This window comes from Nocardioides sp. LML1-1-1.1 (assembly GCF_040676175.1).
In the GTDB taxonomy this organism is placed as follows: domain Bacteria; phylum Actinomycetota; class Actinomycetes; order Propionibacteriales; family Nocardioidaceae; genus Nocardioides.
The window spans coordinates 1-54,440 of the sequence record NZ_JBEGHK010000010.1; the positions used below are offsets into that span (position 1 = coordinate 1).

49 protein-coding genes and 1 pseudogene are annotated in these 54,440 nt (G+C 67.0%); 35 read left to right on the plus strand and 15 right to left on the minus strand.

Annotation, left to right across the window (positions count from 1 at the left end; translation table 11 throughout):
• Nucleotides 1-183 precede the first annotated feature (183 nt).
• Genes MRBLML1_RS22915 through MRBLML1_RS22925 form a run of 3 tightly spaced genes read right to left on the minus strand, consistent with a single transcriptional unit; the run spans nt 184 to nt 2,623 of the window.
• The gene (locus tag MRBLML1_RS22915; protein ID WP_422656622.1) at nt 184-1,533 is read right to left on the minus strand and encodes an IS30 family transposase; all 1,350 of its coding nucleotides are present in this window, start codon (nt 1,531-1,533) and stop codon (nt 184-186) included.
• Nucleotides 1,473-2,306, minus strand: coding sequence for an IS3 family transposase (locus MRBLML1_RS22920; RefSeq protein ID WP_364520498.1), 834 nt, complete (start codon nt 2,304-2,306; stop codon nt 1,473-1,475). The genes MRBLML1_RS22915 and MRBLML1_RS22920 overlap by 61 nt, the downstream gene beginning before the upstream one ends.
• On the minus strand, nt 2,306-2,623 hold the full coding sequence (locus tag MRBLML1_RS22925) for a transposase (protein ID WP_364520500.1): 318 nt from the start codon (nt 2,621-2,623) through the stop codon (nt 2,306-2,308). Before MRBLML1_RS22925 ends, MRBLML1_RS22920 begins: the two co-directional genes overlap by 1 nt.
• Here MRBLML1_RS22925 and MRBLML1_RS22930 point away from each other — a divergent pair.
• The 4 genes from MRBLML1_RS22930 (at nt 2,622) to MRBLML1_RS22945 (ending at nt 7,856) form a co-directional block, all read left to right on the plus strand.
• The gene (locus tag MRBLML1_RS22930) at nt 2,622-3,245 is read left to right on the plus strand and encodes a hypothetical protein (protein WP_364520502.1); all 624 of its coding nucleotides are present in this window, start codon (nt 2,622-2,624) and stop codon (nt 3,243-3,245) included. The genes MRBLML1_RS22925 and MRBLML1_RS22930 overlap by 2 nt on opposite strands.
• 21 nt (nt 3,246-3,266) lie before the next feature.
• Nucleotides 3,267-3,620 (plus strand): hypothetical protein, encoded by a 354-nt coding sequence (locus tag MRBLML1_RS22935; protein WP_364520504.1) that lies wholly within the window; start codon nt 3,267-3,269, stop codon nt 3,618-3,620.
• A 56-nt stretch (nt 3,621-3,676) separates the two neighbouring features.
• The gene (locus tag MRBLML1_RS22940; protein ID WP_364520506.1) at nt 3,677-4,177 is read left to right on the plus strand and encodes a hypothetical protein; all 501 of its coding nucleotides are present in this window, start codon (nt 3,677-3,679) and stop codon (nt 4,175-4,177) included.
• A gap of 160 nt (nt 4,178-4,337) precedes the next feature.
• A complete protein-coding gene (locus MRBLML1_RS22945) occupies nt 4,338-7,856 on the plus strand; it encodes an NACHT domain-containing protein (protein WP_364520508.1) in 3,519 nt (1,172 codons plus the stop codon).
• A gap of 217 nt (nt 7,857-8,073) precedes the next feature.
• Here MRBLML1_RS22945 and mobF read toward each other — a convergent pair whose 3' ends face one another.
• A complete protein-coding gene (mobF, locus tag MRBLML1_RS22950) occupies nt 8,074-14,019 on the minus strand; it encodes a MobF family relaxase (protein WP_364520510.1) in 5,946 nt (1,981 codons plus the stop codon).
• A gap of 252 nt (nt 14,020-14,271) precedes the next feature.
• Between mobF and MRBLML1_RS22955 the strand changes: the two genes are divergently transcribed.
• The 5 genes from MRBLML1_RS22955 (at nt 14,272) to MRBLML1_RS22975 (ending at nt 17,670) form a co-directional block, all read left to right on the plus strand.
• Complete coding sequence (locus MRBLML1_RS22955) at nt 14,272-14,658, plus strand: hypothetical protein (RefSeq protein ID WP_364520512.1); 387 nt, start codon at nt 14,272-14,274, stop codon at nt 14,656-14,658.
• A 44-nt stretch (nt 14,659-14,702) separates the two neighbouring features.
• A complete protein-coding gene (locus MRBLML1_RS22960; protein ID WP_364520514.1) occupies nt 14,703-14,849 on the plus strand; it encodes a hypothetical protein in 147 nt (48 codons plus the stop codon).
• Nucleotides 14,846-15,292, plus strand: coding sequence for a hypothetical protein (locus MRBLML1_RS22965; RefSeq protein ID WP_364520516.1), 447 nt, complete (start codon nt 14,846-14,848; stop codon nt 15,290-15,292). Before MRBLML1_RS22960 ends, MRBLML1_RS22965 begins: the two co-directional genes overlap by 4 nt.
• A gap of 37 nt (nt 15,293-15,329) precedes the next feature.
• Nucleotides 15,330-16,301, plus strand: a complete 972-nt coding sequence (locus tag MRBLML1_RS22970; RefSeq protein ID WP_364520518.1) for a DUF4331 family protein — start codon at nt 15,330-15,332, stop codon at nt 16,299-16,301.
• Nucleotides 16,302-16,390: 89 nt separating this feature from the next.
• A protein-coding gene (locus tag MRBLML1_RS22975) for an IS3 family transposase (protein ID WP_364520520.1) occupies nt 16,391-17,670 on the plus strand; the annotation gives its coding sequence in 2 pieces (ribosomal slippage) (nt 16,391-16,664 and nt 16,664-17,670; 1,281 coding nt in all).
• Between the two features lie 405 nt (nt 17,671-18,075).
• Here MRBLML1_RS22975 and MRBLML1_RS22980 read toward each other — a convergent pair.
• Entirely contained in the window at nt 18,076-19,317 is a 1,242-nt protein-coding gene (locus tag MRBLML1_RS22980; protein WP_364520522.1) for a PucR family transcriptional regulator, read from the minus strand.
• Between the two features lie 100 nt (nt 19,318-19,417).
• Between MRBLML1_RS22980 and MRBLML1_RS22985 the strand changes: the two genes are divergently transcribed.
• The 8 genes and pseudogenes from MRBLML1_RS22985 to MRBLML1_RS23020 all read left to right on the plus strand — a co-directional run bounded on the left by MRBLML1_RS22985 (nt 19,418) and on the right by MRBLML1_RS23020 (nt 25,632).
• Entirely contained in the window at nt 19,418-21,217 is a 1,800-nt protein-coding gene (locus MRBLML1_RS22985) for an AMP-dependent synthetase/ligase (RefSeq protein ID WP_364520524.1), read from the plus strand.
• Between the two features lie 2 nt (nt 21,218-21,219).
• Nucleotides 21,220-22,077, plus strand: coding sequence for an SDR family oxidoreductase (locus tag MRBLML1_RS22990; RefSeq protein ID WP_364520526.1), 858 nt, complete (start codon nt 21,220-21,222; stop codon nt 22,075-22,077).
• 5 nt (nt 22,078-22,082) lie between these two features.
• A complete protein-coding gene (locus MRBLML1_RS22995; RefSeq protein ID WP_364520585.1) occupies nt 22,083-23,570 on the plus strand; it encodes an aldehyde dehydrogenase family protein in 1,488 nt (495 codons plus the stop codon).
• A 269-nt stretch (nt 23,571-23,839) separates the two neighbouring features.
• A pseudogene (locus MRBLML1_RS23000) lies at nt 23,840-24,327 on the plus strand (CoA transferase); the annotation flags it as partial.
• Nucleotides 24,328-24,602: 275 nt separating this feature from the next.
• Entirely contained in the window at nt 24,603-24,842 is a 240-nt protein-coding gene (locus MRBLML1_RS23005) for a hypothetical protein (protein ID WP_364520595.1), read from the plus strand.
• A 42-nt stretch (nt 24,843-24,884) separates the two neighbouring features.
• Nucleotides 24,885-25,046 (plus strand): hypothetical protein, encoded by a 162-nt coding sequence (locus MRBLML1_RS23010; RefSeq protein ID WP_364520528.1) that lies wholly within the window; start codon nt 24,885-24,887, stop codon nt 25,044-25,046.
• Nucleotides 25,046-25,492 carry a hypothetical protein gene (locus tag MRBLML1_RS23015; RefSeq protein WP_364520530.1) on the plus strand — a complete coding sequence of 149 codons (447 nt, stop codon included), beginning with the start codon at nt 25,046-25,048 and terminating at the stop codon, nt 25,490-25,492. The genes MRBLML1_RS23010 and MRBLML1_RS23015 overlap by 1 nt, the downstream gene beginning before the upstream one ends.
• Complete coding sequence (locus tag MRBLML1_RS23020) at nt 25,492-25,632, plus strand: hypothetical protein (protein ID WP_364520532.1); 141 nt, start codon at nt 25,492-25,494, stop codon at nt 25,630-25,632. Before MRBLML1_RS23015 ends, MRBLML1_RS23020 begins: the two co-directional genes overlap by 1 nt.
• Before the next feature lie 150 nt (nt 25,633-25,782).
• Here MRBLML1_RS23020 and MRBLML1_RS23025 read toward each other — a convergent pair whose 3' ends face one another.
• Complete coding sequence (locus MRBLML1_RS23025) at nt 25,783-26,958, minus strand: PucR family transcriptional regulator (protein WP_364520534.1); 1,176 nt, start codon at nt 26,956-26,958, stop codon at nt 25,783-25,785.
• Between the two features lie 176 nt (nt 26,959-27,134).
• Here MRBLML1_RS23025 and MRBLML1_RS23030 point away from each other — a divergent pair, with 176 nt between their 5' ends.
• The 11 genes from MRBLML1_RS23030 (at nt 27,135) to MRBLML1_RS23080 (ending at nt 39,348) form a co-directional block, all read left to right on the plus strand.
• Entirely contained in the window at nt 27,135-28,010 is an 876-nt protein-coding gene (locus tag MRBLML1_RS23030) for an alpha/beta hydrolase (RefSeq protein ID WP_364520587.1), read from the plus strand.
• Nucleotides 28,007-28,864 carry an SDR family NAD(P)-dependent oxidoreductase gene (locus MRBLML1_RS23035; protein ID WP_364520536.1) on the plus strand — a complete coding sequence of 286 codons (858 nt, stop codon included), beginning with the start codon at nt 28,007-28,009 and terminating at the stop codon, nt 28,862-28,864. The genes MRBLML1_RS23030 and MRBLML1_RS23035 overlap by 4 nt, the downstream gene beginning before the upstream one ends.
• The gene (locus tag MRBLML1_RS23040; protein ID WP_364520538.1) at nt 28,861-30,369 is read left to right on the plus strand and encodes a flavin-containing monooxygenase; all 1,509 of its coding nucleotides are present in this window, start codon (nt 28,861-28,863) and stop codon (nt 30,367-30,369) included. The genes MRBLML1_RS23035 and MRBLML1_RS23040 overlap by 4 nt, the downstream gene beginning before the upstream one ends.
• Before the next feature lie 2 nt (nt 30,370-30,371).
• Entirely contained in the window at nt 30,372-31,697 is a 1,326-nt protein-coding gene (locus MRBLML1_RS23045; RefSeq protein WP_364520589.1) for a cytochrome P450, read from the plus strand.
• A 31-nt stretch (nt 31,698-31,728) separates the two neighbouring features.
• Nucleotides 31,729-31,935: a ferredoxin gene (locus MRBLML1_RS23050; protein WP_364520540.1), complete on the plus strand. Its 207-nt coding sequence runs from the start codon at nt 31,729-31,731 to the stop codon at nt 31,933-31,935.
• Nucleotides 31,932-33,320: an FAD-dependent oxidoreductase gene (locus MRBLML1_RS23055; protein WP_364520542.1), complete on the plus strand. Its 1,389-nt coding sequence runs from the start codon at nt 31,932-31,934 to the stop codon at nt 33,318-33,320. Before MRBLML1_RS23050 ends, MRBLML1_RS23055 begins: the two co-directional genes overlap by 4 nt.
• A gap of 419 nt (nt 33,321-33,739) precedes the next feature.
• Entirely contained in the window at nt 33,740-34,027 is a 288-nt protein-coding gene (locus tag MRBLML1_RS23060) for a transposase (RefSeq protein WP_364520544.1), read from the plus strand.
• A 1,301-nt stretch (nt 34,028-35,328) separates the two neighbouring features.
• Entirely contained in the window at nt 35,329-36,048 is a 720-nt protein-coding gene (locus MRBLML1_RS23065; protein ID WP_364520546.1) for an SDR family NAD(P)-dependent oxidoreductase, read from the plus strand.
• A 6-nt stretch (nt 36,049-36,054) separates the two neighbouring features.
• On the plus strand, nt 36,055-37,311 hold the full coding sequence (locus MRBLML1_RS23070) for an acyl-CoA dehydrogenase family protein (protein WP_364520548.1): 1,257 nt from the start codon (nt 36,055-36,057) through the stop codon (nt 37,309-37,311).
• The gene (locus MRBLML1_RS23075) at nt 37,308-38,177 is read left to right on the plus strand and encodes an alpha/beta fold hydrolase (protein ID WP_364520550.1); all 870 of its coding nucleotides are present in this window, start codon (nt 37,308-37,310) and stop codon (nt 38,175-38,177) included. The genes MRBLML1_RS23070 and MRBLML1_RS23075 overlap by 4 nt, the downstream gene beginning before the upstream one ends.
• 34 nt (nt 38,178-38,211) lie before the next feature.
• Complete coding sequence (locus tag MRBLML1_RS23080; protein WP_364520552.1) at nt 38,212-39,348, plus strand: CaiB/BaiF CoA transferase family protein; 1,137 nt, start codon at nt 38,212-38,214, stop codon at nt 39,346-39,348.
• A gap of 264 nt (nt 39,349-39,612) precedes the next feature.
• On the opposite strand, the gene MRBLML1_RS23085 is transcribed toward MRBLML1_RS23080, so the two are convergent.
• From MRBLML1_RS23085 to MRBLML1_RS23125, 9 genes are all read right to left on the minus strand, one after another.
• Nucleotides 39,613-40,683 (minus strand): helix-turn-helix domain-containing protein, encoded by a 1,071-nt coding sequence (locus MRBLML1_RS23085; RefSeq protein WP_364520591.1) that lies wholly within the window; start codon nt 40,681-40,683, stop codon nt 39,613-39,615.
• A gap of 50 nt (nt 40,684-40,733) precedes the next feature.
• Complete coding sequence (locus MRBLML1_RS23090; RefSeq protein WP_364520554.1) at nt 40,734-41,060, minus strand: hypothetical protein; 327 nt, start codon at nt 41,058-41,060, stop codon at nt 40,734-40,736.
• A gap of 47 nt (nt 41,061-41,107) precedes the next feature.
• The gene (locus MRBLML1_RS23095; RefSeq protein WP_364520556.1) at nt 41,108-41,836 is read right to left on the minus strand and encodes a DUF429 domain-containing protein; all 729 of its coding nucleotides are present in this window, start codon (nt 41,834-41,836) and stop codon (nt 41,108-41,110) included.
• Nucleotides 41,830-42,189 carry a protein NO VEIN domain-containing protein gene (locus MRBLML1_RS23100; protein ID WP_364520593.1) on the minus strand — a complete coding sequence of 120 codons (360 nt, stop codon included), beginning with the start codon at nt 42,187-42,189 and terminating at the stop codon, nt 41,830-41,832. The genes MRBLML1_RS23095 and MRBLML1_RS23100 overlap by 7 nt, the downstream gene beginning before the upstream one ends.
• A gap of 305 nt (nt 42,190-42,494) precedes the next feature.
• On the minus strand, nt 42,495-43,553 hold the full coding sequence (locus tag MRBLML1_RS23105) for a phosphotransferase family protein (RefSeq protein WP_364520558.1): 1,059 nt from the start codon (nt 43,551-43,553) through the stop codon (nt 42,495-42,497).
• A complete protein-coding gene (locus MRBLML1_RS23110) occupies nt 43,554-44,315 on the minus strand; it encodes an SDR family NAD(P)-dependent oxidoreductase (protein WP_364520560.1) in 762 nt (253 codons plus the stop codon).
• Nucleotides 44,312-45,526: an acyl-CoA dehydrogenase family protein gene (locus MRBLML1_RS23115; RefSeq protein WP_364520563.1), complete on the minus strand. Its 1,215-nt coding sequence runs from the start codon at nt 45,524-45,526 to the stop codon at nt 44,312-44,314. The genes MRBLML1_RS23110 and MRBLML1_RS23115 overlap by 4 nt, the downstream gene beginning before the upstream one ends.
• Before the next feature lie 80 nt (nt 45,527-45,606).
• The gene (locus MRBLML1_RS23120) at nt 45,607-46,428 is read right to left on the minus strand and encodes an enoyl-CoA hydratase/isomerase family protein (protein WP_364520565.1); all 822 of its coding nucleotides are present in this window, start codon (nt 46,426-46,428) and stop codon (nt 45,607-45,609) included.
• A gap of 35 nt (nt 46,429-46,463) precedes the next feature.
• On the minus strand, nt 46,464-47,642 hold the full coding sequence (locus tag MRBLML1_RS23125; protein WP_364520567.1) for a TIGR03617 family F420-dependent LLM class oxidoreductase: 1,179 nt from the start codon (nt 47,640-47,642) through the stop codon (nt 46,464-46,466).
• Between the two features lie 257 nt (nt 47,643-47,899).
• Between MRBLML1_RS23125 and MRBLML1_RS23130 the strand changes: the two genes are divergently transcribed.
• The 7 genes from MRBLML1_RS23130 to MRBLML1_RS23160 all read left to right on the plus strand — a co-directional run bounded on the left by MRBLML1_RS23130 (nt 47,900) and on the right by MRBLML1_RS23160 (nt 53,876).
• Nucleotides 47,900-49,087, plus strand: a complete 1,188-nt coding sequence (locus tag MRBLML1_RS23130) for a lipid-transfer protein (RefSeq protein ID WP_364520569.1) — start codon at nt 47,900-47,902, stop codon at nt 49,085-49,087.
• Between the two features lies 1 nt (nt 49,088).
• Nucleotides 49,089-49,544: a MaoC family dehydratase N-terminal domain-containing protein gene (locus MRBLML1_RS23135; protein ID WP_364520571.1), complete on the plus strand. Its 456-nt coding sequence runs from the start codon at nt 49,089-49,091 to the stop codon at nt 49,542-49,544.
• 9 nt (nt 49,545-49,553) lie between these two features.
• Nucleotides 49,554-50,000, plus strand: a complete 447-nt coding sequence (locus MRBLML1_RS23140) for a MaoC/PaaZ C-terminal domain-containing protein (RefSeq protein ID WP_364520573.1) — start codon at nt 49,554-49,556, stop codon at nt 49,998-50,000.
• The gene (locus MRBLML1_RS23145; protein ID WP_364520575.1) at nt 49,997-51,160 is read left to right on the plus strand and encodes an acyl-CoA dehydrogenase family protein; all 1,164 of its coding nucleotides are present in this window, start codon (nt 49,997-49,999) and stop codon (nt 51,158-51,160) included. The genes MRBLML1_RS23140 and MRBLML1_RS23145 overlap by 4 nt, the downstream gene beginning before the upstream one ends.
• A gap of 34 nt (nt 51,161-51,194) precedes the next feature.
• Nucleotides 51,195-52,028 carry an enoyl-CoA hydratase gene (locus MRBLML1_RS23150; protein WP_364520577.1) on the plus strand — a complete coding sequence of 278 codons (834 nt, stop codon included), beginning with the start codon at nt 51,195-51,197 and terminating at the stop codon, nt 52,026-52,028.
• Nucleotides 52,025-52,645 (plus strand): PaaI family thioesterase, encoded by a 621-nt coding sequence (locus tag MRBLML1_RS23155; RefSeq protein WP_364520579.1) that lies wholly within the window; start codon nt 52,025-52,027, stop codon nt 52,643-52,645. The genes MRBLML1_RS23150 and MRBLML1_RS23155 overlap by 4 nt, the downstream gene beginning before the upstream one ends.
• Before the next feature lie 73 nt (nt 52,646-52,718).
• Nucleotides 52,719-53,876 carry a TetR/AcrR family transcriptional regulator gene (locus tag MRBLML1_RS23160; protein WP_364520581.1) on the plus strand — a complete coding sequence of 386 codons (1,158 nt, stop codon included), beginning with the start codon at nt 52,719-52,721 and terminating at the stop codon, nt 53,874-53,876.
• Nucleotides 53,877-54,440: the final 564 nt, after the last annotated feature.

Below are 54,440 nucleotides of genomic sequence, written 5' to 3' on the forward strand. Positions count from 1 at the left end.
ACCTCTCAGAAGAGTCCATGGCGCTACTCAACGACCCGGTGGATACTGGTGATCACGCCGCCATCGAGGCTGGCGAGTAGGGCACCGAGGACCACCTCAAAGCCCACCACCCCGCGGGGCTCTGTCACAGCCTCGGCCTCGGCAAGCCGCTCGGTGTAGCGAATTGCTCGATACTGCCTGGGTTCAACCAGTCGATGCAACACCGGGTTGTTGAAGCGAGCGTAGTTGCTCCTCGAAGACCTCAGCTGGTGTCTTCCATCCGAGGATCTTGCGGGGCCTGTTGTTGAGGGTGTGGGCGACGGCTTCGAGGTCCTCGGCCGACCAGCGCGACAGGTCGGTTCCCTTGGGGAAGTACTGGCGCAGCAGGCCGTTGGTGTTCTCGTTGGTCGGCCGCTGCCACGGTGAGTGCGGGTCGGCGAAGAACACCCTGGTCCCGGTGTCCATCGCGAACAGAGCGTGGGCTGAGAGTTCCTTGCCGCGGTCCCAGGTCACTGTCTTGCGCAACTGTTGGGGCAGCGCGGCCATCGATGACGTCAGTGCGGCGTTCATCGCGACGGCCCCGTAGCCACCCAACGCGGGCCCCTTTTTCACATAAGGCTTCTCGCCCCATCCCTCCAGCCGGGGCAGGTGGACCAGGAGGGTTGAGCGGCTGCTGCGCTCAACCAGCGTGCCGATCGCTGAACGACCGGTCCCGATGATCAGGTCGCCTTCCCAATGGCCAGGCACTGCGCGGTCCTGGGCCTCGGCGGGACGCTGGCTGAACACGACGTCGGCGGTGACGTGTCCTTGCGGCTTGTTCTTGCTCCGGGCTCGCGGTTGCCGCAGTGCGCGCCCTGTCCGCAGACACGCGACCAGCTCGCGTTTGAGCGCACCACGGCCCTCGATGAACAGCGACTGGTAGACCGCTTCGTGGCTGATGCGCATGGACTCATCATCGGGGAACTCGATCTTCAACCGCTGTGCGATCTGCTCCGGGCTCCATGCCGTCGACCAACGACGGTCGGCCCGATGCGGCTTGTTCAGCCCTTTCCACGGCGGCGGCGTGGGTCCAGCGGCGACCTTGCCGTCAGGACCTCGGACGTGGCCGGCGAGTCGGTCTTCGACGTAGGCCCGCAGCCGCGGGTTCTCGACGAGCTTCGCGGTCTTCGGGCGCTTGGCCGCCTGCTGGGCCTTCCACTGGGCCACCCCGGCGCGGTACTCCAGCTTCCCGCCCCTGGTAGCTGCGTTGCGGCGCAGTTCGCGAGAGATCGTTCCTGGATCCCGGCCGACGCTACGGGCGATCTCCCGCACGCCCTTGCCCTGGGCGCGCAGGATCGCGATCTCCTCGCGCTCCTCGAACGACAGGTAGCGGCCAGACGGTTCGGCCAAGATGATCGGTGGCATTCCGCCAGCGTGGCGAAACCAGCGCATCCCCACCGGGACCGACACCCCGACGGCGATCGACGCCTCAGCAGAGGTGATGCCCGTGGCGATCAAACGCCAGAACTGTCGCTGCACCGCCCGCGATGGGTCCGGCCGCCCAGGCGAACGCATCGCTGGTCGCAGCGCCCGATCGGCACGCCACTGCCGACGCAGCTCCTCGGGTGCATCGCTGGTCTTCTTGCTCCAATCACCTGTCGCCATGCCTGACCACCTCCAGCATCGAGGCGTTGCGACGACCGGTTGAATCCGCCCTGAACTCCACGATCCGAATGGTGCGTCAGGCCGGTGACGTCCTGGCCGGCTCGCTGCCGGGCCCACAGGCCCATGTCGAGGGCGTCGAATGCGAGGTCGGTGCGCAGCGATGTCGACACCTGCCAGCCCACGATCATCCGGCTGAAGACGTCGAGGACGAAGGCGACGTAGGTCCACCCGGCATGCGTGCGGACGTAGGTCAGGTCCGCGACCCACAGCTGGTTCGGCGCTGTCGCGACGAACTTCCGCTTCACCAGGTCCTCGGGCCGCTCGGTCTCAGCACCGTCGCCGATGGTGGTCTTGCGAGTCTTCTCCCGCGGGATCCCGCGCAGGCCCTCGGCGCGCATCAGCCGCTCCACGGTGCACCGAGCGACTCGCACGCCTTCGCGGTTGAGCTGGGCGTGGATCTTCCTGGCGCCGTAGACACCGAGGTTGGCCTTGTGGGCGGTCTTGATGTCCTCGACGAGGTCGGCGTCGCGGATCGCGCGCGCCGAGAGAGGCCTGGTCTTGGCGGCGTAGTAGCTGCTCGGGGCGATCTGCACGCCGGCGTTCTTCAACACCGCGCAGATCGACTCGACCCCGACCTCGCGCCCATCGACCACGTCGTGGCGATGGGCGTCGATGTAGGCCACTACTTGTTGGTGGGGCGGTCGAGCTCCGCGAAGAAAGCCGAGGCCGTCCTCAGAATGTGGTTCGCGCGGCGAAGCTCGCGGTTCTCCCGCTCAAGCTCGGCCAACCGCTGCGCGTCGCTGGTGGTCGTGCCCGGCCGGACGCCGCCGTCGACCTCGGCCTGCCGAACCCAGTTGCGCAGGGTCTCCGGGTGCATGCCGAGCTGCTCGGCCACACGAGCGATCGCGCCCTGCCTCGTGACCGGGTCCGCCCGCAGCTCCACCGCCATCCGGGTGGCCCGCTCACGCAGCTCGTCGGGGTACTTCCTGGGTGCTGCCATGACTCTCATCCTCCATGGATTGAGAGCCTCCACCAGACCCGGGGCGATTCACCATTCGGAGTTCTCTGAGGCGATGAAGGCCGCCGGCTCCGACAAGCAGGCCTGGCGTCGAATCAGGCCGAAGGTCGTGTTGAAGGTGACCTGGGCCGAGGCAGCGGCGTACGGCGCGACCGTACCGCAGGAGTTGCGGACCGAGTTGGACACGCTGCGTCGCACCGAGCGCGACGAGAACCGCCGTTGGAGCGAGTTCAGCGATGAGCGCGGCGGCTGGCCCTGGCGCCGACGCTTCGACTCCGACGAAGACCACCAGGTGGCCCAAGCCGAGTGGGACGAGGTCTACGGCAAGCATCTCGTCGCGCTGCACAACGTGTGGGCCAGCCAGAAGGCGGCGATCACTCGTGCCCTCCCGCTCACCGTCGATGACGAGCCCACGGACCTGCTCGAACTCCTCGACCAACAGTCACCGGTGCCGACCGACGCAGCTCCGGCAACGTCGACCGCGGCCCCCGCGCTGCAGGCGGCGGCGCTACGCCCAGCGGCCAGCGGACCAGCGGCGCCGGCGATCCCTGCAGATGAGGGTCTCTTTGCGCTGCCAGCCGACGACCATGGATTCGGCCGCTGAGCCGCAAAGGCCTCCGGCCACGTGCGACTCGTCTACTACGGTGACGTGGAGACTGGCTGGAACCAGTGGGCGGGAGGGACGATGCGAAGCCAGGTTCTTCAGCTCACACGCAACGACGTGTTGGAGGCGCTTGGGTTCACGCTTTCGCTGATCCTCACTGTCGGGTTCGTCGTCCTGGTGTGGTGGCTGGGGAAGATCACGAAGCTGTGGTGGCTGCTGGGCGTACTTCGGGAGCGGTGGCAGTCAGGACTCCCCGGCGCCGGACCCTGCGAATGGCCCGGTTGCCCGGACGACGCCTTGAGGTACGGCCGCTACTGCGCCGAGCACGAGCACCAGAATCGCGTCCGGTACGAGGAATCCCGGCGCTGGTCCTGACCGCTCGGTGCGTCAGACGTCAGAGAATTGTCGGTAGTGCCGTCTAGGTTGCCCTCATGCAGCTCACGACGGACGAGATCGACCGGTTCTGGTCGCACGTCGTGAAGGGACCTCGCGAAACCGACTGTTGGATCTGGGCAGGCGCGGTCGGAGACGACGGCTACGGCCGCTTTTGGGTGCGCACTGAGCCACATTCGATCCAGAGGCAACAGCGTGTTCTGCGGCCTCATCGGGTGGCGTGGGCGCTGGCTGAAGGTGAGTCGATCGACCTACCTCCAGTGGTCGAGCACATCGTGTGCGACAACCCCATCTGCGTGCGGGCCGACGGCACGCTCCTGGACCATCTCGAGGGCTCGACCCAGGCCGCTAACCTGTCGCGGATCGCTCAGCACGGGCGCCGCGGCGCGGCACGCGGCTACCGGGGCCGAATGCTCGACCGAGAGGCGATGTATCGGCGGTCGCTGGCGCTGCGTGCCGCTGTCGCGAACGGCTGGGACGACGAGCGGATCGCGCGTGCCCTCGCCTCCGTCGACGACGCACAGATGGCGTTGTTCTGATCCGGACCTACCGTGGGCCTTCATCGAGTAGCGGCTATGAGTTCTGAAGACGGTCCGCTGCTTCCTCAGCGAGGATGGGCATGTGGCTAGTTCGGGATCTTGGAAGTACCTCTACGAGCGTCTTGGGGACAAGCGGTTCCAGCAACTATGCGGAGCTCTCGTGCTCGATCGATTCCCCGACGTTTCGGTCTTCCCGGTGGGAGAGAAGGACGGAGGCCGCGACATGGTCTCGGGCACGGGTGAAAACCGGACCATCCTCCAAGTGAAGTTCTCGGGCGACCGACGCAAGAAGACGGCCACCTGGATGAAGCAGCAGATCAACGGTGAGGCAGCCAACATCAAGCGCCTGGTCGAACAGGGCTGCAAGCGCTACATCCTCATGACGAATGTCGAGGGCAGTGCGGCACCCGGCTCCGGCACACGCGACGTGGTCGAGAAGGAGCTCACCGCGCTCTCGAAGAAGTACAAGGTCCAGATGTCGTGCATCTGGTCATCGGACCTCGACGCCTGGGTCGACAACGCACCGTGGGAGATCAAACTCGCCTACGTCGACATGCTGGCGGGCACCGATGCACTCTTCGCTCTCCTGACGTCCATGACTCTTGAGGACGGGGAGAAGCGGGAGCGGGACATCCTCGTCACCTACGTGGGCACGCACTGGCCCCGGGATAAGCGTGTGAAGTTCCGCCAGATCGATCTGGTGAGCGACCTGCTCAGCGACCTGTTCGTCGACGTGACCGCACACAGGTCTATCGCGCCCCGCGGCACGACCATGCCGCTCATTGAAGTCGAGCGCGTAGCCGATCATCTCCTGGACAAAGCCAGCCCGCCGCTGACCCTCGTCGAGGGCGTGCCCGGGCAGGGCAAGTCGACCCTCGCGCAGTTTGTCTGCCAGGTGTATCGCGCGGCTTTCATCGGCCGAGACGAGCTGAAGGCGAACAACGAGGTTCTGCCGGAGACTGAGACTGACGACCTCCGCGTCCCATTTCGGATCGACTTGGCCGACTACGCCGAGTGGGCGACAGGCGGGGATCCATTTGCGCTCACGGAATCCGCGCCGAAGAAGAGGCCGAGCCCGCGACGACGGCTCACAGTCGAAGACTTCCTGCTGGCCCATGTTGAGGCCGCGGCCCCCGGTCACGATCTGGATGCAGGCGACATTCGCAGCATTCTCGGCCGGTTCCCGACGCAGCTTGTGTTCGACGGTCTCGATGAGGTCGCTTCACCAGAGCTGCGTCATGCCCTCGTGGAGGAGATCGACGGTTTCATCAGTCGCTGGGTTCAGGCGCGACCCGGCAACATGCGCGTGCTGGTCACGACTCGTCCGAACGCGTCCGGCCTCGCGGAGCCGGCGCCGGACCTGTTCCAGCGCCTTGTGCTTCAACCGCTCACTGAGAGCAACCGCAAGCGCTACCTCCGGCGCTGGGTGGCGGCACAGCAGATCGACCCGGCCGAGCGGAAGGGCCTGGAGCGCATCTTTGGTGAACGCACGGCCGCGCCGCACGTGGCCCAACTGGCGTCCAACCCGATGCAGTTGACCATCCTCCTGCACCTGATCCGCACGAAGGGGGATTCACTGCCCACCGCGCGTACGAGCCTCTACCGCGCCTACATGGACCTGTTCCTCGCGCGGGAGGCGGCCAAGTCGCGCGAGGTCCTGGACAACTTGGCCGACCTGGAGGAAGCGACCGCATTCATCGGGTGGTTCATGCACGCTCTCGCCGAGGTCGATGCGACCTCAACGCGTCTGCCTGGCGCACGCATCGTGCGCGAGATGACCATGTACCTGGCAAGCGTGCAGAAGGCCACAGGCGGCGTACAGGGGCTGTTCGAGGCGCTCCGCGATCGAGTTTGGGTTCTCACGAGCAAGCACACCGACACGTACGAGTTCGACGTCCAGTCGATCCGAGAGTTCTTCGCGGCCCGTTTCCTCTACGAGTTCGCACAGTCCGACAGCGGCCACGGGTACGAGCCTGAGAACGCCCTAGTCGAACTACTCCCCCGCTCCTACTGGTCGAACGCCGCGCGGTTCCTGGCGGGGCACTTCCAACCTCGCGAGATCGCGCACGTCGCCGATCTGTTCGAGGAGCGCCTCGCTGACGTCAGTGGGGCTCGACAGATCCGAACCACCCTATGGACCCTGCTCGCCGACGGCATCTTCAAGGAGCGGCCACCTGCACAGACCCGTGTCGCGAAGATGCTCGCCGACGACCTGACAATCCGGTTCGTCGCGCCCGAGATCGTGCACGGCTCCACGCTCCCCGCGATCGCAAGCGACTTCGGGGCACCTGTGCTCGGCGAAGAACTCCGGGTGGCCGTCGCTAAGGACCCGGCCTCGCCGATGACACGGTCGCGGCTCACCGTTGCCGCCGCTGTCAGCAACCATGACGAGCTCGAGGTGTGGTGGCAGTCCGAACTCGGCAAGGCGGCCGGAAAGCCCGAGGAGACTGCATGGCTTGTCGCAGGAGGCTCTCGTCGGCTGGCCGCGTCTCTACCGGCAACCACGGTCAATGCGCTCGCTCTGGGGTCACCAGACGCAGCAGCCGCAGCGATCGAGGCAGGAGTGACTCCCGCCGATGGCTCCGCGAACGCGCAGCGGCTGCTTGATGCCGTCCTCGATGGCGAGTGCTCCGACGCCATTCCTCACGGGACTTCGGAGGCCAGCGACCTGCTCCGCGTCGTTGCCCCTCGCGTGCTCATGATGATGACCGGTCGCGACGGGGTGGGTGGCAACCTGAATCTCGGTGGACATCGGGCCTTCGCGATCAGAGAGAGTGAGCGCACCGCCGCCCTGAAGCGCCTTGCGGCGCGTCGCGGAAACCGCGATATCCAGGAGGCCCTCCGCATCCGCAAGAACGAGGGCGGTACCACCGCGCGGTGGGTGAACACTGCGCGTGCGCTCAGTGCCGCCTACGGTCGACCGACGTGGCTCGCTACGGAGATCGCAGCGATCGCGGCCGCGTTGCCGGAGCAGAAGTTCCTAACCGGCGGCAACATGACCAAGGGTGCTCCCTGTTTCGGGACGGAGATGGATTACGGCCAGTGGCTGCCCGCGGTCAGGGTGCACAAGTCGGACCAGAAGTGGTGGACAGAGCAGATTGAGTCGTGCGGCTGCGACCATGCCCGTGCGACCTGGGTCCTCGGCCTGCTCGTCGCGGGCAACCCCGCCGTCGTCCTGGCGCTGCTTCCCGAGATTGCCGACATCGTGGGTTCGTTACCCGTCATGGAGAAGTCGGCCCTACTGGCAACCAGTAGTCGAATCGCCGCGTCTGGGCTGCCACGCAGCCTCGGTGACCCGCGAGTCGACGAGAATGCTTCTGTAGAGGTCCGGCTATTGATCGGGCACTACTCGAGTGATCCAGTCGCGCTCTTCGATGACGACCTGATCATCGAGGCTGCGGCCCTCGGGCTGGGATCTTGGCCCGCCGCGCGAGCTGCGGGCGAGAGGTTCCGGACAGACCCGTCGCCCGACACCTCTGGCCTTGTGTCCGCGTTCGGCACTGGGCCGACCGAAGTTCTGCCGTTGGAAAGCGAGATTCCCACGAACGTTGCCGAACACATGCTGCACAACGCCTCGGCCTTCTCGCTCGGATGGCTCATCGCCGCTGATCGGGCACTCACCTCTGCCAGGTACTCGACGCCACTCAAGAACCACTCGGATGTGGCTTGGGGCATCTGACCCAGAGAGTGAAGATCTGGACCGGGAAGCACCAGACCCAGCGACGACGACGACGACGCGGCGCCTCGCAGAGCGTCGTTCCATCGGCCAGGGCCGGCGAAACGCCCCGGAAGCGCCTGAGATCGCTTCCTGACGACCCGGCACACCCCTGAGTCGTGCCGATGTGGTGCCCGGGCGTCGGGGATTTTCGCTCAGAGCGATTCTGAGCGAGGCAGAGTCACCGCGCCGGACCGGCCGGGTCTGGCCCCGCAGGCGGAGGCGGCACCGTGGAGTCGGGGCTGCTGATTGCGGTGCTGGCGACGAACTGCTGCTCGGCGGCCCGACGGCGCGACCCGGGATCGGTCTTGGCGGCCTGCTTGCGGGCCTCGTCGTTGATCTCGTTGATGCGTGCCTGGGCGTACGCCGGGCGGTTGCGGTCGCGCTCCATGCTCTCGGTGACGGTCTGGTGCTCGAGGATGCCGGGCGCGAGGTGAAGCTTGGCGCGGAGACGCTCGAAGCCGGGAAGCCAGTGCTCGGACCCGCGAGAGCTGAGGATTCGGGCGGCCTGGTGGATGAGCTTCTGCCGGACGTCGGTGTCGGACCAATGTCCGGCGGTGCGGAGCAGGTGGTCGATCATCGCGTCGCCGAGGGGGGACCGGTTCTCGATCGCCGCGGCGATCGCGTCGGCGCCATCGGTCTCAAACAGGCTGGCCGGGTCCAATCCGTCGGGCAGTTCGAGATAGGTGGGGTCGAGGTCGGCGGCGGTGAGGTGCCAGAACGCCTTCTGCGCGGACTTCCAACCGGCCGCGTCGGAGTCGGTGGCCACGGCGATGCGGTCGCGTCCGTCGACCATGTCGACATGGGAGCGGAGCAGCTTGATCTGATTGACGGTGAGCGCGGTTCCCATCGGGGCGATTCCAACGGCGGTGCCGCTGCTACCCAGGGTGATGGCCAACGCGTCCATGGGGCCCTCGACGATGACCGGGAGCGCGCCATCGCCGAGAGGTACGCGGGCTTCGGCGTACCCGAACAAGGCCTCGCCCTTGGTGAAGACCGGGGTCGTGCGGGTGTTCAGGTACTTCGGTCCGGCGAAATCGTCGTCGGTCTTGGAGGGGTTGCGGCGGCCGACGAAGCCGAGGATCGTCTCACCGATGGGGTCGTTGGGGTCGCGGATAGGCATGATGAGTCGGTCGCGGAAGAAGTCGCGGTAGTAGGTCGTGCCGTCGTTGCGTTCACGCTGGGAAACGAGCCCGGCCTGCTCCAACTCGTCGAGGGTGGCACCGTGCTCGGTGAGGTGGCGCATCAGGCTGCGGCCACCTCCGGGTGCGTACCCGACGGCGTAGCTGGGGTGGTCGGTGAGGTCGGTCCCCAGCCGCTCGCGGAGATAGGCCAGTGCCCACGAGCGCGGGTAGCAGGACTCGAAGTAGGCCAGGGCGTGCTTGTTGAGTTCGTGGATCCGCTCGGCCGGGATCTGATTCGGGTCTGGGAAGGCGTGCTCGGCGGTGACCTCGGCGCCCTGTTCCCACGGCAGGGGGGTCGCGTACGGGTCCTCGACATACGGGTCCTCGACGTACGGGTAGTGCGCGACCGCGCCATCGTCGTGCGGTGTCGGCTCGTATTCGGCGAGGTCCGGCTCCCAGGCGACCGGCTCTGCAGCGAGAGTGTCGTAGTCGTCCGGCGTGGGGGAGTGGGCGAGAGGGACGTCGGTGCCGTCGGGCCGGTCTCGGTAGAAGGCGGCCATGAACTCGTCGGCGTCCTCGGGCGGCAGCAGGTCCGGGTCCGGGGGAACGTCGGCGTCGCTGTACGGCGCTGGTTCGTCACCGTGCACGGGCGGTTCTGTCGGCTGGTCGGTGAGCATGGCGATGCGCAGCACGAGCGCGTCGGCGACTTCGACACCGGTCAGGGATCCGTCTTGCGGTACGCCGGCGAGTGCGCTGGAGAGGATCTCGGTCGGGCTCCAGCCGTGGTGTTCACAGGCTTCGTCAACCGCCGCCACGAGCGCGGGCCACGCTGGCGCCTTCTGCAGATACTCGGCCTTGGTGGTGCCGACGAGTTCGGTCAGCGCGCTGCGCCAGGTGGGCTGTAGCAGGTTCGCGGAGTGCTCGTCGGCGCCGAGCGCCGCCGGCCCGAGGTGCGGAACGAGACGCCACCACAGCGCGGCAGCCTGCTGCTCGTCAGGCAGCGGACGCGCGGCTGAGGACGTGTCCGCGTCGGTGGCGGACTGGCCGCCCGAGAGCGATGGATCGGAGGCGAGCGCCTGCTTGATGTAGTCGGTGACGGGCAGCCCGGCGCGTTCGAGGCGGGCGAGTCGCTGGCACAGCGGCGTGATCCAGGGGTCCGCTCGGACGACTTCGGGCAGCACCTGGTACCAGGTGCGCTGGGAGAAGGGGTAGCTGGGACGTGCCGAGCGGACGGCCCGGTTGAGCTTGGCCTGGTAGGCGCCCGGGGCGCCGATGGTGCGGTCGCCGGTGGCGCGAAGGTCGTTCTCGTCAGTCCTGGCCACTGCCCGCCACACGGCGAGATCGGCCCGCAGGTCGGCGTCCTCGTCCTCGAGGAACGGCTGTGCCCACACGGGCGCGGTGGCGCCGGTCCATCCCCGAGCCTGTTCGCGTACGGCGTCGATCTGCTCGCGCACGAGCTGGTGGTAGGCGGCCGCGAACGGCCCCCAGTCGTGGGCCTCGGCCAGGCGTCCGGGGATGCCGGGCAGCCACGGCAGCGGACCGTCAGCGGGCGGGGGAGTGTCAGCATCGTGTGCCGGGACCGCGGGGAGTTCGGCGACGAGGTCGTCGATGCGGGCGTCGAGCACGGCCGCCGGGTCGCGTGCATCAGCCAGGGAACCAACACCCACGGCGGCGGTCAGCAGCTTCAAGGGGCTGTGCCCGTCGAGCGCGATGAGGGCGAGATGGGATCGCAATGTCGGCCACGCCGGAGCCTCGGTGAGACCAGCGAGTAGTGCCTCGGCGTGCGCGTCGATCTTGTCCATGCCGACGGGACCGATGAGGTTCTCGGCGCCCGCCGTGACGGCGTCGTGGTAGCGGGCGGCCATGTCGCCGAGCAACTGGTGCGGGTTGGCCTGCTCGCGCAGCGTGGTGGTCGCGGAGACCGGCGAGCCGTCGCGGCGCAGCATCTCGGCGATCCGGTCGAGTGCGGTCGGCGGGATCAGTGCCTCAGGCCTGATCAGGTTGTGCGGGTCGCCGTCGCTGGCGACGTTGAGGTAGAGGTGGTTGGCGAACTTGCCACGCGACAGCGCGACGTAGAGCAGGTTGCGGTCTTCGTCACCGGTGAGGACGACGTGGCAGGTGCCGGTGGTGATGCCCTGCGCGCCGTGAACGGTGGTGGCGTAACCGAGCTGGACCGTCTTGAAAACGTAGTCGGCCGGCAGAGTGATGGTCTTGCCGAGTTGGTCGTGGACCACGCACAGGGAGCCGTCGGCGTTGACCTTCTTGACGTGCCATCGATCACCGTTCTTGACCCAGTTGGTACGGCTGATGCGCAGGCGGCGGTCGTTCTCGCGGGTGACGATCCGGTCACCTTCAGAGACCTTGGTGCCGTCGGCCAACGTCAAGACGCGCCCGATCTCCTTCTCGTCGAATCCGACGAGCCGGTCGTTGCGGGCGCGGGTGTTGAGCTCGGCGACGAGGTCTCGGGTGGGCGCGATCAGGACCGAGTCAGTGCCGTCGGCCCGGTCCGCGGCCCACGCGGCGTAGGCCTGGTCGGCACAGGCACCGAGGTCGCCAACATGGACCCGGCCGCGGTCGGCGTAGAACGCGATCGCCGACGGGTCGGCTTTGCGCAGCGCCAGGGTGGCGGCTGCTTCTGCGTGGTTGAGGCTGCCGTCGGGGTTGCGGAAGCGGTGCACTTCGCTGAGGGTGACGGCGCCGATCTGGTGGGCGATGTCGCGCAGTACGCCGCCGGCAGCGACCGAAGCAAGCTGCCGGTCATCGCCGACCAGCCGCACCTGGCCGCCACGGGCGGTGATGTCGTCGATCGCGACCGCCAGATCAGTGGTCGCGGCCATGCCCGCCTCGTCGATCAGGACGAGGGTCTTGGGGTTGACCTTCTCCATCCACGCGGGCGCTCCGCCGTGCTTGGCGTGCCACACGAGCTTGGCCAGCGTGTCGGCGCGAACCTTCTTCCGACCCGGGCGCCAAGGCCCGTTCAGGAGCCCCTTGGCCTTCGCCGCGGCCCCCGCATCGCTGGTCTCGGGGTTGATCGAGGCGCCCAGTTCTTGGGCGGCGACCGCGGACGGAGCGAGGCCGATGACGGTGCCACCGGAGTCCTGCCATGCGCGGGTGAGGACCTGCATGGCGGTGGTCTTGCCGGTACCTGCTGGCGCGAGGGCAAGCTGGACGACACGGCCGCTGGTGGCCATCTCGCGGACCAGGGACTGCTGGGCGGCGTTGAGCTGGAGCTCGTTTGCCGCGGCTTCGGCGATCGCGATGCCAACGCGTACCTCGCTGATGGCGCGGCCGCCGGTGCGGCGGGCGGACTCGACAATGCGCCGTTCGGCGTCAATGACGGCCTGGGAGGTGTACTGGCGGGCGCCAGCGAGACTGTAGACGCTGACGATCTCCTCGCCGTCGCCGCCGTGTTCGACGCGCTGCAGGGGAGCGGGGATCGTCACGTCCTGCTCGGCCGCGGTGGTCGCCTGGGTGAGCGGGTCTGGGTCGTTGAAGGCGATCGAGTGCTCCCCGATCGCGGTGGCCACCACGCGGTCCACGGCCGCGTCGAGGTCGGGCAGCCGGACCCCGCGGGCGCGCGCCTGGCGCTGTGCCTCGGCGCGCAGGTGCCAGACCTGCCAGGTCGCACGGTCCTCGGCGACCCGCTCGACGACCCGCTGCGCGGTCTCCGCGACCCACGCGTCGGTGACGTCCTGGGCGTCCGGGCGGTGGCCGAGGCAGTCCTTTACCATGTCCCGGACGGCCTGCTCGCTGCCGATGATGGCGGCCGCCTCGGCCAGCCAAGCGGCCCGCTGGTCGGCTTCGGAACGGGGTGCGTGCTTGGCCTGCCGGGTCTGGTCCCACGCCTTCTCCGCGAGGGTGACGGCCTCACCTTCGGTCGGCGGACGACCGTGCTCGGACTGGAAGGCGGCCGCCAGTTCGCGTCGGCGCGCCTCAATGGCGCTGTGCCGCTTGGACCAGGTCTTCGCCAAACGCTCGTCGACGCCGACGATCTCGCGCACCGGCCGCTTGTCGACACCCTTGTCCAAACCGCTCCTGCGGTTCTCGAACCGCACTCCCAACCGGGCGATCAGCTCGGACTCGATGAGGGTGTTGTACATCTCCGCGAGGGTGACGTTGGCCTTGTAGAGCACCCGTCCGTCGACCGCGAGCCAGCGTCCGGTCTCGTCCTGAACCTTGTTGCTGACCGCGACGTGGGTGTGCAGGTGAGGGTCGGACGAGCGGGCGTCGCGGTGGGTGAACATGCCCGCGATCAGTCCGTTCGCCTTGACCTGCTGGAGCCCGCCGCGGCCTCGGCGCGTGAACAGCACCTCCTTCTCCAGCCACGACAGCGTGGCCTCGACGGCCGAGTGGTGGGCGGCCTCGATCTCCTTGGCGACGTCGCGATCGGCCAGCGCCCACAGCGTCGAGACGGACTTCACCGGGGCGAAGGTGAGGTCGTAGCCGGCCACCGCGGTGGTCTGCTGGCGGGTCGCCTTGGCCATGAAGGAGCCGCGCTCACGGTCGTCGATCGGCTCCCGGCCGTGCTCACGGAGGAAGTGTTCGTTGCCCAGTTCGGTGCGGATCTTCGCCCGCACCTCGGCCGGCACCGGGGTCTTCCAGTGCTCGCCGTTGGCCAGGTTGTAGGCGATGTAGCGCTTGGCGGTCTCCTGGATGAACTCCGGCTGATTGCCCAAGTACCGCGCGAACACGCGGCCGAGCTGGGAGGCCTTCTTGGCCTGCTCGACGCTCTTCCCGGCGTCCAGCGCCGCATTCTCCAGCCTCTCCGCGTCCGGGTGGCGACCCTCACCGAACAGGTTCCTCATGTGGGCCTCGGTGACCTGCGAGCCCACCTCGAGGTCGAACGCGCCGAGCCCCGCGCCGAACCAACGCCCCGGTGACTCGCCCTTCTCCGCGTAGTAGTCGGCAAGTCCCGCATGGCCGCGGTCGGTCGCATCGTGCGCGGCGACCTGGCGGGTCAGGTACGTGTACCCGTCTCCCGCGGTCAGCTTGTGCACACCCATCACGCCACGGAGAAGCAACCGCCGCGAGCCGGTTTCGGACACCTGCCCGGCACCAATTTCCGACAGTGCATGGGGTGCGAGGGCTTTGGTGAGTCTCAGGATTCTGAAGGTCGCGTATCTGCCTGAAATTGGTGGGGTTCGGAATTCGCCGAGGTCGAGGTGTCCGATCCGGGTCGGTCGAGGTTGCTTCTTGCTGGTGAAGGGGTCGCGGTGGATTCCGTGACGTGACGAGCAAGGAAGAGGTGATCCCCGATGGGGAAGGCGACGCAGGCTCAGGCGAGTCGGGATCGGGCACGAGATGCCCGACTGAAGGCGGCTCGGGAGCGCCGGCTGAAGCTGGACCCGGACCAGCTGGCCCGGGAGCGGCGCATCGACGAGGCGTCGGTCGACGTCGAGGTGGCCTGGGAGGAGCGGGCCCGAGCCGAGCAGGCCGTGACGGCCGCGGAGGCGTCGGCCGCGGACGCGGTCGAGCGGCTCGTCGCGGAGAAGCTCGCGATCAAGGACATCGTGAAACTGACCGGGCTCGACACTCCGACCGTCCGGCGGCTGCGCCAGCTCGGGACGGACGCGGCCGCGGGCAACGACGGCGAGGACGACGGCGACGACGCTGCTGAGGTCCCCGGCGTCCAGGTGGCGTGATGGCCACCGCGACGAGGAGCTCTGCGCCGGGTGGGACAGTTGCAGTGCTCGGGGACGAGGAGCTGGGTACGACGCCGAGCATCACCGGCCACGACCTGCCGTGCCCGTGGTGCGGCCACTCCCACCACTTCCTGCCGTGCGAGGACTGCGCGTGCCCGCCGCACGAGCACTACCCGGGAGAAGCCGCGTGAGCGCCGGGCAGAACGAACCCGCTGACGACGGGACCCGGGAAGCGGCCGTCCGCGAGCTCGGCGAGGACGCGGTGCGTGCGCTTGAGGTCGAGGTCGTCAAGGCGAACGCGGACCGACTCAGTCTCGGAACCTTCGTGGCCATGGGGATCCCGACGGCATCGATCCTCGAGGGACTCGGCTGCGAGCCGGGTCCGCCGGCGCCGGCGCGACGGGAGAACAACGGCCTTTCGGTCCGAGCGCGCGGTCGTCTCGATCAGGCAGTCGCCTGGACCAAGGGCCGGATCATCTACCGCGAGCCCGCGATTGGGCCCTCGGGCGAGGTGTCGCTGCGGATCGAAGCGAACCCGGCCGCGCACCAGGGGCGGACCCAGACGGCACCGTCGGCGGTCACGGTGACTCGACACCCCGACGGCGCCGTCGAGGACAGCTCCTCGTGGACCTAGCGAACCCGCCGAACCGCGGCGGGGAAAGGAGTAGGCGATGTCGCACCACCTCAGTGGCCCCAACCTCCGACCGCCCCGCGGGGACGCGCGCCTCGACCTGACCGACACCTTCGCCTTCACCAACGGCGACAAGACGGTCCTGATCATGAATGTCAACCCCTACGCCCCGGTCCTCGCCGACGCCTTCCACCCGGACGCGGTCTACCAGGTCAACGTCGACACCACCGGCGGCAATGTGGCCGACCGGGTGTACTCCGTGACGTTCTCCCCACCGACCGAGCGCACTCAGACCTACTCCGTGTGGATGGCCGACGCCGTCCCCACCAGCGCGGGCAGTTACGGCAGCGAGATCGTCACCGGTGCCCAGGCTGGCCTCGACGGGACGGTCCGGTCCGCGGCCGTCGACGGCCTCACGGTGTGGGCCGGCCTGCGCAGCGATCCGTTCTTCGCCGACCTCGAAGGCATCCTCAACGACTTCAAGTGGACCGGCCGCGACGCGATGGCCAACTGCAACGTCTTCTCGATCGTACTGGAGATCCCCACGACCGCCTTGGGCGACACCTCACAGATCGGGGTGTGGAGCCGGGTCAGCCTCGTCGAGGACGGCGGCCTCACCTCGGTCGACCGGGGCGCACACCCGTCCCTGACGGCGTACTTCAACGCCGAGGAGGTCAAGGACGCCTACAACGCCGGCAGCCCCGACACCGACCTCGCAACCTACCTCGACACCTGGACAGCCGTGCTCGCGCACACCGGCCACTACGCAACCGAAGCCGCCCACCAGGCGCTCGCCGTCGTCCTGCCCGACGTCCTGCGCTACGACCGGTCCGCACCGGCCGCCTACCCCAACGGTCGCACCCCCACCGACGACGTCACCGATGCCCGCCTGGCAATGGTCTCCGGCGGCGCGATCACCGGCGACAACATCGGCCCACACGGCGACCTGCTCGACTCCTTCCCCTACCTCGGGGAGCCCCACCCCACGCCGGACGGCCCCCCAGCATCCTGACGCTCGCACCAGGAGGACGCCCCTCAGCCCTGGGATTGAAGCGCCACAGGTTTGATGCCGCATCCTTTTGAGTTGGAAGGATGCGAACCATGCCGAAGAAGATCGATCCGAAGGTCAAGGAGCGGTGCGTGCGGCAGGTGCTGGAGCACTTGCCGGAGTACCCCTCGCTGACAGCGGCCGCTGAGGCTGTTGCCCGCCGCGAGGGCCTCGGTAAGGAGACGGTTCGTCGATGGGTGGTCCAGGCCCAGATCGACGGCGGACAGCGCCAGGGCGCGACCAGCGAGGAACTGGCTGAGATCAAGGACCTCAAGGCCAAGGTCCGCCGGCTCGAAGAGGACAACGAGATCCTGCGCAGGGCCTCGATTTTCTTCGCGGGGGAACTCGACCCCCGCAATCGCTGATCGTCGCGTTCGTCGACGAGCTGCGGGCCGAGGGCCACGCGGTCGAGTCGATCTGTCGGGTCCTGCGCGAGCAGGGCTGCCAGATCGCCGCGCGGACCTACCGCGACTGGATGCGCACCAACCGCACCGTCGCTTCACGGACCATCAGCGACGCCACGGTCACCAACCAGGTCCGCGACCTGGCCTGGAAGATCGATCACGAGGGCGTGCGCCGGATGACACCCGAGGGTCTCTACGGCCGGCGGAAAATGACCGCGCGCGTGCAACGCACAACCCCGGATGCATCGCCCGGCTCTGTCGACCGGGCGATGAGATCCCTTGGCCTGCAAGGGATCCGACGATCCAAGGGCATCCGGACCACGATCCCGGCCAAGGACGGCAAACGGGCCGGTGACCTGCTGGATCGCGACTTCACTGCCGCCGCCCCGAACCGGACCTGGGTCATGGACTTCACCTACGTCCGCACCTGGGCCGGGTTCGTCTACACCGCGTTCATCCTCGACGTGTTCGCCCAGAAGATCGTCGCCTGGAACGTGGCACCCACCAAGGCCGTCGAGCTCGTCGACGTGCCGCTGAGGATGGCGCTGTGGCAGCGCGGCCGCGAAGGCAACCCCGTCGTGCCAGGTGAGCTGATCGGCCACGCCGACGCCGGGTCGCAATACACATCCATCACGTTCACCGATCACCTCGCCGACGCCGGCATCCGGCCCTCGATCGGGTCAGTTGCCGATGCCTACGACAACGCGCTGATGGAGTGCGTGATCGGCCTCTACAAGACCGAGTGCATCCGCACCACGGTCTTCCACGCCGGCCCCTACCGGACCATCGGCGACGTCGAGTACGCCACCGCCGGCTGGGTCGACTGGTACAACAACCGACGCCTGCACAGCACTCTTGGGATGATGTCTCCCATGGAGTTCGAGCAAGCCCACTACGCGGCCCTCAACCGAGAGCCGCAACCCGTATAGGAGCGGCGGAGAACCTGGGGCGCTTCAGATAGAGGCGCGACCCTGCACTGACCACCTCGAGCATGGTGACCACGTCGTCGCTCGCATCCGGGGTGGGTGCGGTGCCGCTCCGCTCAGCTACGCGCTCCGGTCCGCCACGAGCGTGAACATGATCGAGCTCAGCGCTGCCGGGGACCGTGTGGTCCACCGGCTGCACCAGCTGGTACCTCGGGGCGCACACCCGTCCCTGACGGCGTACTTCTTACGCTCGTCGTAGCATGCGTGCCGCTCGATTAGCAGGGCTGCTGGGGCCAACGGATCGAGTTCATTCGAGGCTCGTCAACAGTCGTCAAGCAGTAGCTGATGGGGACTGCTGCACCGATTGGTGACAGTGTCACCTACCCTGCAGCAGTCCCTGGCCGGAGCCTAGGTGTCTTTGGACGCCCATCCAGTGCCCAGTTTGTCCAGCACCTCGAGGGCGACCGCCGCGTTGAGGCCCAACTCGTCAGGGCGGCGCCCGAGGAGTTCCTCGACCTGCTGAAGTCGGTACAGGATTGTGTTCTTGTGTACCGATAGGTTTTCGGCTGCTCGTGCGCTGCTCCCACACTCGAGGTACACGCGGAGCGTTTCTCGCAACTTCATCGTCAGCCGTCCTGCGGAGGCCAGGCCGCCCAATTCTCGCTGGACAAGCTCACGCAGACCCTGGGAATCCTGCATCAGCAGATGAACGAGCTCGATCTCCGCATAGTGCACAAGATGTCGCTCGTTCAGGACCCCTGAGACCTGTTCGGCGAAAAGGGCGGTTTCATGAGACCGTCGAAACCCGGTCGCCCCCAGCTCCGAGCGGCCCACGGCAACGCGCACCGTGGGGTAGGCTGGAGCGAAGCCCTCAAACGCGCCGGGAGCGGGCTCGTGCGGCGTCGCGATCCAGGCCCATAGCCGGCGACTTCCGGCAGGGACGGTCAGGGGAGGTGGAGCCCCACACTGCCGGGCAACCTCGACTGCCGAGTGTTCGAGCTGCACCAAGGCCCCGTCCCCTGAACCGGGATCGAACCAGAGAATCAGGGCGGTCTGGTGGATGGCCAAGTTGTGTTTCAACACAGCGGTCGCCTGACGACTCTGGGGAGGCGCGCCAGCCAAGAGGGCCTCGACGTACTCCCGCCGGCGGGCAAGGACTCCGCTGACAAGCTTGGCGTCCTCCTCAAGATAGGAAGCCGCGACCTGCTCGACCCAGTTCTCCATTCCCAAGTTGATTCGTCGCCATAGCTGCTGGAGCAAGTCCGCGCGATCCTGGGATTGCAGGCTGCTCTCGCTGACGCGCCGCATCAGTTCACTCCAGAACACCCGTTGGCCAACGCGATAGGCCCGCATTAGCAGGGACAGATCCAGCCGGCGCATTGCCAGCGTGCGTCCCAAGTCGCGCATGTCCTCGTTGGCCGCGACATCGGTTACGTCGCCGCCCAGTGTCGCCGGGACCAGTCGAAGAGCACCTTGGGTGCTCATGTTCAGTGCTCTCCGAACGTCACTGTCGGTCCCCAACTCCGGCACCTCGGCCTGCACGGCGTCATCGATGAGCGCTGCGACCAGCTGCGCATCGTCCTCACGTAGCAGGCGGGACTGGAGCGTCAGCCATTCGTCGACCGGTCCCGCAGATTCGGACGGACTCACCGGCGTGTCGCCTCCTCGCTGTACGGACCACACAATGTTCTAACGGCAATTGTGCCGACTGCTATGAGATCCGGCAGGGCTCTCGACGCGATCATCAACCATGCCCAAGCCCAGCGCTACTGAGATCAGAACAGCAACGAGCTTTTGCGCGCTGTTTCAATCCACTGCCCTAGTCGAGGGGTATCGGCCGGCCTTGGAGACGTCGGATGGCACCCTCCGCATCTCGTGGCAAGAGTACGCCGAGCGAGTGCGCGACGTGGCGGCCGGCCTACACGCGCTCGGGGTCCGCCACGGCGACACCGTGGGAATCATGCTGAGCAATCGGCCTGAGTTCAACATCGTCGACTCGGCAGCTCTTCACCTCGGCGCTGTGCCCTTCTCGATCTACAACACGAGTTCGGCAGAACAGATCCGCTATGTCTTCGGCAACGCCGAGAACCGTGTTGTCGTCACCGAGGAAGCGTTCCTCGCCGAGGTCCAGTTGGCCAGCACAGCCACGAAGATCGAGCACGTGGTGTGTGTCAGCGGCGGTCACGCAGGGACGACCTCCCTCGACGAGCTGGTCCGCACGGGCGACCCGGCATTCGACTTTGACGCCGCCTGGCAGCAGGTCCGGCCCAGCGACGTCGCGACGCTGATCTACACGTCAGGAACCACGGGCCCCCCCAAGGGTGTCGAGCTCACGCACGCCGGCCTTCTCTCCAACCTCGCGGCTCTCCTGGAACTGGCAGATCCTGGACCGGACGACCGGGTCGTCTCCTACCTCCCGGATGCTCATATCGTCAACCGGTTCATGGCTCACTACGGGCCTATGATCTGGGGCTACTCCGTGACGACGGTCGCGGACCCGAAACAGATGGTCGCCACGCTTCCCGCGGTCCGCCCCACTCTTTTCGTCGCTGTGCCGATGCTTTGGTACAAGATCAAGGCAGCCCTGGAGCACGCGATCAGTGAGGAGACAGGTCTCCGAGGTGCTGTGGCGATGGCTGCGGTGCGACGGGGCAGCGCTCGGGCACGCCTCTCGACAGCGGGAAGGCCTGTTCCCATGATGTTGGACCTGCAGGCAGTTGTCGCGGACCGATTGGTGCTGCGCAAGCTGCGTGCGAAACTCGGGCTCGACGAGGTGAAGGTAGCCCTGACAGGCGCAGCGCCGATCGCGCCCGAGGCTCTCGAGTTCGTGGTGGGGATCGGGCTGCCCGTGTGCGAGGCCTGGGGCATGTCCGAGCTTTCTGCTCTGGCCACAGTGAACCGGCCTGACAGTATCCGCGTCGGCACCGTCGGTCTGGCCGCTCCGGGCGTCGAGATCCAGGTCGCCGAGGATGGAGAGCTGCTTGTTCGGGGCCCTGGTGTCATGAAGGGTTACCGCGGCCAACCCGAGCTGACCTCGGAGGCCATCGACGCGGACGGGTGGATGCACACCGGCGACATCGGATCGGTCGACCCAGACGGCTACGTGCGGATCCTCGATCGCAAGAAGGAACTCATCATCAACTCCGGCGGTAAGAACATGTCGCCGTCGAATATCGAGAACACGATCAAGGTCTCGTGCCCCCTGATCGGCTCGGTAGTGGCAATCGGTGACAACCAGCCCTTCGTCGTGGCCCTGGTCACCCTCGACCCCGATGCGGCCGCTCAATTCGCTGCCCAACACGGCCTCGAGCCGGACCCCAGAGTCCTCGCGAACCACCCCGAGGTCCGACGTCAGGTCGAGGAGGGCGTTGCTCGGGGGAACCAGAGGCTCTCGCGCGTCGAACAGGTCAAGTACACCGAGATCCTGCCTGTGTTCTGGGAGCCGGGCGGCGACGAGCTGACACCCACCATGAAGCTCCGCCGTAAGCCAATAGCCGAGAAGTACGCGAGCCAGATCCGTGCTCTCTACACGAATGCAAGGAAGGTGTGACCTTGTCCAAGACAATCCAGGTACGTGGGGCTGTCGTGGCAATTACCGGAGGCGCCCGCGGGATCGGTCGAGCGACGGCCCGCGCGTTCCTTGAGTCAGGGGCACGAGTCGCTATCGGCGACGTCGACGCCGCCGCCGCGAAGGAGACCGCACGAGAGCTGGCCGAAGCGGCCCGAGGAAAGGCCATCGGCCTCCCGCTCGACGTGACCAGTCGCGACTCTCTTGCTGACTTCCTCGACGGCACCGTCGGCACGCTCGGCGATCTTAGCGTCCTGGTCAACAATGCTGGCATCATGCCGACCGGCCTGTTCTCGGACGAAGCGCTTGTCATGACGGAGCGGATGATCGACATCAACCTACGTGGTGTCGTTCATGGCTCGGCACTGGCGATCAAGCACTTTGGGGATCGCCGCGGTCACATCATCAACGTCGCCTCCCTCGCCGGGGTCGCGGGCTTCCCCGGCGTCGCGACCTACTGCGCAACGAAGCACGCCGTCATCGGGTTCACCGAGGCCCTGCACCGCGAACTCCGTGACCAGGACATCGGCGTCACGGCGGTCCTCCCAGGGGTCGTTCGAACGGAGCTCTCAGCCGGGAACAGCGTGCCCGGTTGGATCAGGCCGCTGGCAGAGGTTGATCCCGAGGATGTTGCGCGGGCGATTGTGGGCACGGTCGGTTCACGACGTACGCGGGTCAGCGTTCCACGTCCTATGGGCGCACTGCTGAAGACCATGTCGCTCATGCCGGACGGGGCCCGGCAGTTCTCCGAGAGACTCGCACGGTTCGACAGCGCCTTCACGAAGACCGACCCCGTTGCCCGCGCTGCCTACCACCAACGCATCAACGGAGAGCACTCGTGACCAGCATGATCGACGTCACCTCGCCCGCTGACGGTCGCCGAGTCGGTCAGATCGGGTCCCAGCTCCGAGACTCGGTCAGCGACGTGGTGGCGAGCCTGCGAGGAAGCCAACCCGCGTGGGAAGGAATCGGACCGCATGACCGCGCGGGCTGGCTTCGCAGGTACCGGGACTGGCTGCTCGACAACCACGACCGCCTCTGCGGTCTCCTTCAAGCTGAAACCGGCAAACCGTGGACCGAGGCCAATCTCGACCTGCCCTACGTCGTGGACGTAACGAACTACTACGCGAAGAACGCTGCACGCTTCCTTGCCGATCAACGCCCTGCCCGTCACAGCCTGTTGACGATCACCAAGCGCCAGTTGGTCACGCGTCGCGCCTACCCTGTCGTCGGCGTGATCACGCCCTGGAACTTCCCATTGGGGTTGACACTCATCGACGCAGTTCCTGCCTTGCTTGCCGGCGCGTCGGTCGTGGTCAAACCCTCCGAGTTCACCCCGCTCGCAACCCGGGCCGCCGTGGACGGCTGGACCGAGATCGGTGCACCACCGGTGTTCGCCTGCGTCACCGGTGCGGGAGAAACCGGTGCCGCGGTCGTTGACGAGGTCGATTACGTCCAGTTCACCGGGTCAACCAGGACCGGCAAGGCCATCGCGAAGTCTGCGGCAACTCGTCTGATCCCATGCAGCCTGGAGCTGGGAGGCAAGGACGCGATGCTCGTACTCGCCGACGCCGACCTGCCGCGCGCCGCCAATGCGGCGGTGTGGGGCGGTATCGCGAATGCCGGTCAGATGTGTACCTCCGTCGAGCGCGTCTACGTCGAGGCGTCGGTGTACGACGAATTCGTCAACCTTGTTACAGACCGCGTCCGCGCCCTACGGTTGGGATCGGACGCGACGGGCTATCGGTATGATGTCGGCCCTCTGGCCACGTCCACCCAAGTTGACATCGTGCGGCGCCACGTTGCGGATGCCCTCGAGCGCGGTGCGCGCGTTCTCGTCGGCGGGCAGAACTCGGGGCAGTTCTTCGAGCCCACCGTTCTCGTCGACGTAGACCATTCGATGCTCTGCATGACCGAAGAGACCTTCGGGCCTACGCTGCCCATCATGCGTGTCGCCGACGTTGACGAGGCGGTGCAACTGGCCAACGACTCGGCATACGGACTTTCGGCAACCATCTTTAGCCGCGATACCCGCCGCGCCGAGGAAGTGGCGAGGCTTCTACAGTCCGGCGCGGTCAATATCAATGACGTCTTCTCGAACTTGTTTGCTCTCCCGGTCCCTCAGTCAGGTTGGAAGCAGTCGGGCATGGGTGCACGCAACGGCGGCGTCTACGGGATTCAGAAGTTTACGCGACCGCAGGCCATCGTCACTTCGCGGCTGATGACTCCTCGCTCGGAACTCACGTGGTATCCGTATACGGCCTCAAGGACGGCGGTCTTGCGTCGTGCGGCCCGCCTACTGGGTGCCGGGGATCTTCGGCGCAAGCTCTTCTGATTCTGCCCCGAGAGTAGTGGCCTCGCGTAGTCCGATATGGGCCCGCAGTCCTTATAAGGCATACGGGCTACACGGTGGAGTATCCGATCGGTCGCCTCTTCGCCGACGCCCGCATCCGGAGGAGAAGGCGTACGGGGCCAAAGAGATCAAGGATGAGGTCATCGCGCTCAGCCTCGGAGCTGGGCGCGATGGGACACGCTACAGGTGGCCCCCTGACCAGTGTGACGGTCGTAGAGATGGCCGGGCTGGCCCCGGCTCCTTTCGGTTGCATGATCCTCGCCGACCTTGGCGCCGACGTGCTGCGCGTCGAACGCGGCGGCGGTAATCAGTTCACCCTCGTGCCGCGCTCAGGCATGTTGGACCGGGGACGCCGCACGCTCGCGCTGAACCTGATGGAGCCGGCTGTCCTGGCAACGCTGCTGGTCCTGGTGGACAGTGCCGACGCCCTCGTCGAGGGCTTTGGCCGGGCGTCGCTGAGCGGCTCGGCATCGGGCCGGACGTGCTTCGGGCCCGCAACGAGGGCTTGGTCTATGCCCGGATGACCGGGTGGGGCCAGGACGGGCCCCTCGCCCAGCGGGCCGGGCATGAGATCAACTACATTGGGTTGGTCGGTGTGCTGGAGCCGATCGGCCGGGACGGCGAGCGACCGCATGCGCCCCTGAACATCCTCGGTGACTTCGCCGGTGGCGGCATGCTGATGACCTTGGGCATCGTCGCGGCGCGCTTCGAACGCAGCCGCTCGGGTCAGGGCCAGGTCGTCGACGCGGCTATGGTCGACGGTGCCAGTCTACTGATGTGCTTCTTGCACGGGACGAAGTCGAACGGGTCTGGGAGGGCGGGCGCGGTACCAATATCCTCGACGGCGCAGCATCGGCGAGCAGTACGTCCTGCTCGAACCGCAATCGTCCGACGGGCCGATGCTGGAGGCGGGATCGGTGATCTCGCTGGACCAGACCCGATCGGCGATGGACGTCGCTCAGCTGCTCGGGAACTTGGACGCTCGAACTGCGCGCGAGGCTGGTGGTGCCGGGTGTGTTCGGGATCACCCTGGTGGCCCTTCTCGCCGCCTCCGCAATCCTGTGGCTGCGTCACGACGAGGAGGTCGACAGGGGCCCTGTCGCCGTCGCCACGGAAAGAGCGGTCAGCTTCTTCAGCCTCGACCACCGGCATGCCCGGGATGGCGTCGACAAAATGCTGAGCCTGGCAACGGGCAAGTTCAACGAGGAGTACGTCGCCGAAGCAGATCAAATCGTCGCGGTCGTGGAGAAGTAACGGCTGGTGGTCACGGCGAAAGTGCCTGAGGACGGGGTCGCGGTGGAGTACTTCCACCAGGACGACGCGCAGTTCCTCGTCGCCGTCGACGTGACAACCGTGATGAAGACGAGGGCAGCCGAGGAGGCGCGATATCGAGCACGCATCAAGCTCACCCGCGTCGACGGCAGTTGGCGAGTGTCCGGCGTGGAACAGGTGGGGTGATGCCGATGACCGACCAGAGGCCGTCATTGGACGCGCGGGCGACCATGCAAAAGCTGAGGCGCATGCTCGTGCCCGCGCTCGTCGTACTCGTCGTGGCGGCGGCCGGGCTGCTGGCCTGGGTGGCGACCCGACCGGACCCCGACGCAACCCGCCCGCTTTCGGCGAAGTACGGCGTCTACACCGACGGAACGATTCCCGGTGACGGACAGCACGCCGTTGTGGAGGCCGTGACGGCCATACCGCTCGCCCTGTCCTACAACTACGCCACCCTGGACAAGGGCCTGGACGAGGCCGTCGCCCACATGACGGGCTCGTTCGCGCAAGAGTTCCGCTCGACGTTCGACAAGACCGCGGGCCGGCTCGCGACCTCGCGCAAGGCAGTCGCCCAGGCGACCGTGCGGGCCGCCGGATGGTCAGCATCGAAGACGGCCAGGCTGTTGTCCTGATGTACGTCGACCGGGTCCTGCTCTCTGGGAAGAAGCTTGGTGGCGAGGACGGGCCGGTCAGCGTCAGCCAGAACCGGATCAAGGTCGTGCTGCGTGGCTCCGGCGACTCTTGGAAGGTCGACTCCATTGAGCCGTTCTGACGGGCAGAGTTGCTAACGTCCGAGGTCAGACCGCATGACGAGGACAGCTTGGAGCGGGCTATCGGCCGGTGCGCTGAGGCCGCGACCAGGAGCCCGACATGTGATGGCGGGTGTCGATGAGCGCGCAGCCGCTATCGAGATCATGACACCTCAGGCTTCGAGCGCCCGTGCCAGGGTGAGCGCGATCTCAACCGGCAGTCGACGCTCGGTGACCGGATGGCCGAGTGCGGCCTCGCATTGGTGCAAGCGGTAGCGCAGGGTGTTCTGGTGGACAGAGAGGCGGATGGCTGCCGCCGAGACCTGGAGGTTCTCGATGAAGTAGGCGGCGAGTGTCTCACGCAGTCGCGCCATGTCCTTCGTTGGTCCGGCGAGCTCACCAAGTTCGCTTCTGACGAAATGGCGCAGCAACTCGGGTTCACCCGATGAGAGTGCACCGAGGGCTATTGCGTCGAACCGGTAGGGCCCGCGACTGTTCCCAAGTTCAGCGAAGCGCCGCGTCGCACGTGCCTGCAGGTGGGAGATACGGAAGCCCTCGGCTCCCCGCTCCGCGCTACCGAGGACCACCTCGACGTCCGACGGCCACTTCTGCTGGTGAGTGGCCAGGACGGTGAGGTCGATCCGCTCGTCAGCGCTCAGCCAAAGCCACAGCTCCTGCGGGTCGGGTTCCAAGACAAGTGGGCGCGCTTGGTAGGTGGCGCTGAGCCGCCGAGCCGTCTCCCGTAGCCCGTCCCCAGCGGTAGCCTGATCGGACCGGCTGTACAAGATGGCAGCGACGTGCCAACGGCTCAGCGAGTGCCCCAACACCTCCGATGCCTTCGCCAGGTTTGTTTCTCTCCCCACGATTATTGCGCGAGCCACGTCGAGGCGCCGCGCATGAGCGCCTCGCGCGGAGGCCTCACGCTCGCGCGCGTGTTCGGACACCATGGCAGCAAGATTGGCGTCGGCCCACCACAGCAGAAGTCGACCGGTGTCTATCGCGATAGCAACCGCGTCTTCAGGTGGGACTTCGAGGCTCGAGAACATCTCCAGCGGAACAGACAAAGCCACCTGGCGCGCAGTACTGAATGCCTTGATGACTTGCTCGACCGAGACCCCTTGGCGCGCGCTGAGGCGGGCAAGTTGCAGAGCCTCCGGAGGCACCTCGAACGTGCGCGTTGCACCATGAGCCAGGGCCTCGAGTCCGCGCACGGAAGCCTGTGACATCTGCCGCAAGGCTCGATAGAGCTCGGGGTCCTCGCGAAACGGTGGGACGTCACTGCCCACCCCTTCAATCAGCTGCTCGAGGAGAGGGTCGAACAGCCCCGCAGCAATAACGAGCTCGAACACGCGCTGCGTCGCTGTGTCAAGCCTGGGCGGATTCTGTGTCATGGCGCTCTTGGCGAATCCTACAAGATGCACCGAGATTTTGTGTGAATGCGCCTTCCGCGTAGTCCGGATCTTGGTAGATCCTCAAACACCCGAACGCCCGGTATGCCCAATGAGGAGCGTCCACATTGACCAAGGTGCCACCGAACCCTCCGACAACCACTCCGAAGTTGCTGACCGACGAGAGGCGCGTCATCGATGACGTGGCCACGCGGTTTATCGCATCCCCGGAGGTGACGGACGACAGACCGACCGTGCTGTTCCTGCACGGGTTCACCGACTCGGCCGATACGTGGCGCGTCGTCTTGGAACGGTACGCCGACCAGGGCCGCAGGGCATGGGCTGTTGATCTGCCGGCACATGGCTTCGCGGGTGAACCGCGCCGCCGTTGCCTGAGCGCCTACGACGCCTTCGTTCGTGCTGCCGTCGAGGCCGTCGATGACGGGGCCGGCGTGGTTGTCGTGGGCAACTCGTTGGGGGGGCTGCTGGCTCTGCGAGCGGCTGCCGCGGAGCCATCGAGTTCCCTGCGGGGTGTCGTGGCCATCGGGCCGCCTGGAGATCGTTTGCACCCAGCCCTCGAGGCGCTGCCGGCGTTGAGTCCCGTCGTCCAGGTCCTGCTGCGCCTGCCGATTCCGCATTCGGCGTTGCAGAGACTCGCGGGCACGCTATACGCCCGCATCGGGGCAAACGCCTCGCTCCCCGACGAGCTCGCGCTCGGCTACACCAGCCATGTCAGTCGTCGGCAACTACGTCGGGTGGTCCGCGTCGGTGGTGATCTTTTCCGCGAAATGCAGCAGACAAGGACCCCGGTGGGTTCGATCGGCATCCCCGTCGCCATCTTGTGGGGCAGCGAGGACGCTGTGTGCCCCATTGAGGGCGCGAACGTGTTCCAAGGTCTACCACTGACAGTCCATCGCGGCGGTGCCCATTGTCCTCAACTGCTCGAACCGGACGTGGTGTTGGCAGCCGTCCAACGTCTCGAAGATGACTTCGCCGCGGAGGTGGCCTCGTGAAGCGAACTTTCAAATCAGGCAACGTCGTTGTGATCACGGGGGCGGCCCAAGGAATTGGCGCAGCGACCGCAGCCGCGCTGATCGCGAAGGGCGCTCGCGTGGCGCTTCTAGACCGCGACGGAGACCTCGTAGCTGAGCGCGCAGCCGAACTGGGGCCCTCGGCTGCGCCCTACGTGGTTGACGTCACCAACCGGGACGCACTCGAAACCGTCTTTGCTGAGGTGGCCAAGAGGTGGGGCAGGATCGACGGCGTAATTGCGAACGCTGGCATTGCCGGGCCCGTCGCTGCGATTGCCGAGGCAGACCCTGACGCGGTGGAGCGGGTGGTCGAGATCGACCTGCTCGGAGTCATGCGGACGGCGTACGCCGCGATGCCCTATCTGCTGGAGAGCCGCGGACACGTCCTGCTCGTCGCCTCAATCGCGGCTGCGATCCCTTGTCCGATGTTCGCGGCGTACGGAGCTGCGAAGGCCGGTGTGGAGGCGTATGGGCGTGCTTTGCGCATCGAGCTCGCTCGCAGCGGGGTCACTGTCGGGGTCGCCTACTTCGGACTCATCGATACCGGACTTGCGCGCGACGACCTCCTGGGCACCGGCCCCTTCGCGTCCATCCAAGGAAGACTTCCCGGGGTGCTGACGATTGCCCCGGTGGGTGCGGCCGCTGGCGCCCTCGTTCGAGGCGTGGAACGGCGTTCAGCCCGCGTCTGGGCACCGAGTTGGGTCCCATTCGTCCTTGCCTCCAGGAGTGTCCTGGCGCTCGGCGACGGTCTCATGTCCCGTGTGCCGGCTCTGACGATGGCATCGGCACCGAACCCGCAGCCGAGCAACAAGCAGGTCACGGAGGCGAACTCATGAAACGCTCGCCCCGAGTGGTGATCGTAGGCTCCGGCATGTCAGGGCTTTGCATGACCTGGTACCTCAAGAATGCCGGCGTCGAGGACATCACTGTGCTCGAAAAGGCGGCCGACGTCGGAGGTACTTGGCGCGACAACTCGTATCCCGGCCTTGCATGCGATGTGCCCTCGCGCTTCTACCAGTTCCGGTTCGCCCCCAACCCGGACTGGAGCCACCTCTTCTCGCCAGGCCCTGAGATCCTGGACTATTTCCGCAAAGTCGCCGACGACCACGATCTTCGTCGGCACATTGTCTTCGGTGTCGAGGCCACCGACCTCACCTGGGATACTGGCGTCTGGCGCGTTGCAACGAACGACGGCAACGTCAGGGAAGCCGATTTCGTCGTGACAGCGACCGGAATCCTGCACCATCCGAACATCCCCGATCTGCCGGGGATGAGTGACTTCCAAGGCCCGATCTTCCACTCAGCGCGCTGGGATCACAGCGTACCGATCGAAGGTGCCCGCATTGGAGTCGTGGGTTCCGGATCCACGGGTGTCCAGATCGTCTCAGCCCTTGGCGGCAACGCCGACCAAGTGGTCCTCTTTCAACGTAGCCCGCACTGGGTAGTTCCGGTACCCAACCCGGGCTACCCCTCTTTGACACGAGCTGCTCATCGGCTGCTGCCCGTCCTCGACCAACTCGCCTACTTGGGATATCGGACCGCATTCGAACGGGTCTCTGTCGCCCTGGTTCAGCCGGGGGTTCGACGGACAGTCGTCACCCGGGCGACGAAGGCTGGGCTGCGCGCTGTGAAGGATCGCAAGCTCCGCGCCGCGATCACCCCCGACTTCGAACCTATGTGTCGCCGACTCATCTTCTCGCCCGACTTCTACCGGGCGGTCCAGCGTGCGGACGTCAGGGTGGTAACCACGCCGATTGACCGATTCGTCGCGGACGGGATCGCCACGGACGGCGAACAGGTCAAGTTGGATGCGGTGGTACTCGCAACAGGCTTCGACTCACATGCGTTCATGCGACCGACTCAGGTGAGCGGCCGAGATGGGCTGACCATCGATCAGGCCTGGTCTGATGGCCCCTTCGCCTATCACGGAGTCGCACTTCCCGGGTTCCCGAACCTCTTTATGGCTATGGGACCGCACAGTCCGGTGGGCAACTATTCACTGACGGCTATCGCCGAAGCCCAGGCCCAGCACATCACCGCTTGGATCAGCCGCTGGGCTGACGACGAGTTCGACACCATTGAGCCGCGATACGAAGCCACGAGGGCACACAACGCGGAGATGAAGGCAGCGCTGCCGGGGACCGTGTGGTCCACCGGCTGCACCAGCTGGTACCTCGGGAAGGACGGGACGCCGGAGCTGTGGCCCTGGTCGCCAGAGAAGTACCGCCACGTCCTCGCCCGGCCCCGCCGCGAGGACTGGGAGACCCACAAGCTCCTCACGGCGACAACGACTCGCGCCCGGGTCAAGTCCACCCCGACCCCGAAGATGATGGAGAAGTGACCATGACATCCCTTACCAGGCCGCGCCCGCGCCTGACCAGTATTCCGGGCATCGGATACCTTGAGGCTGCACGGTTCGTGGGCGCACAGATCCCACCCATCCTCGCAGCGGGACTGCGTGAAGATCGACGGATCACCCGGGCAAGCGAGGCGCCGGCACATGTGCCGCGGACCTTGTTCGACCCTACTCACCCCGATGCGGTCGCCTCGCCTCATGCTGACTATCGGATGCTGCGAGCGCAGGGAGTAGCTGTCAATGAAAAGCTGAACGTCTGGATGCTGTCGCGGTACGACCACGTCAGCGACGCCGTGCGGCATCCGGACATCTTCTCCTCAGCGAAGGGCATATTCCTGCGCAGCGTGGACGTGCCAAACTTGATCACGCGCGACAGACCCGATCACACCCGGCTGCGAAGTGTGATGACCCCGCACTTCCATCCGAAGCGCCTGGGCGACCTGGCCGACGACATTCGTCAGCTTGCCGATCCGGCGATCTCGCGGCTGGCCCAAGGGGAAACGGTGGACTTCACCCGTGACCTTGCGATCCCGCTACCGATCAGCGTCATCGCCCAGATGCTCGGAGTCCCGACAGCTGACTGGGCAACCTTCAGGGGCTGGTCGGACCATTTGGCGAACGTCTTCGGTCCGGAGGATCTCGCGAGCGCGGTGTCATTCTGGGCAGATGTCTTTTCCTCCATGGTGGGCTTGGAGGCCATGGTGCGCCGCGAGGTGGCCCGCCGCACGTCAGAGCCGACCGAGGACCTCTTCACGGCCATCGAGCAGGCAGTGGCCGCAGGACAACTCGATCGCTTCGAGGTCTTCCTCTACGTGATGATCCTGATCGTTGCCGGCAACGAGACCACGTCGAACCTCCTTGGCATGGTTGCCGACCGCCTAGCAGCCGATCCAGAACTGCTCGAGCGGCTTCGCGCCGACCGCACTCTGGTGCCTGCCTTCGTCGAGGAAATGCTGCGTTGGGGTTCGCCAATTCAGTGGGTCTCCAGGGTCACCAACGAGCCCTACCTGGTCGGAGAGACCGAGATCCCTGCCGGAAGCCGCGTGGTGCTCTTCCTCGCCTCAGCAAACCGTGATCCCGAGCGCTTTCAAAATCCGGATCGCGTCGACATAACGAGACGAAACGCCGGCATGCTCGGGTTCGGCGCGGGTCCACACTTCTGCCTCGGCGCTCATCTCGCGCGCCTCGAAGTCGTCACCGTCGTCGACCACCTCCTGGACAACGTGTCCTCACTCCGCGCTGCCGGTCCAGTCGTGTGGGGAACCACGCCCTCGCTGCGCGGGCCGACCTCGGTCCCGGTTCGCCTGCGCTGAGCACACACCTATCGAACTCGAAGGAAGCCGGATGAGCCCCACCCCACCTCGCGTTACCGTGGATACGGACCTCTGTGAAGGATTCGGAGTCTGCTACAGCCTTGCCCCCGAACTGTTCGCGGACGGTCCTGGAGGACGAGCGCTCGTGCGCCAGGACGGCACTGACGTCGACGAGGAATACCTGGATACGGTCGTCGCGCAGTGTCCCCGGAGCGCCCTCAGTACAACGCGAGCATGACGGCCCTCACTCGCGCACGCCGACCGTTCCGTGTTGCGGTCATCGGCGCCGGCCCAGCAGGTATCTACACGGCGGACACACTACTCAAGGCCGCCAGCGAGTTCCCGCAGCCTTGGACAGGAGTTCGAGTCGACATCCATGACCACCTCCCGACGCCGTTCGGACTGATCCGCTACGGCGTGGCACCCGACCATCCGCGCGTCAAGGGCATCACCCAGAGCCTGACGTCAGTCCTGGAGCAACCCGAGATCCGGTTCTTCGGTAATGTCAGGTATCCAGATGACCTTGACCTGCCTACCCTGCGCGCCGCCTACGACGCAGTCATCTTCGCGACAGGTGCCATGAGAGACCGCTCCACGGATCTGCCCGGTGCCGGCCTCGACGGTTCGTACGGCGCCGCCGACTTCGTGGCCTGGTATGACGCCCATCCAGACGTGCCGCGAGACTGGGCGCTCGATGCGGAACGCGTCGCGGTCGTGGGCGCGGGCAATGTCGCGCTCGACGTGGCCCGCGTCCTGGCGCGAAACATCGATGAGATGAGATCGACGGAAATCCCCGACCATGTTGAGCACGCTCTGACGCTCAACAGGGCACGCGAAATCCACATCTTCGCACGCCGAGGGCCCGCACAGGCGAAGTTCACCCAGCTCGAGTTGCGCGAGCTGGGGGAGTGTTCCAACGTCCGGGTAGTAGTCGACCGCGCGGACCTCATCTACGACGAAGCATCTCGAAAGGCGATCCAGGACTCCAAGATTGTCTCGCAGGTGGTCAACCGCATCGAGGACTACGCGGCCCTCGCTGCACAGCCGATCTCACCGAACGTTCGAACGGTGTTCCTGCACTTCCTCGCTCAGCCGACCGAGATCCTCGGGGAGGCCGGCAGAGTCGTAGGGCTGCGCACCGAGCGGCAAGAACTGGACGGAAGTGGGCGGAACCTAGGGACCGGTCAGTTCATTGACTGGCCGGTCGAGGCTGTTTACCGCGCTGTCGGGTACCAACCAGATCCAGTTGCGGGACTGCCGCACGACGACAACCGTGGCGTTGTGCCGAATGCTGCTGGGCGAGTGCTCGACGATGTAGGCGGCCAACCGCTGCCCGGGATCTATGCCTGTGGCTGGGTCAAGAGAGGCCCTGTCGGCCTCATCGGCCACACCAGGGCCGACGCGAAGGAGACTGTCGCTAGCATGCTTCACGACGTCGCGGCTGGAAAGGACCTGCTCGGGCAGCTGCTCATCGAAGACGTCTCCACCTTGTTGCCCCACGCAACCACATGGAGCGGTTGGGGCAAGCTGGACGCCTATGAACAGGCACGCGGACTCGAGAAGGGTCGTGAGCGAACCAAGGTCGCTGATCGTGATGAGATGATCAGCATCAGCAGATTATGATCCGTAAGGGACTGCTGCAGGGACGGGTGACTTCGCGCCGACCGCACACTCGTCCCTGCCTTCGTCGAGGAGGTGCTGCGTTGGGGCTCGCCAGTGCAGTGGGTATCCAGGGTTACCAACAGCCCTACGTGGTCGGAGAGGTCGAGATCCCTGCCGGAAGCCGGTTAGTTCTCTTCCTTGCGTCAGCAAACCGTGATCCAGAGCGGTTTTGGACCCGGAGCGCGTTGAGGTAGCGAGGCGGAACGGCGGCATTCTCGGCTTCGGAGCGGGGTCACATTTCTGCCTCTGCGCTCACTTGGCGCGCCTCGTAGTCGTGACCGTGATCGACCACCTCCTGGACAATGTGGGGACTGCTACACGGACGGGTGACAGGTTGACCTGCCCTGTGAGGATCGCTCCTCGCTGGAAGGATGTCCCTCGTGGCAAAGCCCTATCCCAAGGAGTTCCGCGACGACGTCGTGCGAGTGGCCCGCCAGGGCCAGTCGTCACTGGCTCAAATCGCCAAGGACTTCGGCATCTCCGAAGGCTCGCTGGCCAACTGGATGAAGAAGGCCGACATCGAAGACGGCCGTCGACCCGGCATGACCGACGACGACCCCAAGGAGCTTCGCGAAGCGAACAAGCGGATCCGTCTCCTCGAGCAAGAGAACGAAGTCCTGCGCCGGGCTGCCGCCTACCTGTCTCAGGCAAACCTGCAGGGAACATAGTCTTCCCGCTCGTCCGTGAAATGGCCGCGGCCGGTGCCCCGATCAGGGTGTCGGTCGCGGTGGCGTGCCGGGTTCTCGGTCTGACCACCGCGGGGTACTACAAGTGGGTCAGAGACCCCGTCTCCCAGCGGGACGGGACTGCCCCGAGTTTGGGGGAGCACGCCTTCGTTGCGCGGTCTGACCTCGGTCCCGGTTCGTCTGCGTTGAGCACTGGTTGCCGGATTCGAAGGGGGGTGGAATAAGGCGCAGGCCGGCCGCCGAGCTCGGCCGAGAATTGCGAGCGGCTGCTGCTAGGACGGGTGAAGTCTTGGCGTGATCAACGGGTTGTCTGCCCGATTGGCTTGCGAGTCGAGGGCCTCCTTGAATGCCTGAATCGTGCCGCGTTCCTGCCATCGACTGGAGTCGGCGACGGATGTCGGGCGCGCCGACTGCCCGGCGAGGACCTTGCCCATTCGTGTGGTCACTATGCGCACGGCCAGCCAGTGCTCCTCGCCAGGCACCGCCTCGCTGACCATGGGGGTTGCGGATCTGCACGAGGAACCGCGCTTAGCCTCGATTACCGACTTCGTCGGCTCCGTCGGCATCTCCCTTGGGCTCCCACCGCTGGCCTACTCCTTCTGGATCGGGTCACGGCGAACGAGGGTGCGTTCGTCGTACGGGATCGGGAGTTCCTCAGCCACATCGAGCCGCCCCTCGCTGTCGGGTCTGCTGCACGAACGGGTCACCTATCCGTGCAGCAGACCCGTGTGGTTGTACCGTCCGCACAGTTGGCCAGGACGGACGAGGTACGCGATGCAGACACCTGATATGTAGCGACCTCCTGTCAAGAGGCAGGGTGAGGCGCCCGTCCCGATCGTTCGGGGCGGGCGCCTCGTGCTTCGCCGTCGTAGGGCTGGTGAGCGTGTCGTTGGCGACGCGCGGTCAGACTGATATGCGCGGGTTGGTTACCGCTGGACGGTGCTTTCGGCAGGAGCAAGTCCGCGTGTCTAGCGTCGAGCGTCGCGGGCGGTTGCCCGTTGCTCATAGGTGTTGCGCGGGTCGCTCCACGCGCTGCCACCGGCGCGGGGACGACGAGGCAGATCGTGGTGTTCTCAGTCGTCCATGACCGCCAGGGACCACGACCATCCGGCCAGCTCGCGGGCGATCGCGACGTTGGCGATGGTGGGCTTCTTCTTGCGCTCGATGAACTTCACCCATCGATGGTGCAGGCGCCGGTTGCCTTCGTCACCGCGGGCCCTGGCTGCTGCGGGTGCCAGGTCCCAGCGGTCGCGCATGGTCTTGCCCACGACGTACCGGGCGCGGTGGTGGTCGCCGAGGTCGTGGCCGCGGGTGGCAAGGCTGTGGCGAACACCGACAACGTTGCGACCTGGGCTGGCGCGAAGGCGCTGATCGACCAGGCCGTGGCGGAGTTCGGCCGCCTCGACGTCCTGGTCAACAACGCCGGGATCCTGCGCGACGGGTTCATCCCGACGATGGAGGAGTCCCAGTGGGACTCGGTGATCAACGTGCACCTCAAGGGCCACTTCTCGACGCTGCGGCACGCTGCGGCGTACTGGAAGGCCGAGTCGAAGGCGGGCAACCAGCCGGTCGCAGCGGTGATCAACACTGCGTCGGGGTCCGGCATCACCCTTCCTAACGCCGGTCAGTCGAACTACGGAGCGGCCAAGGCGGCGATCGCGGCGCTGACGCTGGTGGCGGCCGAGGAGCTGGAGCGGTACGGCGTGCGCGTCAACGCGATCGCCCCGGTCGCCCGGACCCGGCTCACCGAAGCCACCCCCGGCTTCGGCGACGTCATGCGCTCGACCATCGAGGAGGGCGTGATCGACCCCTTCCACCCGGCGAACATCTCGCCGCTCGTGGCCTACCTGGCCACCGAGAAGTGCCCGGCGACCGGTCAGGTCTTCGCCGTCCAGGGCGGCTCGATCCAGTCCCTCCAGGGCTGGACGGTCACCCACACGACCGAGACCGACGACCCGTGGACGATCGAGGACGTGCAGTCCCGCCTCGAAGAGTGGGCGTGAGACCCGATGATCGAATGGTCTGACTCCGACCTCGCCGTCCGTGACGCGGTCCGCGATTTCGTCGACAAGGAGATCCGTCCCCATCTCGACCAGCTCGAGACCGGCGAGCTCGCGCCGTACGACATCATCCGCAGGCTCTTCTCCGCCTTCGGTGTCGACGCGATGGCCGCCGAGGCCGTCGAGAGGATGCTGGCGACCGAACGGGCAGCCGCACTCGGCGAGCCCAAGCCCGACAAGAGCGCGTCCTCCGGCGGCAGCCTCGACGGCGCGGAGAGCATGGCGGCGGTCATGGTCAGCGAGCTATCCGGTGTCAGCCTCGGACTCGTCGCCTCGATCGGCGTCTCCCTCGGGCTCACCGCGACCACGATCGCCAAGAACGGGACCCTCGCCCAGAAGGAGCGCTGGCTGCCGAAGCTGGCCACCTTCGAGCACGTCGGCGCCTGGGCGATCACCGAGCCGGACGCAGGCTCCGATGCCTTCGGTGGCATGAAGACCACCGTCAAGCGCGACGGAGACGACTACATCCTCAAGGGCCACAAGACCTTCATCACCAACGGTCCCGACGCCGACGTGATCGTCGTCTACGCCAAGCTCGACGAGGGCGACAACTGGGACACGCGCTCCCGCAAGGTGCTGACCTTCGTGCTCGACAAGGGCATGGAGGGTCTCGCCCAGGGCAAGGCGTTCAAGAAGATGGGCATGATGTCCTCGCCCACAAGCGAGCTGTTCTTCGACAACGTGCGACTCACCCCGGACCGTCTCCTCGGCGAGAAAGAGGACGCGGGCGACAAGAGCACGGGCGGCGACAGCAAGGACAGCGTCCGGGCAAGCTTCGCCGGCGAGCGGATGGGCGTAGCAGTACTCGCGCTCGGCATCATCAACGAGTGCCAGCGACTGAGCGTGGACTACGCGAAGTCCCGTGAGCTCTGGGGCAAGCCGATCAGCGACTACCAGCTGATCCAGCTCAAGCTCGCCAAGATGGAGGTCGCCCGGGTCAACGTGCAGAACATGGTCTTCTCGACCCTCGAGCACCTCCGGGCACGGAAAATGCCGTCGCTCGCCGAAGCCTCGGCGATGAAGCTCTACGCCTCCGAGGCCGCGACCGAGGTGGCGATGGAGGCCGTGCAGCTGTTCGGCGGCAACGGCTACATGGCCGAATATCGGGTCGAGCAGCTGGCCCGCGACGCCAAGTCGCTGATGATCTACGCCGGCTCCAACGAGGTCCAGGTCACCCACGTCGCCAAGGGCGTCCTAGCCCGGTGAACCAGCCGCGCACGGGGTCGGCGACCTACGGCGGATACCGCACCCGGACCGTCGAGCTGGACGGATCCGGCCCGTGTCTGGTCCTGGTGCACGGTTTCGCCGACAGTGCCGACACGTGGAACGGTGTGCTGGCCGAGCTCGCCGAGCTGGGTCGGTCCGCGCTCGCCGTGGACCTGCCCGGCTTCGGCGATGCCGATCTCCTGCAGCCGGGTCCAGTGTTCCCGCAGCTCGACCGGTTCCTGGCCGGCCTGGTTGCCGAGCAGACTCGGTACGGCGACGTCATCCTTGTCGGCAACTCCCTGGGCGCACTCGCCTCGCTGCGCGCCGCGGATCACGGCTTGCCGGTGCGCGGTGTGGTGGCGATTGGCCAGCCGGCGCTGGGCGACAACCGCCTGCTCCGCGCGTTCCTCGCGACCCGGACCACGCTGCTGGTCCGCATCCTCTCGCTGCCACTTCTGGCGCCGGCTGTCCTCCGTCGATGGCTGGTCGCCCAGGCCGTCCAGATCTTTGTGTACGCCGACCGGCGGGCGGCCGACCCTGCGGTGTCGGCTCGCTTCGCCGATTTCATCACGGTCCGGGGCGGCCACGGCTGGGTGGTGCGACAGGCACGCCTGCTGGCCGCAGAGGTCGAGGACTGCTACCAGTTCGACCAGATCTGCTGTCCACTGTTTGTCGTCCACGGGGCCCAGGACCGGGTCATCCCTGTGAACGCCGCCGAGGCGCTGCACAGCCACGTGCCCCACAGCGACCTGGTCGTGATGCCCACCTGGGGCCACTGCCCGCAGCTCGACGACCCAGCCGGGGTCGCCCGAATCGTGGTCGACTTCGCCGACGGCTGTCGGTCCACGCAGGACCGTGTGGGATGAGCAATGGAATGAGCAACCAAGGAGTGATCATTCGATGGGACCGCTGACCGGACTGAAGGTCGTCGAGGTGGCCGGGCTCGCCCCCGCCCCCTTCGCGTGCATGATCCTCGCCGACCTCGGGGCCGAGGTACTGAGGATCGATCGAGCGGCCGTCGGGGCCGCCTACGTCGCCCCGGCCGGCCCGCTGGACCGCGGGCGCCGGACGCTGGGGCTCGACCTGAAGTCTCCGGAAGGCGTGGAGGTGCTGCGCTCAGTGACCGAGTCGGCCGACGTCTTCGTCGAGGGCTTCCGGCCGGGGGTCGCCGAGCGGCTCGGCTTCGGACCCGAGGAGCTTCTCGAACAGAACCCCCGACTCGTCTACGGCCGGATGACCGGCTGGGGTCAGGACGGCCCGCTGGCGCCGAGCGCTGGCCACGACATCAACTACATCGCGCTGTCCGGTGCTCTGGAGCCCATCGGCCGGGCAGGCGAGCGTCCGCACGCACCGCTCAACCTGCTCGGGGACTTCGCCGGCGGTGGAATGCTCCTCGTCGTCGGCATTCTCGCGGCCCTGCACGAGCGCGCCACCTCTGGTCGCGGCGAGGTGGTCGACGCGGCGATGGCCGACGGCGCCAGCCTGCTGATGACATTCATTCATGGCATGCGCGCGGCTGGCATGTGGGACGGTGAACGCGGTACCAACTTCCTCGACGGGGGCGCTCCCTTCTACGACACCTATGAGTGCGCCGACGGCCGGTACGTCGCGGTGGGCTGCGTCGAGCCGCCGTTCTACCAGCGGTTCCTCAAGGTCCTTGGTGTCGATGAGGAGTCCGAGGGTCTCGACTTCCAGCTCGACCCGCGCGGGTGGGAACGGACCAGGACCGTGGTCGCCGCCCGGTTCAAGGAACGCTCCAGGGATCAGTGGGCCAAGGACTTCGAGGGCACCGATGCCTGCGTGACGCCGGTGCTCTCGCCGTGGGAGGCACACGAGCACGTCCACCACCGCGAGCGACGGTCGTTCGTTGAGGTCGACGGTCTAGTGCAGCCCGCACCCGCGCCGCGGTTCAGCCGCAGCGCGGTGGCCGAGCCCGGCCCGATCGACGCTGGTGGGCGCGACCCGCTGCGAACACTTCTGGACTGGGGGATTCCGGAGTCCCAGGCCAACACCTGGGTCGCCGACCGGGTGAGGTAGGAAGAAGCAAACCGGCTGCTCCCCGCCGCCCAGTGTTTCAGGTCACTCGTTGTAGATGCGCTCCGGCGTGACGATGCAGGTGATTGTGACTACAGCGCTCCATGACGGATTCGTCGAGGAGATGAAGACCTGTAACACCTTGCGAGATCGTGCAGACGGTTCAGTCCTCCGCGGCGCTCCTCGGCCCCGAGCTGCAGACGAAGGTCGAGCAGACTCTGCTCCGCAACGCGGACGCCAACGCCGTCGCGTTCTCGTACGACGACCTCATGACGGGGGCGGCGCCGCCGCCGTTCGCAGCTCCGGACGATCGAACAGCTCGAGGTGATCGCGGGCACCGGATTCCCGGCCTACAACGACCTCATTCGCGACGACCAGGGCCAGGACGCCGGATTCGGAATCGACTACGTCTACGAGACGTGGGCGGCCGCCGACCTGCTGAGCAGGTTCCTTGCGGGCGAGAAGGGCGTTCCCGGTGGGGTGGGCGTGCAGGTCTACGACCGCGACCACGGCGTCCCCAGCTGCTCCGACACCGCTCCGATCACGGACTTCAAGGAGCGCTACACGACGATCTGGCAGGTTCGTGACCACCGTCCCGGTGACGCCCGACCTCGCGGCCCCTTCGGGGCCGCGACGGTAGCCCTGGCCGCGGAGGGTGTCTGCAAGACCTACGGCGCGACCAAGGCGCTCGACGACGTGTCCCTGACCGTGACCAGTGGGGCCATCCACGGCCTCAATCTCGGCGGCCCTCGTCGCGATCCTCTGTGCTTGCTCGAGGACTCCGGTGGCGAGGTAGCACTGAGCGAGCGTGGCCAGGATCGTAAGGTTCTCTGCCTCGGGCCGTTCCGGTGAGGTGGCCGAGAGGTCCTCCAGGATCGCGGTCGCCCCCGAGACGACCCCGCAGGCTGCCAGGGCCGGTGCACGGACCCAGTGGGCCCGCCGCAGGACCGCCGCATCGGCGCGGTTGGTGACGGGGTTGAAGATGACCTCGTCGACGAGCTCGAGCGCCTGGCGTGCCTCGCCGCGTCGCAGGGCCACCTCGGCGTCTCCCAGGGCGAGCTCCAGTGCCGCCTTCTCGGCTGGCAAGACGTCCGCCACCAGGTCCTCGAGCCGGATGCGCAGCCGTCCTGCCATCCGCTCAAGGAGGTGCACGTCTGGGCGGCGCCCACCGCTCTCGATCCGCGAGACGTACGCCCCGGTGACGTCCTCGCCGGCCACCTGGGCTTGCGTCATCCCGGCCGCGACCCTGCCGCGCGGAACCGCCGGCCGAGCTCGGCGGACTCGACAGATCGGCTGAGGGCGACCAGGCGAACATCCATGGCGAGATCTTGCCCCCACCTGGCAGGTCCGGCCTTCACTTCCTGTCCAGACGTGCCACGGCCCGAGCGTCAAGAACTCTTGCCGAACCGGCTCTGGGCCGCCTGTTTGGTCAACCCCAGGGCATCGCCGATCCGGGTCCAGGGGACGCTGTCGGCGCGCAGTTGAGCGACCGCAGTCGCTTGGGCGTCCACCAGCTGCACGATCGCGGCCGTGAGGTGCTCGAGCTGCGCGCCGGCATCGCGGGCATCCTGGGCGCGCGCCAGCTCGGCTCGCGCTGTGTGCACGGCCTGCTCGATCGCGTCGGCGCGCTCGAGGTCAGTTCGACGCGCCCGGAACTGCACGCGCGAATGGCTGGGAAGGTAGCCGGGCGCCTTTGGGCTGTTGGGTCGAGTCATGCGTCAAGAATACTTGACTCATGTTGTGGGGTGTGCTCTCCACAGGGTCAGTGCCGGACCGGCAATCCAATCCAACCTTCGGCCGCCGCTGCCGCGAGGTGCTCCGTGGGGACCTGGTCGGTCTCCCCTCGGTGCGCCAGGCCGGCGATCGCCGCGCAGAGCACCGCGTCGAGGGCATCGTCGGTCTCGATGCAGAGCTCGGCGTACGCGCCCAGGTGGAGCCAGGGCAGCACTCTGCCGATCAGCTGGACCAGCTCTGCGCGCCGGCGTGTGTTGGCCGTCTCGCGGCCCTTGTACCCCTGGTGGGGGAGACCCCAAAGCTTGAGTGCGGCCGCGGGGTAGACCTCGACCACGGGACCGGCGCGGCCGGTTCTGTCGATCTCGATGCCCTTGCGGGTGAGCCCGGACAGGATGGCCGCGCACCGCAACGCCGCGGCACCGATCCGGTCGGCCGACACGCTCAGCGGCTGCAGCCGCACCGACTGCCGCAGATGTAGGTCGGTGGCGCGGTTGGTCAGTGGATGCCGGGTCGGGGGGACGACCAGGTCGTGGCCGCCGGCGCGATGCGCGATGAGGTAGTCGACGAAGGCGCTCGGCCAGCCAAGTGGGCAGTCGATCCCGGCCTTGTCGACGACCTGGTTCAGATCTGCCAGGTCGGCATCGGAATGCCCGCCGACCTCGATAGCTGTGACGGTGGCGCGGTCGCCCGCCCACTCGAGGGTGGCGACTCCCGTCTTCTTCGGATCGGCCGACAGGTCGATGCCGGCGGTCAGCATGCGGGATCGTGTCGCCACGCTGCGGGACATGAGAGAGCGAGGTTGACGCGGCAGACGGTCGGGTCGGCAGCCGCGGCCACCGTCTCCCGGTCGAACTCGGTCAGCGTGGGCGAGTCGGTCAGCGCGTTGGTCACCACGGCCAGCAACCAGGCCGAATCGGTCTCGGCTCTGCGCAGCTCGTTGCGGGCAAGAAGGACCGAGGGCATGGAGCTGGACACGCCTTTGACCTCGAGATGGCGTTCCTCGTCGTCGCGCGTCGCGGTGAGGTCCCAGCCGCACTTGAGGTGGGCGACGCGAGTGACTGCCCACCCTGCCGTCTCGTAGTGGTGTTGAACCGCGGTCTCGGCGGCCAGCTCGACCTTGCGGTTCGTGGCCGGGTCGCCGAACCCGGCTCCCCATCCTCCGACGGCCGACGGTGCTCGATTTCTCGCGGGTCACCGGGGTGGGCGACGGCCGCGCCGACCCTCGGCATCGTGATCCGCACGCTGACCACGGGCCCGTGACGACCACGTCCTCGGCACTGGCGGCGGGATCACCGTGGCCAGTGACGTGGCCAAGGAGGTTGGCCGAGGAGGTTGGCCGAGACCGAGTGGAAGGCCGCCCGGCTGCTGCAGGCGATCAGCCTAAGAGGCCCGCCCACGCCACCGGTCAACGAAATTCAGCCGCGCGACAGTAGTCGACGCGCTTGGGCGAACATCCGGGGGAGGGCCTCGGCGTTGATCTCCCACGCCGGCTCGTTGATCTTTCCTGTCAGGTGCAGTTCGTAGGCGCGAGCGATGATGCAGCCGAACCGGTAGTTCGCCAGGGCGCGCATCCAGTTGTAGTTCGCCGGTTCTGCGCCGATTGCCGCGCTGTATTGCGTGACGAGCACGTCGGGGTCGGGCCACCAGGAAGGCCACCGGTGCAGGCGCGGACCCCAGCACTCGTCGTCGTAGAACATCGCGACCCAGGCGACGTCGAGGGCTGGGGCGGCGATGCCGGCGATCTCCCAGTCGACGACGGCGGTCACGGCGCCGTCGTCGAAGAGCCAGTTGTTGGAGTAGTAGTCGCCGTGAACGACGGAATACGCACCCTCGGGCGGTCTGGTGTCGTGAAGCCGGCCGGCGAGGGCGACCCCCTCGTCGATCCAGGTCTGGTTGGTGCTCTTGTGGAGCGTCGGCTGCCAGGCGGCGATCTCCTGCTCCAGCGTGGTCGGCTGCGCCCAGCCGTCGAGGAGTCGCTGCCAGTCGACCGAGTGGATGGCAGCCAGCGACTCCATGGCCGACCGGAATACCGGTGCCAGTCCCTCGCCGGTCTCGTGTTCGGCGATACCTGCGCGGAACAGGGAGGTCGAGCGGCCGTGCACGTGGCTGGCCATGAAGTAGGGCGAGCCGAACCACCGCTCCCCGTCTCCTTCGTGGCGGATCTCGGGCACGGGGACGCCGCTGGCGGCCATTGCCTTCATCACCCGCGACTGGCGCAGGACGTCGGTGTTGCGGCGCTGCTTGGTGCCGGGCGGTGGCATGCGGATCACGAGCCGCTCGTCCGCCGCATCGTGACACAGGGTGAAGCCGAAGCTATAGCCGGAGTGCCCGGGCATCGGGTGCACGTCGAGGACATCGGCAGCTGTGCCGTAGACGTCGTGGGCCCAGGCCAGGAGTTGGCCGGCGACCACGTCGACCCCGGCCGGTGGTGGGCGATCCGTCGCTTCGCGGCTCGCAACTTCGGACCCACTCATCTACGACCGCCCAGTCGGCATCATGAGGCGCTGGGCGCCGTCGAGCCGGATCGTCTCGCCGTTGATCATCGTGTTGTCCGCGAGGTGACGGACCAGGGCGGCGAACTCCTCGGGCTGGCCGAACCGGTCGAGATGGACGGGCAGCTCGGTGTCGCGGCGTACGCCGTCGCTCATCTCCGCGGTCATTGCCGTCTCAAAAAGACCGGGTGCGATGGTCACCACCCGCACCGCCCTGGTCGCCAGCTCGCGCGCGGCCGCGAGGGTGATGCCGGCGACGGCTGCCTTCGAGCCGCCGTAGGCCACCGAGGCGCTGTCGAGACCGGCGATGGAGGCGACAAGCACGATGAGTCCGCGCTCCTCGGGTGCCGGCTCGTTGTGCTGCATGGCGGCCGCGGCATGGGCCAGGACCGACACCGTGCCGAGGAAGTTGACCTCCATCACGCGCCGCGCGATCGAGAGGTCGAGGGTTCCCCGCGAGCCGAGGAGCCGATGCTGGTCGGGGATCCCTGCACACGACGCCACCACCCGCAGAGGGCCGCACTCGACGGCGACTTCAACGGCGTGAACGACCTGCTCCTCGATGCAGACGTCGACCGGGAGGAACCGGACGGCGTCGCCGAACTGCGCCTCGGCTTTGGCCCGGGCGGACGGGAGGTCGGCGACCACCACGGTCGCGCCCTTGCCGAGGAACTCGCGCACCGTCGCCGCGCCTAGGCCTGAGGCACCACCGGTGACGAGCACCGATCCGCCGTCGAGGATCATGACTGCCTCACTGTCGTGACGGCGCGCTCCCGGGTGGGCACGTGCTCGGAGGGCACGCCGTCCGGTGGCGGGGCATACCCCTTCATCACCTGCCTGGCCACGACGACTCGGTGCACTTCGTCAGGGCCGTCGTAGATGCGCGCGGCCCGCGCACGTCGGTACATGTCGGCTAGCGGGAGGTCGTCGGAGTAGCCGAGGGCGCCGTGCGCCTGGAGCGCCCGGTCGATGACGTCGTGCAGCACCTTGGCGACGTAGAACTTGATCGCGCTGATCTCGGTGCGCGCGGCGGCGACGCCTTCGTGGTCGATCTTCCAGGCGGCCTGGAGCGTGAGCAGCCGCGCGGCGTTGAGTTCGGTCCAGGAGTCGGCGATCCAGTTCTGGATGGTCTGCTTCTCAGCGAGCACCGAGCCGTGGATGTGTCGGTAGGTGGCTCGCTCGCAGAGCATGTCGAGCGCGCGGGAGGCCTGCCCGATCCAGCGCATGCAATGGTGGATGCGGCCGGGTCCGAGCCGCTCCTGGGCGATCCGGAACCCGCTGCCGCGGGGGCCGAGCAGGGCGTCGTCGGGTAGGTGGACGTCGGTGAGTCGCACCTCGTAGTGCAGGTCCTCGCCGCGCGGGTCGGCGCGATGATGGTCGAGCGAGGGGATCTCCCGGACGATCGTGAAGCCCGCCGTGCCGGCATCGACGAGGAACTGCGAGGCCCGCTCGTGCCGGTTCGCGTTGGGGTCGCTCACCGCCATGACGATGAAGAAGTCGGCCAGGCCGGCGTTGGTGATGAACCATTTCTCGCCGTTGAGCACCCAGCCGTCAGCGGTCTTCTCTGCGCGCGTGGTCAGGAGCGTCGGGTCGGCGCCTGCCGCTTGCTCCGTCATCACGTACGCCGACCGCTTCTCGCCGGTGAGCAGTGGGTAGAGGTAGCGCTCGCGCTGGGCGGGCGTCGCGTGTCTGGCGAGGATCTCGCTGTTGCCGGAGTCGGGGGCCTGGCTGCCGAAACAGACCGCTCCGTAGAGGGAGCGTCCACTGATCTCGTGCATGAGGCCGAGCTTGACCTGACCGAAGCCTTGGCCGCCCAGCTCGGGGTCGAGGTGCGCGGCCCACAGTCCCTGCGCCTTGACCTCGCGCTGGTTGGCCGCGACACGCGCAATGAACTCCGTGCTCCCGGGCTGGAGGACTTCGAGCGAGAGCACCTCGTGATCCACGAACTCACGCATCCAGTCCAGCTTCTTTGAGAATTCCGGGTCGGTGTGGAACGACCACATGATCTATCTCCTTCGTGAGATGGGCTCGGAGGTCAGCGCCCGGTGAACACCGGAGCGGTCTTGGTGACGAAGGCGCGCATCGCGATCCGGGCGTCCTCGGTGCGCGAGGCGAGCACCTGGTTGCGGTTCTCCAGGGCGATCGCGGCCTCGATCGAGCCGGCGTCGATGTTCACCTGGAGTCCCTCCTTGGTGAGTTGTAGGGCGAAGGGGCTGTTGGCGGCCATCTCGGTGGCGAGCGCGCGAGCTGCGGGCAGCAGTTCGTCGGCCTCGACGACCCGGTTGGCCAGGCCGATGCGTGCCGCCTCGTCGGCGTCGATGAGGCGGCCGGTGAGCATCAGCTCTGAGGCATGCCCCAGGCCGACGACGCGGGGCAGCAGCCAGGAGACGCCGACATCGCAGCCACTGATGCCCAAGCGGATGAACGCGACGTTGAAGCGTGCCTGCTGTGATGCGATGCGGACGTCGGCCGCCAAGGCCAGGGCAAGTCCTCCTCCGGCAGCCGCGCCGTTGACCGCGGCAATCACGGGCACGGGTAGTCGCTTGACTCGTGCGATGACCTTCGCGCCGCTCTCCTGGAAGCGCATGAAGGTGGTGACGTGGGTGTCAGGTAGGGCTGTGATAGCGCTGAGGTCTGCACCGGCACAGAAGCCGCGTCCGGCGCCGGTAAGGATGACCACACGCACCGAAGGGTCGTCCTCGACGACGGCGCACATGAGGTCGAGCTCGTCCCATAGGCCCTGGTGCAGCGCGTTGAGCTTGTCTGGACGATCGAGCGTCACCACGACGATCCCGCCGTCGACCTCCTCGATGAGGAGGTGCTCGAAGGATGCCGCGGCAAGGGTCATCTCGTCCATCGTCGGCCTTTCGGTAGCAGGAGGTCAGGTGCGGGTCAGGTTCGGGAGCTGCTGAGGACGGCGAGCGCGAGGTTCGTCGCGTCGGCGTCCTGGGAGGGCATCGTCATGGTGAGCCGGTCGACGCCGGCGCAGCGAGACGGGAGCTGGTCGGCGATCTGCCGCGGATCCCCGACCACGGCGAAGGCGTGCAGCACGTCGTCGTCGACGAGGTCGCCGAGCGTGGCATAGCGACCCTCGCGCATGCCTGCGTTCGCGGCGTCGTGCAGGCCCTCCCAGCCGTGGTGGGCGAGGACGGGGAGGTAGGCCGGTGTGGAGGCGTAGAAGGCGATCTGTCGACGGGTCGCGGCGACCGCCGCGGCTAGCGCCTCCTCGGTCTCCCCGGTCGCGACCATGACCATCGCCGCGATCGTGAACGGCGCGGTCCGCCCGGCTCGGGCTCGGGCTCCCGCGACCGCCGGCAGCATCACTTCAGTGCGGTAGGCGATCGATGTCATGGGGTGGATGAACAGGCCGTCCCCGGCCTCGGCCGCGACGTCGACCATCCGGGGCCCGACGCCCGCGAGCCAGACGGGCGGCCGGGCAACGTCGAGCGGGCCGGGCGAGAACGCCTCCGGCATCAGGGTGTGGGTGTAGAAGTCGCCGCGAAAGTCGAGCCGGGTGCCCTCCTGCCAGGAGTCCCAGATCGCGTGGAGCGCCGCGACATACTCCTTCATGCGGGCCGCCGGCCGTGACCACGGCATGCCGAAGCGGCGCACGATGTGGGGCTCGATCTGCGTGCCGAGCCCCAGCACCAGGCGCCCTCCGCTGAGCTGCTGGAGATCGTGGGCGGCGTAGGCCAGTGACATCGGGGTCCTGGCGAAGGCGATGGCGACCGCGGTGCCGATCGTGATGTCCCGGGTGCGCTCTGCTACTGCAGTGAGCGGCACGAATGCGTCGTGCTTGGCCTCGGAGACGAAGATCCCGCTGCCGCCGGCGGCCTCGACCTGGGCAGCCGCGCCGCGGAGCGTGTCAAGCGGACCATGGAGGCCAACGTCGATGATCGGCGAGTCGGGACCTTTGACGAGCATGGTCAGCAGACTGGCCGCCGCTTCACCTAAAGTCAATAGCAAGTAAGCCACATGCATGGCCGTCGGTTGGCACTGATGCCACGAGGAGCGCCGACTTTCCGCCGCGCGCAGCCCAGGCTCCCGTCTGTCGAGCGCGATCCGCTCCACGCGAAGTAGATGAGTATTCAGGCGATTCGGGAGGGCGTTGGGGATTAGTGTGGCAGACCCTCGCGCGGAACGCCTGCGACTGGGTTCGGCCCGCGGACGGCGGCCGGGCTGAGCCGACCGTCTCGAAACTCGCCTCTTCACGGATCGCACGCCCCATGCGGTCGCCATAGAGAGAGGCGGATTGCCCTTCTTGACATGAAGTGAATCGCGAGTAAGGTCGAGGTATCAAGCAACCCAGTTGGAGAGGCGTGTGGGACATGGCGGACGTGGTAGTGGCTGGAGTGGGGATGATTCCGTTCTCCAAGCCGGGACAGAGCGAATCGTATGAGGTGATGGGGGCCAGCGCCGCCCGCCTCGCGCTTGACGACGCCCGGGTGCGCTATGAGGATGTGCAGCAGGCATTCGTCGGGTATGTATATGGTGACTCAACCTGCGGTCAGGCTGCTCTTTATGGAGTCGGGCTGACCGGCATCCCGATCGTCAACGTTCACAACAACTGCTCGACCGGCTCGTCAGCGCTCTATCTGGCGCGCCAGGCCGTGGAGTCCGGCATGGTCGACATCGCGCTCGCTCTCGGATTCGAGCAGATGGTGCCCGGCGCGCTCACCGCGGCCTTCCCTGACCGCACTCCGCCGACGTTCCGGCACCAGGAGGTCATGGAGTCCGTCCAGGAGTTCGACCCGGTCGCACCGAGCGCCGTGCAGCTTTTCGGGGGCGGTGGTCAGGCCTACGTCGACGAGTACGGGATCGACCCGGCGGTCTTCGCCCACATCTCGGTGAAGGCGCGCAGGCACGCCGCCAACAACCCCTACGCCGTGTTCCGTACCCCGATCACCCTCGACGACGTTCTCAACTCGCCGACCATCTGGGGTCCGCTCACTCGCCTGCAGTGTTGCCCGCCGACCTGCGGCGCGGCCGCGGCGGTCGTGATGAGCCGCGAGTACGCCATCGCACATGGCCTCGATGCGACTGTCGTCATCAAGGCCCAGGCGATGGCCACCGATTTCGCCTCGACCTTCGACGACAAGGACATGCGGAAGGTGATCGGCTATGACATGGCGGCCGCGGCGGCCAATCAGGTGTATGAGAAGGCTGGCGTCGGCCCGGAGGACATCCCCGTTGTCGAGCTGCACGACTGCTTCTCGACCAACGAGTTCCTTACCTACGAAGCGCTCGGCCTCACTCCGGCGGGTACCGCGGAGAAGTTCGTCCTTGACGGTGAGAACACGTACGGCGGCCGGGTCGTCACGAACCCCTCCGGCGGGCTGCTGTCCAAGGGCCACCCGCTCGGGGCGACTGGATTGGCACAGTGTGCCGAGCTGGTGTGGCAGTTGCGCGGAACCGCCGATGCCCGTCAGGTGCACGGCGCGAAGCTCGCGCTCCAGCACAACCTCGGTCTCGGCGGCGCCTGCGTCGTCACGCTCTACGAGAAGGTGGACGGCTGACATGGCGCTCGATCGCGGACTCATCGGAACCGAGACCGTCGGCGAGACGATGAGCGTCTCCCGGAGCCGGCTGCGGTTCTTCGCCAAGGCCACCGGTCAGGAGGATCCCGTCTACGTGGATCTCGCTGCCGCCAAGCAGGCGGGTCACCGTGACCTGCCCGTGCCTCCGACCTTCTTCACGGCCATCGACCTCGAGCACCCCGACCCGTTCAGGTGGCTGCAGACGATCGGCATCGACCTGCGCTCGATCCTCCACGGCGAGCAGGAGTTCAAGTTCCACCGTATGGCCTACGCCGGCGACGAACTGACCACCCGATCGAGGGTCACCGACATCTACGAGAAGAGGGGCGGGGCGCTGGAGTTCCTCGTCCGAACGACCACCGTCACGAACCAGGACGGTGAGGTCGTCGCAGAAGCCGTGAGCACGACCGTCATCCGCCAGCTGAACCTCACCTAGGGGGACACCTTGACAACCACCACGACTGCCACCGCATGGGAGGTTGGTCACGAGTTCGAGCCTCTCGCGATCGACCCCATCTCCCGAACGACGCTCGCGCTGTTTGCCGGCGCTTCGGGGGATCACAACCCGATCCACATCGACATCGACGTCGCCAAGTCCGCTGGTCTTGACGACGTTTTCGCCCAGGGCATGCTCTCGATGGCCTATCTCGCCCGGGCAGTCACGAACATCGTGCCGCAGGAGCAGGTGCGCAAATTCGGCGTCCGCTTCACCTCGATCACGCCGCTCCACGCGCAGCCGACCTGTTACGTGAAGGTCGACTCAATCGACGACTCGAGCGGTGAGCGTCTGGCCGACCTGTCGGTCGCGGTCAGGCTTGCCGACGGCACCAGGACACTTGAGGGCCACGCGGTCGTCGCTCTCGACGGAACAGTTGGAGGTACGGACGCATGAATGCAGGAGCAACCTCGAGCTACGTCTCGGCGTGGAAGGACGAGTCGGTCCTTGCCCTGTCTGAGACCGCCGACAAGTTTGTGGCCACCGAGATCACAGCGAACCGCGAGCGTTGGGAACAGCAGCAGTACGTCGACCGCGACGTCTGGTTGAAGGCCGGCGAGCTCGGACTGCTGTGCTGCTCGATCCCCGAGGAGTATGGCGGCGGGGGTGGCTCGTTCGCCCATGACCTCGCGGTCTTCGAGGCGCAGGCCAAACATGGCGACACCGCCTGGGGCGCGGGCGTTCACAGCGGAATCGTTGCCCACTACATCCTGGCCTACGGCACCGAGGAGCAAAAGCTCCGCTGGCTGCCGAAGATGGCCTCCGGCGAGTGGATCGCCGCGGTCGCCATGACCGAGCCCGGCGCCGGCTCGGACCTCAAGACCGTCCGGACCCGTGCCGTGCGCGAGGGTGGCGAGTACGTGATCAACGGGTCGAAGATCTTCATCTCCAACGGCCGGATGGCCGATCTGATCATCACGGTGGTGAAGACCGACCCGGAGGCTGGCGCCAAGGGCATATCGTTGCTCGGTGTCGAGGCTGACCAGACCGAGGGATTCATCCGCGGCCGCATCCTGGACAAGGTGGGCCAGCACGGCGCCGACACGTCCGAGCTGTTCTACGAGGACGCGCGGGTGCCGGTCGACAACCTTCTGGGCGGCGTCGAGGGGCAGGGTTTCGGCCAGCTCATGACCCAGCTTGCCCAGGAGCGGCTGATCCTTGGCGTCTCGTCGACGGCGTCCATCGAGCGCGCGATCGGCCTGACGACCGAGTACGCGAAGACCCGCGAGATGTTCGGGCAACGGCTCTGGGACCTGCAGAACACCAAGTTCGTGCTGGCCGAGTGTGCCACGGTGGCCCACGTGCAGCGGGTCTTCGTCGACTCCTGCATCCAGCGGCACCTTGACGGGTTCCTCGATGGCACGAGCGCGGCGATGCTCAAGTGGTGGGCCAGTGAGAACTACGTGACGGTCGTCGACCGCTGCGTTCAGATCTTCGGTGGTTACGGCTACATGCGTGAGTATCCGATCGCGAGGATGTATGAGGACGCGCGGATCTCCAAGGTCTTCGCCGGCTCGAACGAGACGATGAAGGACGTCGTGTCCCGGTCCCTGTGACCTCCGCCCGAGATCTGACAGAACGGACGCACTGATGTCATACATCCGGCGGGAGAACCCGGCCGAGGGCGTGGCCCGGATCGTGCTTGCTCGCCCCGAGAAGAAGAACGCCCAGAACCCCGGCTTGCTCTACGAGCTCGACGAGGCATTTCTGACGGCTTCGAACGAGTCGGACGTCAAGGTGATCATCCTCGCGGCGGACGGAACCGACTTCTCGTCGGGACACGACCTGTCCGATGAGTTCACCGTGCCGGGCAACCGTCCGGTCGCGACGATGGGTGGTCACCTCGACGTCGGGATGGCCGAGGCGCACTACGCGTTCGAATGCGACGCGTACATGGGGTTGTCGCGCCGGTGGCGCGACATCCCGAAGCCGACCATCGCCGCAGCGCACGGACGCTCGATCGCGGCCGGACTGATGCTGCTGTGGCCGATGGACATCATCGTGGCTTCGGAGGAGGCGACGTTCGCTGATCCCGTGACGGCGTTCGGGGTCAACGGCGTGGAGTACTTCACCCATGTCTGGGAGGTCGGGCACCGCAAGGCGCGCGAGATGCTCTTCACCGGCGAGTCGCTGAGCGCCCAGGAGGCGTACCGGCTCGGCATGGTCAACCACGTGGTAGCACGCGACCGACTTGAGAAGTTCGCGCTCGAGCTCGCGGTGAAGATCTCGCAGCGACCCTCCTTCGGGCTCCGACTGGCCAAGGAGAGCGTCAACCGCACCCTTGACGCGCAGGGGCAGTCCATCGCCCTAGAGTCGGCGCTCGCCTTGCACAACCTGGGCCATGCCTCGGCGCTGGCACGCCACGGCGAGCTCGCGATCACCGCGGGCCGAGACACAATCCGCAACGAGTCGCGGCACCCGTGACCGACATCGACGGCATCACCGCACTCCGCCTTCGCGAGGAGCCGCCCGGACCGCCCGAGGAAGCCGCGGCATACAGCTCGATGATCGGCAGCCTGCGCTCCTTCCTCGACAATCTGGCGGCGGCGCGGACCGGACCCAACGACATCGCCGAAGTCGAACGCGCGCTGGGCGAGCTGTCGCGTCGGCTCGCCGCGCACGCGGTCCCGGTGTCCCAGCGGCCCTACGGCCGGTGGTCGGGTTCGAGGAACCGCGGCCAGGCTCTGGTGCCGGACATCGAGATCACGGAGCAGGGACACTCGCACATCGAGGCGACGGTCCGGTTCGGCGAGTTCTACATGGGCGAAAACGGCGCGGTGCACGGCGGAGCGATCCCTCTGCTTTTCGACGAGCTTCTGGGTCACATCTCGTTCGCCGGCGGGCGGGTCCCCAGCCGCACCGCGTACCTCAGGACCGACTTCCGGTCGATCACTCCTGTCGGCGTCGATCTCGTTGCGCGGGGCTGGTACGAGCGCGAGGAAGGCCGCAAGCGGTTCATCCGCGGGTCACTCCACCACCGCGGTGTCCTGTGCGTCGATGCCGAGGGACTCTTCGTGGAACTGAGGGCGGGCCAACCGTGACAGGCTGAGCATGTGCGGACGGTCGCATGTGCTAGAAACAATCGGCGGTATCTGGCGGTAGAAGGGGGCACGAGTGACAGCCGAGTCGGCCGTAGGTGCGCCGCGTCGCCGGCCCAAGGATCGCAAGGAGCAGATCCTTGCTCATGCGAGGGAGCTTTTCGTCGCGCGCGGGTACCCGAATGTCTCGATGGCCGACATCGCGGAGGGGCTCGGCATCACCGCCGGTGCGCTCTACCGTCACTTCGCCAACAAGAGCGTGCTGCTTGAAGAGGTCATGAGGGCCAGCTTCGGCTACCTCGACGTGCCGGTCACCGCCGACCGCCTCGAGCAGGCGATCGACCAAGCCCTCGAGATGCTCAGCAGTGTCCCACACCTCTCGGACCTGTGGGCGCGCGAATCGATCTACCTGCCGGACGCCGCCCGCGACGATCTGCGGCGTCGGATGCGTGACTGGGCGCATGCATTCCTGCCGTCCATCCGGCGTGAGCGCGACGACCTCGATGAGGGCCAGGAGGAGCTTATCGTCTGGGCGATCCAGTCCAGCCTGGCCTTCCTGGGCGGCGGGATCACTTCGACGGCGGCTGTCCACCGGCGTCCGGTGGTGCGCCGTGCGGCGCTCGCACTGGCGCACGCCCAACTGGTGCCGACCGGGCAACCGGTGGCCCCGCGGCCAGCTGTGCTCAGCCCGGTCTCCACGAGGGAGCGGTTGCTGCTCGCGGCGGTCGACCTCTTCGCCGAGCGCGGCTTCCGGGAGACCTCGATGTCGATGATCGGCGCTGCCGTCGACGTCACAGGCCCCAACCTCTACGGCTACTTCGAGAACAAGGCCGATCTGCTGAAGGCGGTCCACGAGCGTGGCGTCCACGCCTTATGGCTCAACCTCGACAATGCGCTGCGGTCCGCCGACAGTCCGAAGCAAGCGCTGCGGTCGTTGATCGCCGGACACGTGCAGCTCGCAGCGTCCTGGGCGCGGCCACGGGCTGACTTCAGCGGCGAGCCCGACCTCGACGAGTGGATCGGGCACTCGCAACGGGAGTACCTCGCTGAGTGGACCTCGCTGGCGCTCGCAGCGAATCTCGCGTTGGAGCGCAGAGAGGCACGGCTGCGGGTGCTGCTGGCGCTGGTCATGGTCAACGATCTGCATCGCACGCCACACGTGGAGTCCTTTGAGACTTTCCCGGTCAACGTGGAGCGCCTGGCCCTCGCCGTGATCTGCGCCGACGAGGACTGATATGTAGGTCTTGGCTGTCAAGGGGCAGGGTGAAGCGCCGCCACGGCTGGTTGTCGTGGCGGCGCTTCGTTTCTGGCGGGGACCCCCAGCTGGTCTCGAGCGGGTCTGTCGACGCACGTGGTCAGACTGATATGCGCGGGTTGGGTACCGCAGTGCCGCGATTCGGCTGGAGCGCTCCGCTGGTGTCTGAGGTCGAGCGTCACGAACGAGTTCGTGGCTCACAGTCCTTACGCGGGTCGGCTCCGCACGTTGCTGTCAACGGGTCGGCGGTCCCGGGCCAGAAGCTCTGGGTCGGCGGTTAGTCGGGCAGCATCGCTAGGGACCAGCACCAGCCGGCCAGCTCACGCGCGATCGCAGTGGTCGCCACGGTGTGCTTCTTCTTCCGTGCGTTGTAGGTGACCCACCGCTGGTGGAGCCGCTGGTTGCCGGCATGGGCACGAGGAGAGTCCCGTGGAGTGGTGGGGTTTGAGGACCGGCGTGGTGGCGTGAAGTAGGCGGCCATCGGCGGGATCTTCGGTGTGAAACGACCAAGTCACGCACTGAAGGAGAACCACCGATGGCCTT

What these genes read in the sequence shown, in the direction of transcription:
- MRBLML1_RS23055 (WP_364520542.1), top strand. Translation starts at nt 31,932, where the DNA reads ATGACGGCCCTCACTCGCGCACGCCGACCGTTCCGTGTTGCGGTCATC.
- MRBLML1_RS23105 (WP_364520558.1), bottom strand. Translation starts at nt 43,553, where the DNA reads ATGAGTGGGTCCGAAGTTGCGAGCCGCGAAGCGACGGATCGCCCACCA.
- MRBLML1_RS23145 (WP_364520575.1), top strand. Translation starts at nt 49,997, where the DNA reads ATGAATGCAGGAGCAACCTCGAGCTACGTCTCGGCGTGGAAGGACGAG.
- MRBLML1_RS23015 (WP_364520530.1), top strand. Translation starts at nt 25,046, where the DNA reads ATGCCGATGACCGACCAGAGGCCGTCATTGGACGCGCGGGCGACCATG.
- MRBLML1_RS23135 (WP_364520571.1), top strand. Translation starts at nt 49,089, where the DNA reads ATGGCGCTCGATCGCGGACTCATCGGAACCGAGACCGTCGGCGAGACG.
- MRBLML1_RS22915 (WP_422656622.1), bottom strand. Translation starts at nt 1,533, where the DNA reads ATGCGTTCGCCTGGGCGGCCGGACCCATCGCGGGCGGTGCAGCGACAG.
- MRBLML1_RS23090 (WP_364520554.1), bottom strand. Translation starts at nt 41,060, where the DNA reads ATGACTCGACCCAACAGCCCAAAGGCGCCCGGCTACCTTCCCAGCCAT.
- MRBLML1_RS23020 (WP_364520532.1), top strand. Translation starts at nt 25,492, where the DNA reads ATGTACGTCGACCGGGTCCTGCTCTCTGGGAAGAAGCTTGGTGGCGAG.
- MRBLML1_RS22940 (WP_364520506.1), top strand. Translation starts at nt 3,677, where the DNA reads ATGCAGCTCACGACGGACGAGATCGACCGGTTCTGGTCGCACGTCGTG.
- mobF (WP_364520510.1), bottom strand. Translation starts at nt 14,019, where the DNA reads ATGGGTGTGCACAAGCTGACCGCGGGAGACGGGTACACGTACCTGACC.
- MRBLML1_RS23110 (WP_364520560.1), bottom strand. Translation starts at nt 44,315, where the DNA reads ATGATCCTCGACGGCGGATCGGTGCTCGTCACCGGTGGTGCCTCAGGC.
- MRBLML1_RS23040 (WP_364520538.1), top strand. Translation starts at nt 28,861, where the DNA reads ATGAAACGCTCGCCCCGAGTGGTGATCGTAGGCTCCGGCATGTCAGGG.
- MRBLML1_RS22955 (WP_364520512.1), top strand. Translation starts at nt 14,272, where the DNA reads ATGGGGAAGGCGACGCAGGCTCAGGCGAGTCGGGATCGGGCACGAGAT.
- MRBLML1_RS22970 (WP_364520518.1), top strand. Translation starts at nt 15,330, where the DNA reads ATGTCGCACCACCTCAGTGGCCCCAACCTCCGACCGCCCCGCGGGGAC.
- MRBLML1_RS23120 (WP_364520565.1), bottom strand. Translation starts at nt 46,428, where the DNA reads ATGGACGAGATGACCCTTGCCGCGGCATCCTTCGAGCACCTCCTCATC.
- MRBLML1_RS23050 (WP_364520540.1), top strand. Translation starts at nt 31,729, where the DNA reads ATGAGCCCCACCCCACCTCGCGTTACCGTGGATACGGACCTCTGTGAA.
- MRBLML1_RS23080 (WP_364520552.1), top strand. Translation starts at nt 38,212, where the DNA reads ATGGGACCGCTGACCGGACTGAAGGTCGTCGAGGTGGCCGGGCTCGCC.
- MRBLML1_RS23070 (WP_364520548.1), top strand. Translation starts at nt 36,055, where the DNA reads ATGATCGAATGGTCTGACTCCGACCTCGCCGTCCGTGACGCGGTCCGC.
- MRBLML1_RS23130 (WP_364520569.1), top strand. Translation starts at nt 47,900, where the DNA reads ATGGCGGACGTGGTAGTGGCTGGAGTGGGGATGATTCCGTTCTCCAAG.
- MRBLML1_RS22985 (WP_364520524.1), top strand. Translation starts at nt 19,418, where the DNA reads ATGCCCAAGCCCAGCGCTACTGAGATCAGAACAGCAACGAGCTTTTGC.
- MRBLML1_RS23150 (WP_364520577.1), top strand. Translation starts at nt 51,195, where the DNA reads ATGTCATACATCCGGCGGGAGAACCCGGCCGAGGGCGTGGCCCGGATC.
- MRBLML1_RS22930 (WP_364520502.1), top strand. Translation starts at nt 2,622, where the DNA reads ATGACTCTCATCCTCCATGGATTGAGAGCCTCCACCAGACCCGGGGCG.
- MRBLML1_RS23095 (WP_364520556.1), bottom strand. Translation starts at nt 41,836, where the DNA reads ATGCTGACCGCCGGCATCGACCTGTCGGCCGATCCGAAGAAGACGGGA.
- MRBLML1_RS23045 (WP_364520589.1), top strand. Translation starts at nt 30,372, where the DNA reads ATGACATCCCTTACCAGGCCGCGCCCGCGCCTGACCAGTATTCCGGGC.
- MRBLML1_RS22995 (WP_364520585.1), top strand. Translation starts at nt 22,083, where the DNA reads ATGATCGACGTCACCTCGCCCGCTGACGGTCGCCGAGTCGGTCAGATC.
- MRBLML1_RS22925 (WP_364520500.1), bottom strand. Translation starts at nt 2,623, where the DNA reads ATGGCAGCACCCAGGAAGTACCCCGACGAGCTGCGTGAGCGGGCCACC.
- MRBLML1_RS23115 (WP_364520563.1), bottom strand. Translation starts at nt 45,526, where the DNA reads ATGCGTGAGTTCGTGGATCACGAGGTGCTCTCGCTCGAAGTCCTCCAG.